Source organism: Geodermatophilus sp. SYSU D01180, from assembly GCF_054050415.1.
Window position 1 is genome coordinate 1 of the sequence record NZ_JBJGZH010000030.1, and the last position, 49,140, is coordinate 49,140.

At 75.7% G+C, this 49,140-nt stretch carries 42 protein-coding genes; 12 read left to right on the forward strand and 30 right to left on the reverse strand.

Going from position 1 to position 49,140, the window contains the following annotated elements:
• Window positions 1–122: 122 nt before the first annotated feature.
• Window positions 123–1,340 (reverse strand): formaldehyde dehydrogenase, glutathione-independent, encoded by a 1,218-nt coding sequence (gene fdhA / locus ACI8AA_RS20465; protein WP_457046210.1) that lies wholly within the window; start codon window positions 1,338–1,340, stop codon window positions 123–125.
• Between the two features lie 219 nt (window positions 1,341–1,559).
• On the opposite strand from fdhA, the gene yaaA reads away from it, so the two are divergent.
• From yaaA to ACI8AA_RS20480, 3 genes are all read left to right on the forward strand, one after another.
• Window positions 1,560–2,309: a peroxide stress protein YaaA gene (gene yaaA / locus ACI8AA_RS20470; RefSeq protein WP_457046211.1), complete on the forward strand. Its 750-nt coding sequence runs from the start codon at window positions 1,560–1,562 to the stop codon at window positions 2,307–2,309.
• 157 nt (window positions 2,310–2,466) lie between these two features.
• On the forward strand, window positions 2,467–5,079 hold the full coding sequence (locus ACI8AA_RS20475; RefSeq protein ID WP_457046212.1) for a SpoIIE family protein phosphatase: 2,613 nt from the start codon (window positions 2,467–2,469) through the stop codon (window positions 5,077–5,079).
• A 96-nt stretch (window positions 5,080–5,175) separates the two neighbouring features.
• Complete coding sequence (locus ACI8AA_RS20480) at window positions 5,176–5,622, forward strand: iron chaperone (protein ID WP_457046213.1); 447 nt, start codon at window positions 5,176–5,178, stop codon at window positions 5,620–5,622.
• 9 nt (window positions 5,623–5,631) lie between these two features.
• Here ACI8AA_RS20480 and ACI8AA_RS20485 read toward each other — a convergent pair whose 3' ends face one another.
• Complete coding sequence (locus ACI8AA_RS20485) at window positions 5,632–7,335, reverse strand: DEAD/DEAH box helicase (protein ID WP_457046214.1); 1,704 nt, start codon at window positions 7,333–7,335, stop codon at window positions 5,632–5,634.
• A gap of 64 nt (window positions 7,336–7,399) precedes the next feature.
• On the opposite strand from ACI8AA_RS20485, the gene ACI8AA_RS20490 reads away from it, so the two are divergent.
• The gene (locus ACI8AA_RS20490; RefSeq protein ID WP_457046215.1) at window positions 7,400–8,827 is read left to right on the forward strand and encodes an amidase; all 1,428 of its coding nucleotides are present in this window, start codon (window positions 7,400–7,402) and stop codon (window positions 8,825–8,827) included.
• Between the two features lie 48 nt (window positions 8,828–8,875).
• On the opposite strand, the gene ppk2 is transcribed toward ACI8AA_RS20490, so the two are convergent.
• From ppk2 to ACI8AA_RS20515, 5 genes are all read right to left on the reverse strand, one after another.
• Entirely contained in the window at window positions 8,876–9,925 is a 1,050-nt protein-coding gene (gene ppk2 / locus ACI8AA_RS20495) for a polyphosphate kinase 2 (protein ID WP_457046216.1), read from the reverse strand.
• A gap of 21 nt (window positions 9,926–9,946) precedes the next feature.
• The gene (locus ACI8AA_RS20500) at window positions 9,947–10,600 is read right to left on the reverse strand and encodes a hypothetical protein (protein ID WP_457046217.1); all 654 of its coding nucleotides are present in this window, start codon (window positions 10,598–10,600) and stop codon (window positions 9,947–9,949) included.
• A gap of 208 nt (window positions 10,601–10,808) precedes the next feature.
• Window positions 10,809–12,149 carry an alkaline phosphatase gene (locus tag ACI8AA_RS20505; protein ID WP_457046218.1) on the reverse strand — a complete coding sequence of 447 codons (1,341 nt, stop codon included), beginning with the start codon at window positions 12,147–12,149 and terminating at the stop codon, window positions 10,809–10,811.
• Between the two features lie 199 nt (window positions 12,150–12,348).
• Entirely contained in the window at window positions 12,349–17,241 is a 4,893-nt protein-coding gene (locus ACI8AA_RS20510) for an NAD-glutamate dehydrogenase (RefSeq protein ID WP_457046219.1), read from the reverse strand.
• A 124-nt stretch (window positions 17,242–17,365) separates the two neighbouring features.
• Window positions 17,366–17,731: a phage holin family protein gene (locus ACI8AA_RS20515; RefSeq protein ID WP_457046220.1), complete on the reverse strand. Its 366-nt coding sequence runs from the start codon at window positions 17,729–17,731 to the stop codon at window positions 17,366–17,368.
• Between the two features lie 148 nt (window positions 17,732–17,879).
• Between ACI8AA_RS20515 and ACI8AA_RS20520 the strand changes: the two genes are divergently transcribed.
• Window positions 17,880–18,830 carry a chemotaxis protein CheB gene (locus tag ACI8AA_RS20520; RefSeq protein WP_457046221.1) on the forward strand — a complete coding sequence of 317 codons (951 nt, stop codon included), beginning with the start codon at window positions 17,880–17,882 and terminating at the stop codon, window positions 18,828–18,830.
• Window positions 18,831–18,837: 7 nt separating this feature from the next.
• On the opposite strand, the gene ACI8AA_RS20525 is transcribed toward ACI8AA_RS20520, so the two are convergent.
• Both ACI8AA_RS20525 and ACI8AA_RS20530 read right to left on the reverse strand, forming a co-directional pair.
• Window positions 18,838–19,245: a nuclear transport factor 2 family protein gene (locus tag ACI8AA_RS20525; RefSeq protein ID WP_457046222.1), complete on the reverse strand. Its 408-nt coding sequence runs from the start codon at window positions 19,243–19,245 to the stop codon at window positions 18,838–18,840.
• Window positions 19,246–19,297: 52 nt separating this feature from the next.
• The gene (locus tag ACI8AA_RS20530; RefSeq protein WP_457046223.1) at window positions 19,298–20,014 is read right to left on the reverse strand and encodes a GAP family protein; all 717 of its coding nucleotides are present in this window, start codon (window positions 20,012–20,014) and stop codon (window positions 19,298–19,300) included.
• 72 nt (window positions 20,015–20,086) lie between these two features.
• On the opposite strand from ACI8AA_RS20530, the gene ACI8AA_RS20535 reads away from it, so the two are divergent.
• Window positions 20,087–20,686 carry a TetR/AcrR family transcriptional regulator gene (locus tag ACI8AA_RS20535; protein WP_457046224.1) on the forward strand — a complete coding sequence of 200 codons (600 nt, stop codon included), beginning with the start codon at window positions 20,087–20,089 and terminating at the stop codon, window positions 20,684–20,686.
• A 54-nt stretch (window positions 20,687–20,740) separates the two neighbouring features.
• Window positions 20,741–21,928 (forward strand): AAA family ATPase, encoded by a 1,188-nt coding sequence (locus tag ACI8AA_RS20540; protein ID WP_457046225.1) that lies wholly within the window; start codon window positions 20,741–20,743, stop codon window positions 21,926–21,928.
• A gap of 9 nt (window positions 21,929–21,937) precedes the next feature.
• Here ACI8AA_RS20540 and ACI8AA_RS20545 read toward each other — a convergent pair whose 3' ends face one another.
• Entirely contained in the window at window positions 21,938–22,750 is an 813-nt protein-coding gene (locus ACI8AA_RS20545; protein WP_457046226.1) for an alpha/beta fold hydrolase, read from the reverse strand.
• A 135-nt stretch (window positions 22,751–22,885) separates the two neighbouring features.
• Between ACI8AA_RS20545 and ACI8AA_RS20550 the strand changes: the two genes are divergently transcribed.
• Window positions 22,886–23,653: a ZIP family metal transporter gene (locus tag ACI8AA_RS20550; protein WP_457046227.1), complete on the forward strand. Its 768-nt coding sequence runs from the start codon at window positions 22,886–22,888 to the stop codon at window positions 23,651–23,653.
• Window positions 23,654–23,670: 17 nt separating this feature from the next.
• Window positions 23,671–24,594 (forward strand): alpha/beta fold hydrolase, encoded by a 924-nt coding sequence (locus ACI8AA_RS20555; RefSeq protein WP_457046228.1) that lies wholly within the window; start codon window positions 23,671–23,673, stop codon window positions 24,592–24,594.
• On the opposite strand, the gene ACI8AA_RS20560 is transcribed toward ACI8AA_RS20555, so the two are convergent.
• Window positions 24,595–26,367: a SpoIIE family protein phosphatase gene (locus tag ACI8AA_RS20560; RefSeq protein WP_457046229.1), complete on the reverse strand. Its 1,773-nt coding sequence runs from the start codon at window positions 26,365–26,367 to the stop codon at window positions 24,595–24,597. It lies immediately after the preceding gene.
• Window positions 26,368–26,615: 248 nt separating this feature from the next.
• Between ACI8AA_RS20560 and ACI8AA_RS20565 the strand changes: the two genes are divergently transcribed.
• Window positions 26,616–27,074, forward strand: coding sequence for an ATP-binding protein (locus ACI8AA_RS20565; RefSeq protein WP_457046230.1), 459 nt, complete (start codon window positions 26,616–26,618; stop codon window positions 27,072–27,074).
• A 94-nt stretch (window positions 27,075–27,168) separates the two neighbouring features.
• Here the strand turns inward: ACI8AA_RS20565 and ACI8AA_RS20570 are convergent, their stop codons facing one another.
• The 13 genes from ACI8AA_RS20570 to ACI8AA_RS20630 all read right to left on the reverse strand — a co-directional run bounded on the left by ACI8AA_RS20570 (window position 27,169) and on the right by ACI8AA_RS20630 (window position 41,459).
• The gene (locus ACI8AA_RS20570) at window positions 27,169–27,663 is read right to left on the reverse strand and encodes a hypothetical protein (RefSeq protein ID WP_387991877.1); all 495 of its coding nucleotides are present in this window, start codon (window positions 27,661–27,663) and stop codon (window positions 27,169–27,171) included.
• A complete protein-coding gene (locus tag ACI8AA_RS20575) occupies window positions 27,660–28,022 on the reverse strand; it encodes a response regulator (RefSeq protein ID WP_457046231.1) in 363 nt (120 codons plus the stop codon). Before ACI8AA_RS20575 ends, ACI8AA_RS20570 begins: the two co-directional genes overlap by 4 nt.
• Window positions 28,019–28,537, reverse strand: coding sequence for a chemotaxis protein CheX (locus tag ACI8AA_RS20580; protein ID WP_457046232.1), 519 nt, complete (start codon window positions 28,535–28,537; stop codon window positions 28,019–28,021). Before ACI8AA_RS20580 ends, ACI8AA_RS20575 begins: the two co-directional genes overlap by 4 nt.
• Window positions 28,534–28,923 carry a response regulator gene (locus ACI8AA_RS20585; RefSeq protein WP_456902936.1) on the reverse strand — a complete coding sequence of 130 codons (390 nt, stop codon included), beginning with the start codon at window positions 28,921–28,923 and terminating at the stop codon, window positions 28,534–28,536. Before ACI8AA_RS20585 ends, ACI8AA_RS20580 begins: the two co-directional genes overlap by 4 nt.
• Entirely contained in the window at window positions 28,920–29,744 is an 825-nt protein-coding gene (locus ACI8AA_RS20590) for a CheR family methyltransferase (protein ID WP_457046233.1), read from the reverse strand. Before ACI8AA_RS20590 ends, ACI8AA_RS20585 begins: the two co-directional genes overlap by 4 nt.
• A complete protein-coding gene (locus tag ACI8AA_RS20595) occupies window positions 29,741–30,862 on the reverse strand; it encodes a protein-glutamate methylesterase/protein-glutamine glutaminase (RefSeq protein ID WP_457046234.1) in 1,122 nt (373 codons plus the stop codon). The genes ACI8AA_RS20590 and ACI8AA_RS20595 overlap by 4 nt, the downstream gene beginning before the upstream one ends.
• 483 nt (window positions 30,863–31,345) lie before the next feature.
• Window positions 31,346–32,239 carry a hypothetical protein gene (locus tag ACI8AA_RS20600; protein WP_457046235.1) on the reverse strand — a complete coding sequence of 298 codons (894 nt, stop codon included), beginning with the start codon at window positions 32,237–32,239 and terminating at the stop codon, window positions 31,346–31,348.
• 225 nt (window positions 32,240–32,464) lie between these two features.
• The gene (locus ACI8AA_RS20605) at window positions 32,465–32,911 is read right to left on the reverse strand and encodes a chemotaxis protein CheW (RefSeq protein WP_457046236.1); all 447 of its coding nucleotides are present in this window, start codon (window positions 32,909–32,911) and stop codon (window positions 32,465–32,467) included.
• 1 nt (window position 32,912) lies between these two features.
• A complete protein-coding gene (locus ACI8AA_RS20610) occupies window positions 32,913–35,279 on the reverse strand; it encodes a chemotaxis protein CheA (RefSeq protein WP_457046237.1) in 2,367 nt (788 codons plus the stop codon).
• Between the two features lie 151 nt (window positions 35,280–35,430).
• Complete coding sequence (locus ACI8AA_RS20615; protein ID WP_457046238.1) at window positions 35,431–37,032, reverse strand: methyl-accepting chemotaxis protein; 1,602 nt, start codon at window positions 37,030–37,032, stop codon at window positions 35,431–35,433.
• 400 nt (window positions 37,033–37,432) lie between these two features.
• On the reverse strand, window positions 37,433–39,025 hold the full coding sequence (locus tag ACI8AA_RS20620; protein ID WP_457046239.1) for a methyl-accepting chemotaxis protein: 1,593 nt from the start codon (window positions 39,023–39,025) through the stop codon (window positions 37,433–37,435).
• Between the two features lie 305 nt (window positions 39,026–39,330).
• On the reverse strand, window positions 39,331–40,071 hold the full coding sequence (gene otsB, locus ACI8AA_RS20625) for a trehalose-phosphatase (RefSeq protein ID WP_457046240.1): 741 nt from the start codon (window positions 40,069–40,071) through the stop codon (window positions 39,331–39,333).
• Window positions 40,068–41,459, reverse strand: coding sequence for an alpha,alpha-trehalose-phosphate synthase (UDP-forming) (locus ACI8AA_RS20630; RefSeq protein ID WP_457046241.1), 1,392 nt, complete (start codon window positions 41,457–41,459; stop codon window positions 40,068–40,070). Before ACI8AA_RS20630 ends, otsB begins: the two co-directional genes overlap by 4 nt.
• A gap of 145 nt (window positions 41,460–41,604) precedes the next feature.
• Between ACI8AA_RS20630 and ACI8AA_RS20635 the strand changes: the two genes are divergently transcribed.
• Window positions 41,605–42,036, forward strand: coding sequence for an ester cyclase (locus ACI8AA_RS20635; protein WP_457046242.1), 432 nt, complete (start codon window positions 41,605–41,607; stop codon window positions 42,034–42,036).
• A gap of 6 nt (window positions 42,037–42,042) precedes the next feature.
• Here ACI8AA_RS20635 and ACI8AA_RS20640 read toward each other — a convergent pair whose 3' ends face one another.
• The 5 genes from ACI8AA_RS20640 to ACI8AA_RS20660 form a co-directional block, all read right to left on the reverse strand.
• A complete protein-coding gene (locus ACI8AA_RS20640) occupies window positions 42,043–42,393 on the reverse strand; it encodes a fluoride efflux transporter FluC (protein ID WP_457046243.1) in 351 nt (116 codons plus the stop codon).
• Window positions 42,390–42,770 carry a fluoride efflux transporter FluC gene (locus ACI8AA_RS20645; protein ID WP_457046244.1) on the reverse strand — a complete coding sequence of 127 codons (381 nt, stop codon included), beginning with the start codon at window positions 42,768–42,770 and terminating at the stop codon, window positions 42,390–42,392. Before ACI8AA_RS20645 ends, ACI8AA_RS20640 begins: the two co-directional genes overlap by 4 nt.
• Window positions 42,767–44,524, reverse strand: a complete 1,758-nt coding sequence (gene ngg, locus ACI8AA_RS20650) for an N-acetylglutaminylglutamine synthetase (RefSeq protein ID WP_457046245.1) — start codon at window positions 44,522–44,524, stop codon at window positions 42,767–42,769. Before ngg ends, ACI8AA_RS20645 begins: the two co-directional genes overlap by 4 nt.
• An 11-nt stretch (window positions 44,525–44,535) precedes the next feature.
• Window positions 44,536–46,317, reverse strand: a complete 1,782-nt coding sequence (locus ACI8AA_RS20655; protein WP_457046246.1) for an N-acetylglutaminylglutamine amidotransferase — start codon at window positions 46,315–46,317, stop codon at window positions 44,536–44,538.
• 128 nt (window positions 46,318–46,445) lie between these two features.
• On the reverse strand, window positions 46,446–47,972 hold the full coding sequence (locus tag ACI8AA_RS20660) for a S8 family serine peptidase (RefSeq protein ID WP_457046247.1): 1,527 nt from the start codon (window positions 47,970–47,972) through the stop codon (window positions 46,446–46,448).
• 138 nt (window positions 47,973–48,110) lie between these two features.
• Between ACI8AA_RS20660 and ACI8AA_RS20665 the strand changes: the two genes are divergently transcribed.
• Window positions 48,111–48,782 (forward strand): hypothetical protein, encoded by a 672-nt coding sequence (locus tag ACI8AA_RS20665; protein ID WP_457046248.1) that lies wholly within the window; start codon window positions 48,111–48,113, stop codon window positions 48,780–48,782.
• 69 nt (window positions 48,783–48,851) lie between these two features.
• Here ACI8AA_RS20665 and ACI8AA_RS20670 read toward each other — a convergent pair.
• Window positions 48,852–49,140: HNH endonuclease (locus ACI8AA_RS20670; RefSeq protein ID WP_457046249.1), on the reverse strand; the 289-nt coding region annotated here is incomplete at its 5' end.

Here is a 49,140-nt window from a genome sequence, read left to right on the forward strand (position 1 = left end):
CCCCCCCCCCCCCCCCCCCCCCCCCCCCCCCCCCCCCCCCCCCCCCCCCCCCCCCCCCCCCCCCCCCCCCCCCCCCCCCCCCCCCCCCCCCCCCCCCCCCCCCCCCCCCCCCCGGGACGGGGTCACGCCGCCGGGATCAGGCCGTTCGGGTCGAGCACGTACTTCCTCGCCGCGCCCTGGTCGAACTCCTGGTAGCCGCGCGGGGCCTCCTCGAGCGGGATGACCGTCGCGTTGACCGCCTTCGCGATCTGCACCTTGTCGTGCAGGATCGCCATCATCAGCCCGCGGTGGTAGCGCATGACCGGGCACTGGCCGGTGGTGAACGCGTGCGACTTCGCCCAGCCCAGGCCCAGCCGGATGGACAGCGAGCCGGTCTTGGCCGCCTCGTCGACCGCGCCCGGGTCGCCGGTCACGTACAGGCCCGGGATGCCCAGCGCGCCGCCGGCCCGCGTGATGTCCATCAGCGAGTTGAGGACCGTCGCCGGGGCCTCGTGCGAGGCGTCCGCGCCGTGCCCGCGCGCCTCGAAGCCGACGGCGTCGACGCCGCAGTCGACCTCGGGCGTGCCGAGGATCTGGTCGATCTGGTCCTTCGGGTCGCCCTTCGACACGTCGACGGTCTCGCAGCCGAAGCTGCGGGCCTGGGCCAGCCGGTCCTCGTTGAGGTCGCCGACGATGACGACCGCGGCCCCGAGCAGCTGCGCGGACGCGGCCGCCGCGAGCCCCACCGGGCCGGCGCCCGCGATGTAGACCGTCGAGCCGGTGCCGACGCCGGCGGTCACGCAGCCGTGGTAGCCGGTCGGGAAGATGTCCGACAGCATCGTCAGGTCGCGGATCTTCGCCAGCGCCTGGTCCCGGTCCGGGAACTTCAGGCAGTTCCAGTCCGCGTACGGGACCATCACGAACTCGGCCTGCCCGCCGGTCCAGCCGCCCATGTCCACGTAGCCGTAGGCCGAGCCGGGACGGTCGGGGTTGACGTTCAGGCAGATGCCGGTCTTGCCCTCCTTGCAGTTGCGACAGCGGCCGCAGGCGATGTTGAAGGGGACGCTGACGATGTCGCCGATCTCGAGGAACTCGACGTCGGGGCCCTTCTCCACGATCTCGCCGGTGATCTCGTGGCCGAGGACGAGCCGCTCGGGCGCCGTCGTCCGGCCGCGGACCATGTGCTGGTCGCTGCCGCAGATGTTGGTGGCGACCGTCCGCAGGATCACCCCGTGCGGGGTCTTGCGGCCCACGTTGGCCGGGTTGACCCCGGGCCCCTCCTTGAGTTCGAGCCCCGGGTAGTCCAGGTCCGCGACCTCGACCTTGCCCGGACCCATGTACATGACCGCCTTGTTCGCCACGGACGTGCCTCCTCTCGGCAGCCGGCACGGCGCTGTGCCGGGCACCGTCTCCGTTCGCCGCGCCGGCCGGCGCGGCCCTGGTGCCGCCCCCGCGCCAGGACGGGACTCCTGCCTGGGGGTCCGGCGGGGTCCGAGTGTGGCCCGGGTCACAGGACGGTCTCGACGGCGACACGGACCCCTTCCCGACGCGCGGCACGTTGCGACGTACCGTCGCCGGTCGTGCTCGTACTGCTCCCACCCTCGGAGACCAAGTCCGCGGACGGCGACGGCGGCCCGCTCGACCTCACCGCCCTCTCCACGCCGGAGCTCACCCCGCTGCGAGCCCAACTGGTCGAGGCGCTGGTCCGGCTGGCGGCCGACCCGCCCGCCGCCCGCGCGGCGCTCGGCCTGACCCCCGGCCAGGACGCGGAGCTGGGACGCAATGCCGCCCTGTGCACCAGCCCCACCACGCCGGCGCTCGAGCGCTACACGGGCGTCCTGTACGACGCCCTCGCCGTCCGCACCCTGACGCGCGCGCAGCGGGCCCGGGCCGACCGCCGGCTCGCCGTCGGCTCGGCGCTGTTCGGCCTGGTCCGCGCCACCGACGCCATCCCGGCCTACCGGCTGTCGGCCGGCTCCGCGCTCCCGGGGCTGCCCACCCTGCGCGCGCTGTGGCGCCCGGTCCTCGGCCCGGTGCTCGCGGACTCCGGCGAGCTCGTCGTCGACCTGCGCAGCGGGGCCTACCAGGCGCTGGCGCCCGTCCCGGGCGCGATCACCGTCGACGTCCTGAGCGAGCGGGCCGACGGCCGCCGGACCGTGGTCAGCCACGCCAACAAGACGCACAAGGGCCGGGTGGCCCGCCTGCTGGCCACGACGACGGCCGAGCCGGACGACGCCGGGCGGGTGCGTACGCTGCTGCGGCGGGCCGGGTTGCACGTGGAACACGACGGTGCCGACGCCCTGACCCTGGTCCTGCCCGCGGCGGCGTGAGCGGCGTGCCGTCACGTCCCGTGATGGCAGAGGTTTCCTCCCGTGATCCCTGTTGGCCGCAATGCACGTCGCTTACGATGTACGCGGCGTCCGGACCCAGAACCGGCCGGACCGCCGGTGTACGAGGAGCCGGCCGCGAGCCGGGTGAAGGGTTTCGGTGGACGACACGTCTGGGCTCCCCGGGGAGCCGCAGGTCCCGGGCCCGCGTGACGCCGCCGAACTGCTCAGGGCCGACCGCCCCCGCGCCGAGGCCGCGCACCGGCTGCGGCTGCGGGACGCCAGCGTCGTCCTCGACCGCCTCGCCGAGCTCGCCGCCCGGCTGGTCGGCGCCCCGGTCGCCCAGCTGTCCCTGCTCGACGACGTCCAGGTGGTCGTCAGCGGCGCCGGGCTGCCGCCGGGCACGGTCGGCAGCGAGGGCCCGCTCGAGACGACCGCCTGCGCCGTCGCCGCCGCCGAGCGCGCGCCCCTCGTCGTGCCCGACGCCCACGCCGAGCCCCGCGCGGCCGAGCTGCCGCAGGTGGCCGCCGGCGCCGTGGGCGCCTACCTCGGCGTCCCGCTGATCGACTCCGCCGGCCACACGGTCGGCGTCCTGTGCGTCGTCGCCCCGGCCCCGCGGTCGTGGTCGGACACCGACGTCTCCACCCTGCGCCAGCTCGCCGCGGCCGCCGTCACCGAGCTCGAGCTCGCCGCGCTGCGCACCGAGTACGAGGGCGACCGGCTGCGCTGGGGTCTGGCCATCGACGCCGCCGGGATCGGCACGTTCGACTGGGACCTGCACACCGGCGAGCTGACCTGGGACGCGCGGCTGGTCGAGATGTTCGGGTACGCGCCCGAGGATTTCGGCGGCACCATCGAGGACTTCAACGCGCGGGTCCACCCCGACGACCTGCCGCGGGTCACCGACGCGCTGCAGGCCAGCATCGACAGCCGCGGCGACTACGAGGCCGAGTACCGCGTGGTCTGGCCGGACGGGGAGACCCGCTGGGTGCAGGCCCGCGGCCGCACCCTGGCCGACGAGCGCGGCGCGGCGGCCCGCGTGCTCGGCGCGGCCTACGACACCACCGCCGAGCGGGCCGCCGGCCTGCGGGTCACCCGGGTGCTCGAGGCCATGCCGGCCGGCTTCTACTCCCTCGACCGCGAGTGGCGGTTCACCCACGTCAACGCCGAGGCCGAGCGACTGCTGGGCCGCAGCCGCGAGGAGCTGCTCGGCCAGGAGCTGTGGACGGCGTTCCCCGCCGCGGTCGCCAGCGCGTTCGAGGAGAACTACCGGGCCGCCGTCCGCACCGGGACGCCGGTGCAGTTCGACGCCCACTACCCGGCGCCGCTCAACGGCTGGTACGAGCTGCGCGCCTGGCCCAGCCCCGAGGGGCTGTCGGTCTACTTCCTCGAGGTCACCGAGCGCCGCCGCGTGCAGGACCGCGCCGAGCGCGCCGCCCAGCGGCTGGCCCTGCTGGCCCAGGTCAGCGCGGAGCTCGCCGGCGCGCTGGACCCGCAGACGGCGACCGGGCACCTGGCGCGGCTGGTGGTCCCGGCGCTGGCCGACTGGTGCATCGTCACCGTCGTCGACCCCGACGGCCGCCCGCGCGACGTCGGGCACTGGCACGCCGTCCCCTCGGCGCGCGCCCTGGTGGAGCGCTACGCCGCGGTGCGGCTCGACGCGATGCCGGCCACCGCGCCGCTCATGCGGGCCCTGCTCACCGGCGAGCCGGTGATGGAGCGCGGCGACGCCGTGCGCGACCTGCTGGCCGAGGGCGAGGCCCGGGACCTGCTGGGCGCGCTGGCCCCCGAGTCGGCGATCGCCCTCCCGCTGCGCGGCCGCGACCGCACGCTCGGCGTGATGACGCTGTACTGGCGGTCGGGCTGGACGCCGCGCGAGGAGGACCTGGCCACCGCCCAGGACGTCGCCGACCGGGCCGGCCTGGCGCTGGACAACGCCCGCCTCTACGGCCAGCAGCGGGCGCTCGCCGAGGGGCTGCAGCGGAGCCTGCTCACCGAGCCGCCGGAGCCCGACCACGCGCAGATCGCCGTCCGCTACCTCCCGGCCGCCGAGGCCGCGCGGGTCGGCGGGGACTGGTACGACGCGTTCCTGCAGCCGGGCGGGTCGACGATGCTGGTCATCGGCGACGTCGTCGGCCACGACACCGAGGCCGCGGCGGCGATGGGGCAGCTGCGGGCCCTGCTGCGCGGCATCGCCACCTACAGCGACGCCGGCCCCGGCGAGGTGCTGCGCGGCCTGGACGCGTCGATGGCCGTGCTGCAGACCCGGGTCCTCGCCACGGCGACCGTCGCCCGCTTCGAGCAGACCGACGACGAGCGGCGGCGCGGCGTCACCCGGATGCGCTGGGCCAACGCCGGGCACCTGCCGCCGCTGGTCATCAACCCCGACGGCAGCGTGGCCGAGCTGGCGACCTGGCGCGGCGACCTGCTGCTCGGCGTCGACCCGGACGCCCGCCGCGAGGAGTCGGTGGTCACCCTCGACCGCGGCGCGACCGTGCTGCTGTTCACCGACGGGCTCATCGAGCGCCGCGACGCCGACCTCGACGCCGGCATGGCCCGGCTGCGCGAGGCGCTGCGGGAGCTCGCCGGGCGGCGGCTGGACGACCTGCTCGACGAGGTGCTGTACCGGCTGGTGGACGGCCGCCCGGAGGACGACGTCGCGCTCGTCGCGGTGCGGCTGCACCCGCAGGACCGCCCGCGCCCGCCCGACGCCGGGCCCAACCGGGTGCCCGACGTCGTCCCCGAGGACCCGGCGAGCCCGACGCTGCGCTGACCGGCCCGACCGGTCAGGAATCGAGAAGCCCCGGGGGTCCGCCCGCCCCTAGCGTCGTCCGCACGGGCACCGGACAGCGAGAGGGAGCGGGCGACCATGACCAGCAGCGACGTCGAGGCGACCACCGGCTTCACCGCCGAGGAGCGCGCCGCGATGAAGGAGCGCGCCGCCGAGCTGCGCGCCGAGGGGCGGAAGGGCGCGAAGCGGGCCGACGGCCTGCAGGCGGTCCTGGACCGGATCGCGGAGATGGCACCGGAGGACCGGGCGCTCGCCGAGCGGGTGCACGTGGTGGTCACCACGACCGCCCCTGGGCTGGCCCCGAAGACCTGGTACGGCATGCCCGCCTACGCGAACGCGGACGGCAAGGTCGTCGTCTTCTTCCAGGACGCCGGCAAGTTCGGCTCCCGCTACGCGACCCTCGGCTTCAACGACCCCGCGCGGCTCGACGACGGCGACCTCTGGCCGGTGTCGTTCGCGCTGACCGGCTGGAGCCCCGCGGTGGAGGAACGGGTGACCGCGCTGGTGCGCACCGCCACCTCCTGACCGGGGCGGTCAGTCCCGCTGCTTGTCCCGGCGGACGGTCACCTTGCGGCCCTTGACCGTGCTGGCCCGCAGCGCGGTGACGACCTCCTCGGCGGCGCCGGCGGGCACCTCGACCAGGCTGAACCGCTCGGCGATCTCGATCGCGCCGACGTCGCGGCCGCGCAGCCCGGTCTCCCCCGCGATCGCGCCGACCAGGTCGCCCGGGCGGACGCCGGCGCTGCGGCCGGCGCCGATGAACACCCGCTCGGTGTCCCCGCCGCCGGAGCGGGACCGGGGCGGGCGGCCCTGGCCCCGGTCGCCGTCCCGCCGGGCCGGCCGCTCCGGGCGCAGGGCGACCTCGGGGATCTCCTCGTCGTCGTCCGGGCCGGTGGTGGCCTCGTGGGCGAGCTTGACCGCCGCCAGGGCCACCTCCATGACGTCGAACTCGTCGGTGAGCGTCTCGACGACGGCGCGGAACCGCTCGAGGTCGTCGCCGAGCAGGCTCTCCCGCAGCGCGGCGCGGGTCAGCTCCAGCCGGCGGGCGCGCAGGTCGGCGACCGTGGGCACGCGTTCCACGTGGATCGGCGCGCCGGTGACCCGCTCGATCGTCTTGAGCATCCGGTGCGCCCGCGGCTCGACCAGCGTGATCGCCACGCCCTCGCGCCCGGCGCGGCCGACCCGGCCGATGCGGTGCACGTAGGTCTCCGCCGCGGCCGGGACGTCGTAGTTGACGACGTGGGTGAGTTGCTCGACGTCCAGCCCGCGGGCGGCGACGTCGGTGGCCACCAGCAGCTCCGCCGTGCCCGACCGCAGCCGGCCCATCACCCGGTCCCGCTGCTCCTGGCTCATCCCGCCGTGCAGTGCCTCGGCGCGGTAGCCGCGGCCGTTGAGCGTCTCGGTGAGGTCGTCGACCTCGTCGCGGGTGCGGCAGAAGACGATGGCCGCCGTCGGGCTCTCGACGTCGAGGACCCGGCCCAGCGCTGCGGGCTTGGCCGCGCGGGCGACGACGAACGCCGTCTGGCGCACCCGCGGCGCCTCGCCCTCCACCGGCACCTCGCGGGCGACCTGGATGCGCAGCGGGTCGCGCAGGTGGCGGCGGGCCATGCTGTCCAGCCGGCGCGGCATGGTGGCGCTGAACAGCACCGTCTGCCGCTCCTCGGGCACCTCCTCCAGCAGCGCCTCGAGGTCCTCGGCGAAGCCCATGTCGAGCATCTCGTCGGCCTCGTCGAGCACCACGGTGGCCACGCCGCCCAGGTGCAGGCTGCCCCGCTGCAGCAGGTCCAGCGCCCGGCCGGGGGTGGCGACGACGACGTCGACGCCGGCCTCCAGCGCCCGCAGCTGCCGCGGGATCGGCTGGCCGCCGTAGACCGGCACCACCCGGGCGCCGAGGTCGCGGCCGTAGCGGTGCAGCGCCTCCGACACCTGGATGGCCAGCTCGCGGGTGGGGACGAGGACCAGGGCCAGCGGGTCTCCGCCGGGGCGGTCGTCGGGCAGCCGCTGCAGCACCGGCAGGGCGTAGGCGGCGGTCTTGCCGGTGCCGGTGGCGGCCTGGCCGAGCAGGTCGCGGCCGGCGACCATCGGCGGCACCGCCTCGCGCTGGATCGGGGTGGGCTCCTCGTAGCCGAGCCGCGACAGCGCCGCCAGGAGCTCCGCCCGCAGGCCGAGGTCGGCGAAGGTCCCGCCGTCGGGGGCAACCGTCTCGCCGGCCTGCTGCTGGGTGTCCTCGCCGTCCACCCGCCCAGTGTCCGGCACGGCGGCCCACCCCTGGCACGGGACCCCGGCATGGCACCCTCCCCCGGTGACCCCCGCACCCGCCGTCGCCGACGACCTCTGCCTGCGCCCGGCCACCGAGCTGGCCGCGCTCGTGCGCGCCCGGGAGGTCTCGGCGCGCGAGCTGCTGGAGGTGCACCTGGCCCGCATCGAGCGGGTCGACCCGCGGGTCAACGCGATCGTCACCCTGGACGCCGAGGGCGCGCGGGCCGCGGCCGACGCCGCCGACGCCGCGCTGGCGGCCGGGGAGGAGGTCGGCCCGCTGCACGGCCTGCCGGTGGCGCACAAGGACACCCACGCCACCGGCGGCATGCGGACCACCTGGGGCTCGCCGCTGCACGCGGACACCGTCCCGGCGCGCGACGAGCTCGTCGTCGAGCGGCTGCGCCGGGCCGGCGCGGTCCGGGTGGGCAAGACCAACGTGCCGGAGTTCGCGGCCGGCTCGCACACGTTCAACCCGCTCTTCGGCGCCACGCACAACCCGTGGCGGCACGGGCTGTCGGCCGGCGGGTCCAGCGGCGGCGCGGCGGCCGCGCTCGCCGCCGGGCTGGTGCCGGTGGCCGAGGGCAGCGACATGGGCGGCTCGCTGCGCAACCCGGCGGCGTTCTGCGGCGTCGTCGGGCTGCGGCCCACGCCCGGGCGGGTGCCGACCTGGCCCGCCGGGCTGGGCTGGGCGACGCTGTCGGTGCAGGGGCCGATGGGCCGCACCGTCGGCGACGTCGCGCTGACGCTGTCGGCGATCGCCGGGCCCGACCCGCGGGTGCCGATCGCGCTGTCCGAGGACGGCGCCTCCTTCGCCGCGCCGCACCCGGCGGAGCTGCGCGGCCTGCGGGTGGCCTGGACGCCGGACCTCGGCGGGCTCGTGCCGGTCGAGCCGGAGGTCACGGGCGCGCTGGCGGGGGTGCCTCGGCTGCTCGAGGCGCAGGGCGCCGTCGTCGAGGAGGCCTGCCCCGACCTGCGCGAGGCCGACGAGGTGTTCGGCACCCTGCGCGCCTGGCTGTTCGAGGCCACCTTCGGCGAGGTGGTGCGCCGCTCGCCGGAGCAGGTGAAGGAGGCCATCCGGCGCAACGCCGCGCGCGGGGCGGCGCTCAGCGGCGCCGACGTCGCCCGGGCCGAGCTCGGGCACACCCGGCTGCACGAGGAGGTGGTCGGCTTCTTCGACCGCTTCGACGTGCTGCTGGCGCCGACCACCCAGGTGCTCCCGTTCCCGGTGGAGCAGGAGTACCCGACCGAGGTCGCGGGCGTGCCGCAGGCGGACTACCTGGGCTGGATGCGCTCCTGCACGCTGGTGTCGGCCACCGGTTGCCCGGCGCTGTCGCTGCCCGGCGGGTACACCACCGACGGCCTGCCGGTGGGCCTGCAGGTGGTCGCCGCGCCGCGGGCCGACCTGCGCCTGCTGGAGGTGGCGGCCGCGCTGGAGCAGGTGCTCGGCACCCCCCGGCTGCCCGCGCTCTGACGCCGTCTGCGGCCGTCTAGCGCAGGAGGTAGACAGCCGCAGACTCGGTCATCGACGACCCGCGCGGGGTGGCGGCGGGGCGACCGGGGTGTCGGAGGACTCCTCCAGCACGTCGGCGGCCGAGCCGACGATGAGCGGGTCCGGGTCGCCGACGACGTCGCAGTCCTTGTCGTCGTAGTCCAGCCGGCACAGCACGTGCCGCATCGCCTCCAGCCGGGCGCGCTTCTTGTCGTTGCTCTTGATGACCGTCCACGGCGCGTGCTGCGTGTCGGTGTGGAGGAACATCGCCTCCTTGGCCTCGGTGTAGGCGTCCCACTTGCCGAGGCTGGCGAGGTCGGTGGGCGAGAGCTTCCACTGCCGCACCGGGTCGATCTGCCGCACGACGAAGCGGCTCCGCTGCTCCCCGCGCGACACCGAGAACCAGAGCTTGAACAGCAGGACGCCGCTGTCGACGAGCATCCGCTCGAACTCCGGCGCGTCCTGCAGGAACTGCCGGTACTGCTCGTCGGTGCAGTAGCCCATCACCCGCTCGACGCCGGCGCGGTTGTACCAGGACCGGTCGAACATCACGATCTCGCCGGCCGCGGGCAGGTGCTGCACGTAGCGCTGGAAGTACCACTGCGTCTGCTCGCGCTCGGAGGGCTTGTCCAGCGCCACCACCCGCGCCCCGCGGGGGTTGAGGTGCTCGGTGAACCGCTTGATCGTGCCGCCCTTGCCCGCGGCGTCCCGCCCCTCGAAGACGATGACCAGCTTCTGCCCGGTCTCCTTCACCCAGCTCTGCATGTGCAGCAGCTCGATCTGCAGGCGGCGCTTCTCGATCTCGTACTCCCGGCGCTCCATGCGCTCGGTGTAGGGGTAGCCCTCGCGCCAGGTCTCGACCCGCAGCCCGTCGGGGCCGAACAGCTCGCGGTCGTCGTCCCAGTCCTCGTCGCTGTCCTCGTCGGGCAGGGCGTTGAGCCGCCAGCGGCTCAGGTCGAGGACCTCGGCCTCCTTCGGCGCCTCGGTGGTGCCGGGAGGGTCACCTCCCTGCTCCTGCACGGCCTGGTCCTGCGCAGGCTCCTGCACGGGCTCGCGGTCGACGGCGGTGTCGGGCTGCACGGGGTCCCCCTCCCGGGTCGGTCACGTCCGGGACCGGCCGTACCCCACCCTGGACCGCGCACGCCCGGGGCGCGACGGGGCGGGCGCCCCGGACTCGAGCACGTGCGCGACGGCGTACTCGGCGAGCGCGGCCAGCGCCCGCGCGTCACGGCCGGGCGCGAGGGCGGGCAGCAGGTGGACCTCGACGACGCCGCCGTCCACCTCGCGGACGGCGACCGGGCAGACGGGAGCCTGCGCGTCGACGGCGGGCGCGAGCGCGCGGGCGCGGAACCGGCCGGGGTCCTCCCCCTCCGCCGGGCCGCCGGGGTGCGCGGTGACCGTGCCCCCGGCGCGCAGCAGGGCGGTGACCTCGGCGCGGACCGAACCGCTGCCGTCGTCGACCAGGAGCCCGCCGCGGCGGGCGAGCACGCGCACCAGCGGGGTGCCGGCCAGCGCGGCGTCGACCACCGGGGTGCCGGGGACGACGGTGGCCAGCGCGAGGACGTCGGTCCAGCCGGCGGCGTTGGCGACGACCAGCCGGGGTCCGCGCGGCCAGGCGACCGCCGGGTTGACCACCCGCACGCGCAGCCCCCGCGCCGTGAGCAGGTCGGCGGCGGTGCACACGCGCAGCCGCTGCCGGCGGCGTGCGCCGCCCCAGGTCGCGGTGGCGGCGCGGACGGCGGTGCGGGCGAGCACCGGGGTCATGGCGGTGCGGGCGGGGGACGGGGTGCCGTGGTCCCCGGGGTCCTCCAGGTCACGGGACGGGTGTCCGCGCGCCAGGGTCGGGTCCCCGGGTGTCCGCCGGGTGACGCCGGTGCGGAGATCCCGCGACGGCCCGGGGAACCCCTCCGCGGCCGGGGCCCGGGACCGGCGGTGCGCCGGCCCCGGGCCCCGGGGGTCGCGGTCAGCCGAACAGCACCGACGACACGACGTCGTACAGGTGGGTGTTCGGGTAGTAGCCCGTCAGGTCCTCGCTGCCCGGCCCCTCCGCGGTGACGACGGTCGGGGCGCCGGTGTGCGCGGTCGTCGTCCAGTCGAGGGCGAAGTCGTAGGCGCCCCCGGTGCCGGCGACGGCGAACGGGCCGTCCTCGCCGGAGTCGGTGTCGCCCGCGATCGACGGGTCGAGGGTGCCGCCGGGGCCGCTCTCGTCCTCGGGGTCGACGTCCTCGATGGTCAGCCCGCCGCACTCGTGGTCGCCGGTGACGACCAGCAGCGTGTCGGGGTGCTCGGCGACGTAGGCCCGGGCCACCTCGACGGCCGCGTCGAGGGAGCGCATGGCCTCGAGCATCCGGGTGCCGTTGTTGTGGTGCGCCATCTCGTCGACGGCCTCCTCCTCGACGAGGAGGAAGAAGCCGTCCTCGTCCCGGGAGAGGACGTCGAGGGCCTTGGTGGTCATGTCGGCCAGGGAGACGACCGGGTCGAACTCGTCGCCCTCGCCCTCGGGGCGCTGCTGGAACACCTCCTCGTTGGCGAACAGCCCGAGCAGCAGGCCGGAGCCGGCCGCGGCGAACTCCTCGGCGGTGCTCACGTACTCGTAGCCCTGCGCCTCGGCCTGCGCGACCAGGTCGCCCTGGGTGCTGCGGGAGACCTCCGGGTCCTCGGTGTCGCCGGTGCGCGGCGGGTAGGCGCCCTCGTCGCCGGCGGGCAGCCACCAGTCCTCGCCGCCGCCGAGGATGACCTCGGGCCGGCTGCGCTCCAGGTACTGGCGGGCGATGTCGTCCTGCGCGGCGCGGTCGGTGCTGTTGGCGAAGAACGCCGCGGGGCTGGCGTCGGTGACCTGCGCGGTGGTCACGATGCCGCCGGCCAGGCCCGCGTCCTCGGCCTGCTGGCCGATGGTCGGCAGGGGGGCGCCGTCGACGTCGACGCTGATCGCCCCGTTGTAGGTCTTCACCCCGGTGGCCCAGGCCGACGCCGAGGCCGCGGAGTCGGTGACCGTGTCCTCCGGGTCCCGCGCGTCGGTGGTCTGCAGGCCGGCGACCGGCAGCGCGTCCATGGCCAGCTGCCCGTCGAAGCCCTCCTGGTCGAGCCGGGCGGCCTCGCGGTGGGCGGCGGCCATCCCGTCGCCGTTGACGAAGATGACGCTGCGCGGGGGCCCGTCCGCGGAGCCGCCGCCGTGCCCGCCGCCGTGCGCGGGTCCACCGCCACCGGCGAACGCGCCCGTCAGCGGCAGCAGCGCGAGCGTGCCGCCGGCCACCGCCACCACGGTGGCCGTCCGCAGCCGCCGTCCTGTCCTCGGGTCGGTCATGGTCGTCCTCTCGTCGCCGGGACCCCGGTCGACAGGTCACACCGCCCAGGGACGCCCTCACGGTGGGACGTGACCTGGGTCACTCGCCTGGGCGACACGCCACCGGGGTCCCGGGCCGCGGCCCGTCCGGCCGGACCGTGACGGACCGACCCCTCCCAGCCACCGCACAGCAACCGGACAGCCGGTTCCCAGGCCGCGGTCAGCGGCGGCGCAGGCCCCGCAGGGTCCGGACGGCGACCAGCAGCTCGGGCAGCTCGTGCCGGTCGCCCGCGGCGATGTCGGCGAGCTGGGCCGCGGCCCGCCGCTGGGCCGGGTCCCAGCCCTCCACCCAGTCCCCGACCAGGGCGGTGGCGTCGTCGCCGCTCCCCCGCCCGGCCAGGACCTCGACGGCCAGCTCGGCCTGCTCGGCGGCCAGGTCGTCGCGCAGCGCGGCGCGGGCCATCGACGGCCAGCGCCGGTCCCGGGGCAGCGCCGTCACGAGCTCCCGCAGCGGCACCAGCGCCAGCCGCTCGGCCAGCTCCTCCGTGACCCGCCCGGCCAGCTCGATCGGCGCGCCGGTGCGCTCGGCGACGACGGCCAGGTCGAGGGCCACCGGCAGCAGCGGCGCGGCCGCCAGCTCGCCCGCGAGCCCGGCCGGCACACCCGCGGCCTGCAGCCGCCGCGCCCGCTCCGCGTACGCGGCCGCCTCGTGGCCCAGCAGCCAGCCCGGCAGGCCGGCCCGCACCGCCGCTACGGGGCCGGCGAACCGCTCGGTGAGGACCGCGATCCCCACCGGGGGGTGCGCGCCGATCTCGGGCAGCCGCAGCAGCCACCGCGCGGCCCGCTCGGCCAGCCGGGTCGCCTCGGTGCGCAGCTCCACCTGCACCGGCGCGGGCACCCGGTTGTCCAGCGGCCGGACGGCGTCCCACAGCCGGTCGACGTCGAACACCGCGCGGGCCACCGCGTGCGCCCGGACGACGGCGGCGAGGTCGAGCCCGCTCTCCTCGGCCAGCCGGTACAGCCCGGTCACCCCGGCGGTGTTGACCGCCCGGTTGGTCAGCGCGGTGGCCACGATCTCCCGGCGCAGCGGGTGGGCCTCGACCGCGTCGGGGAACCGCTCGCGCAGCGGGGCCGGGAAGTAGTCGCTCAGCAGCCGGGCGAGGGCGGGGTCGTCGGGCAGGTCGGAGGCGAGGACGGCGTCGCCCGCCTCGAGCTTGGCGTAGGCCAGCAGCACCGACAGCTCGGGGCTGGTCAGCGCGTGCCCGTCCCGGCGTCGCTGGGCCAGCGCCCGGTCGTCGGGCAGCGCCTCGACCGCGCGCACCAGCCGCCCCGACCGCTCCAGCGCCCGGATGAACCGCTCGTGCGCGTCGAGCAGGCTGCGCGCGGAGTTCACCTCGACGGCGAGCGTGGCGTTCTGCGCGTGGTTGTCGGTGAGGACGGCGGCGGCGACCTCGTCGGTCATGTCGGCCAGCAGCGCGGCGCGGCCGTCGGCGTCGAGGACGCCGGCCTCCACCACCTCGTTGAGCGCGATCTTGATGTTCACCTCGTGGTCGGAGGTGTCCACGCCCGCGGAGTTGTCGATGGCGTCGGTGTTCACCCGGCCGCCGGCCAGCGCGTACTCCACCCGCCCGCGCTGAGTGAGGCCGAGGTTGCCGCCCTCCCCCACCACGCGCACGCGCAGCTGGTGGCCGTCGACCCGGACGGCGTCGTTGGCCTTGTCGCCGACGTCGAGGTGGCTCTCGGTGGCGGCCTTGACGTAGGTGCCGATGCCGCCGTTGAACAGCAGGTCCACCGGGGCGAGCAGCACCGCGCGGATCAGCTCGACCGGGGAGAGCGTGTCGACGTCGGCGTCGAGGCCGAGCGCGGCCCGCATCGGCTCGCTGACCGGGATCGCCTTCGCCGTCCGCGGCCACACGCCGCCGCCGGCGCTGATCAGCGCGGGGTCGTAGTCGGCCCAGGAGGAGCGGGGCAGCTCGAACAGCCGCCGGCGCTCGGCGAACGACGTCGCGGCGTCGGGGGTGGGGTCGACGAACACGTGCCGGTGGTCGAAGGCGGCCACCAGCCGGATGTGCTCGGACAGCAGCATCCCGTTGCCGAAGACGTCGCCGCTCATGTCGCCGACGCCGACGACGGTGAACTCCTGGCTCTGCACGTCCACGCCGAGCTCGCGGAAGTGGCGGGTCACCGACTCCCACGCGCCGCGGGCGGTGATGCCCATGGCCTTGTGGTCGTAGCCGACCGACCCGCCGGAGGCGAAGGCGTCGCCCAGCCAGAACCCGCGCTCGAGCGCGACGGCGTTGGCGAGGTCGGAGAAGGTCGCCGTGCCCTTGTCCGCGGCGACGACGAGGTAGGCGTCGTCGCCGTCGTGGCGGACCACGCGGTCCGGGGGCACGACCTTCCCGCCCACCAGGTCGTCGGTGAGCGACAGCAGCGCGCCGATGAACAGCCGGTAGCAGGCCTGGCCCTCGGCCAGCACCTCCTCGCGGGAGGCGCCCTCCGGCGGTGGGGTGCGGACGACGAAGCCGCCCTTCGCGCCGGTGGGCACGATGACGGTGTTCTTCACCATCTGCGCCTTGACCAGGCCGAGGACCTCGGTGCGCAGGTCCTCGCGGCGGTCGGACCAGCGCAGCCCGCCGCGGGCCACGGCGCCGAACCGCAGGTGCACGCCCATCACCCGCGGGGAGCTGACGAACACCTCGCGGGCCGGGCGCGGCTCGGGCAGGTCGGGGACCGTGCGGCAGTCGAGCTTGATCGCCAGCGGCCCGCCCGCGTAGTAGGTGGTGCGCTGGGTGGCCAGGACGGCGGCCAGCAGGCTGGTGAGCACGCGGTCGGCGTCGAGGGTGTCGACCCGGCCGATCGCCTCGCGCAGCGACGCGGCCAGCGCCTCCTGGCGGGTGGCCCGGCCGGCCTCGCGCCCGGGCGAGAAGCGGGTCTCGAACAGCGCGACCAGCCGCGCGACGACGTCGGGGTGGGCGGCCAGCGTCGTCTCCACGTACCGCTGGCCGAAGGGCAGCCCGGCCTGGCGCAGCCACTGCACGTAGGCGCGTACGACCGTCACCTGCCGCCAGTTGAGCCCGGCCAGCAGCACCAGCGCGCCCAGGCCGTCGTCCTCGGCGTCGCCGCGCCACACCGCGGCGACCGCCTCGGTGAACCGCTCGGGCAGCGAGCCGGGGAAGGGCAGCTCCCCGCCGGGGGCGGTGAGCCCGAAGTCGTAGATCCAGGCCGCCGGGGCGCCGATCCGGTCGATCTCGTAGGGCCGCTCGTCGACGACGTCCACGCCCATGTGCTGCAGCACCGGCAGCACGTCGGACAGCAGCAGCCGCTCCCCCACCCGGTAGACGGTCAGCCGCGGCTCCCCGGCGTCGGCCCCGCGCGGGCGGTGCAGCCGCAGGCCGAGCTCGCCGGGCGGCAGCGCGTCGAGGCGGGCGAGGTCCTCGACGGCCGTCGTCGCCGGGAAGTCCTCCTGGTAGGCGGCCGGGAAGGCGTCGGCGACGCGGGCCAGCACCTGCTCGGCGTCGGCGCCGTGCCGCTCGGCCAGCGCGTCGGACAGGTCGTCGGTCCAGCTGCGGGCGACCGCCGCGAGCTCCCGCTGCAGCGCCTCGGCGTCGACGTCGGGCAGCGCCGGCGTCCCGCCCCGGCCCACCGGCAGCCGGACGACGAAGTGCAGCCGGGCCAGCACCGACTCGGTGGAGCGGGCGGTGAACTCGATGTCCCGGCCGCCCAGGCGGGACAGCAGCAGCTGCTGCATCGCCAGGCGGACCTCGGTCGTGTAGCGGTCGCGCGGCAGGTAGACCAGCGCCGACCAGAACCGGCCGTAGGGGTCGCGGCGCAGGAACAGCCGGGTCTGCCGGCGCTCCTGGAGGTAGAGCACAGCCAGCGCCACCGGCAGCAGCTCGGCGGCCGGCGCCTGGAACAGCTCGTCGCGCGGGAGGGTGTCCAGGACGTCGACCAGCGTCTTGCCGGTGTGGCTGTCGGCCGGCACGCCGGAGCCCTCGACCACCTCGGCGACGCGGCGGCGCACGAGCGGCACGTCGCGGACGTTCGCCGCCGCGGTCGCGGAGGGGAACAGCCCGACCAGCCGGTGCTGGCGGGCGGGGCGGTCGCCGTCGGCAGGCTCGGTCACCGCGACCAGGTCCAGCCAGGCGCGGCGGTGCACCGTCGAGCGGATGTCGGCCTTGGTGACGGTCAGCAGCGCCGGGCCCAGCGGGCCGGCCGCCTCCGGCAGCGCCGTCGCGGTGTCGCTGCGCAGGACCCCCAGGCCGGTCCCGGGCACGGCGCGCACGGCGGTCCCCACCTCGACCTCGCGGGCGCCGAGGAAGACGAAGTTGCCGTCGGCCAGCCACCGGAGCAGGGCCGCCGCCTCGGCGGGGTCGTCGGCCGGGTCGGCGGCGTCGACGCTGCCGCGCTCCTCCAGCCGGGTGGCCAGCTCCAGCGCGCGGGCGGCGGTGCGCGGGGCGTCCTCGTCGACGGCGCGGACGTCGGCGAGCACGGTGCGCAGCCCGGCGACCAGGTCACCGGCGGCCTCGTCGTCGAGCGGGCCGTCCAGGACGGCGGCCATCCACGACTCGGCCAGCGCGTCGGGACCGCAGCGCGCCACGGCCGTGCCGGGGCTGTCGCAGAAGGCCCGCAGCACGCCGGAGACGTCCCGCCGGACGACGACCACGGGGTGCACGACGTGCTGCAGCCCCACGCCCTGCCGGACCACCTCGGCGGTCACGGAGTCGACGAGGAAGGGCATGTCGTCGGTGACGACGAGCAGCAGCCCGCGCCCGTCGGCCAGCCGCTCGACGACGACGGTGGCCGCGCCCTGCGCCCGGACGCCGGCCAGCCGGAGGTGGCGCAGCGCCAGCCCGGCGAGGTCGGCCGGGTCGTGCCCGAGGACCTCGGCGGCCGGCTCGCTCCAGTAGTAGCGCTGCAGCAGGGCCGGGAGGTCCCCGGTGCCGCAGCCGGCGGGCAGGTCGGGCCCGCCGTCAGCGCCGTCGGCGGCGGCGCGCGCGGCCTCGGCGAGCAGGGCCCGCTTCTCCTCGTTGGCGGCCTCGAGGGCGACCAGTCCCGGCGGGACGTCGTCCTCCGGTCGGTCGGGGACGACGGTGTCCACGCCGGTGGTGCTCATGTCCGGCGACGCTAACCCGCCCGAGCCGCCTCGTCAGTGCGACGCGGGGTGACGTGCTGGAACGGCCCCCTCGCAGGGGCCCGCCGCGAGCCTGCGAGCGGTGGGGGGCAGCGGGGTCCTTCGATCAGCGGTCGAGGAGCTGGTCGGCGGCCCAGCCCACGACGGCGAGGACGAGCCCGCCGAGGACCGCGGTGCCGAAGCCGTCGACCGACAGCCGGTCCGACAGCGCCGCGGTGAGGCCGAGCAGCGCGGCGTTCACGACCAGGAGGAACAGGCCGAGGGTGAGCAGGATCGCCGGGAAGGACAGGAACCGCAGGACGGGCCCGGCCACCGCGTTGACGACGGCGAACAGCAGCCCCACCCAGAGGAAGGTGCCGCTGATGCCGAGCGCCCCCTCCTCGTTGCCGTCGATCTGGATGCCCGGCAGCAGCCGCGTGAGGCCGTAGAAGGCCAGGGCCATGACGACGACCTTGAGCGCGAACCTGATCACGCGTCCACGCTAGTGGCCGGACCTGGCAGTCCCCTGGCTCTGCGCCGTTCTACCGGTCTCTGGCGTCCACGCTAGAGACCGGTAGAGGGGCCTCGACGTGCGTGCGTCCGCGCCCGGGTGGGCACCCACGTCGGTGAGGTGGTGCGCCGTGGTGGACCGGTTGGTGGTCGTGGGTGCGTCCGCGGGGGGCGTGGACCCCCTGCGGCAGGTGCTGGCGGCGCTGCCCGCCGACCTGCCGGCCGCCGTCGCCGTCGTCCTGCACCTGTCCCCCACCGGCGAGAGCCGGCTGCCGGAGCTGCTGTCCCGGACCGGTCCGCTGCCCGCCCGGCACCCCACCGAGGGCGGGGCCCTGGTGCCGGGGCAGGTCGTCGTCGCACCTCCCGACCGGCACCTGGTCGTGCGCGACGGCCGGGTGCACCTCACCCGGGGACCGCGGGTCAACCGGCAGCGGCCGGCGGTCGACGTGCTCTTCCGCAGCGCCGCCGTCTCCTGCGGTGCGGGCGTGGTCGCCGTCGTCCTGTCCGGCGCGCTCGACGACGGCGCCCTCGGCGCGGCCGCCGTCGCGGCGCAGGACGGGCGCGTGCTGGTGCAGGACCCCGACGAGGCGCGCGTGTCCGCGATGCCCCGGGCGGCGCTGGCCGTCGTGCGCCGCGCCCGCGCGGCCCCCGCCGCCGAGCTGGGGCCGCTGGTCGCCGAGCTGGTCGGCGCCCCTCCCCCTCCGGCGCCCGCCGCCGGCGCCCCGTCCGACGAGAGGAGTCCGCAGATGGCCGGCGGACCGACGACCGTCACCGACCTGGGGGTCCCCGCCGCCCTCGGCTGTCCCGAGTGCCAGGGCGGCATGTTCGAGAGGACGGCCGACGGCTCGGTGAGCTGGACCTGCCACGTCGGGCACGCGTGGTCGGCGCAGAGCCTGCTCGAGGCGCAGCGCCAGGCCGTCGAGGGAGCGGTCTACAACGCCGCGTCGAAGCTGCTGGAGATCGCGTCGGTGCACCGCCGCCTGGCCGAGCTCGACACCGCCGGCAGGGACGAGCACCTGCGCGCGGCCGAGCGGGCCGAGGCACGGGCCGCCCAGGTCCGCGGCGAGGCCGACGGCGGCTGAGCCGCGGTCAGCCCGCCGGCGTCTGCGTGTACAGGGCGAGCCGCCAGCGGTCGCCGTCGCGGACGTACAGGCTGCTCATCACCCCGGTGAACGGAGGTCCCTGCTCGTGCCGCCAGGCGCGGCCGGTGTAGACCAGCGCCGCCGCGTCCGCGCCGGCGCGGACCAGCCGGACGTCGTCGAGCTCGTAGCGCAGCCACGGCGGCGAGGCGCCCAGGGCGGCGACGACGGCGGCGCGGTCCATCACCGTCCCGTCCGCGAGCACCATCAGGCCGTCGTCGGCCATCACCTCGCCGTAGAAGTCCCCGCCGGTCGCGTCGCACAGGGCGTCCCAGCCCCGCCGCTCCAGGGTGAGGAGCTCGGTCTGCACCTCGGTCTCCGTGTGGGTCTCCGTGTGGGTCTCCGTGTGGGTCGCCATGCGCCCGACCCTGGCCCGCCCCGGTGCCGGGCGTCCAGCCCCGGCGACGCCGTCAGGTGAGCGGCAGGGCGTCGGTGACCAGCCAGACGCCGAGCAGGAACAGCACCCAGGCCACCACCTCACCCGAGGTGCGCGACAGCCAGCCCTCCATCCGGGCCAGGGCGGGCGTGAGCCGGTCGTGCAGCGCTGTGCGGAGGGTCAGCAGGACCAGCGCCGGCAGGACCATGAGCAGGCAGTAGCCGGCGAGCAGGGCCACCGTCGCCGCCGGACCCGGTGCCGCCGTCACGAGCAGGGCGATCGCGGCGAGGTAGGGCACCATCGAGGCCGCCTCGATCCCCACCGCGGTGAGAGCGAGGACGACCACCGCACCGGGCGGGCCGTCGCCACGGGCCCGGTCGCGCCACCGGGCCAGCCGCCCCGGCCCCCGGGCGGCCCGCGCGGCGCGCCGGCGCTCCTTGCCCTCCCGGGTCCACGGCTCCACGGTCAGCCCGAGCAGGACCAGGACGGCCCCCACGACGAGCTCGGCGACACGGCCGGCTGTGCTCTCCAGGGCCGCGCCGAGCGGTTCCAGCACCACCGCGGCGCCGAGGACGAGCGCGATCCCGAGCAGCAGGTACGCGCCGGCCACCGTGCCGAGGAAGAGCAGCACCCGGGCCACCCGCACCCTGCCGGGGGCCAGCAGCAGCCACAGCGGGAGGACGAGCGTGCCGACGCTGGTGCTGTCCACGAGGGCCAGGCCCGCCAGCGGCAGCAGCAGGGTGACGTCCACGGCCCCTCCGGTGTCTTGGCAGCACACTCGTGCTGCCAAGACAACGTAGCACACGTGTGCTAGAACGAGGCCGTGCCCAGGACCGTGGACGCCGACGCGCGCCGGAGGCACCTCGCCGAGGCCGTCTGGCGGGTGATCCGGCGGGACGGCGTCTCGGGCGCGTCGGTGCGCAACGTCGCCCGGGAGGCCGGCACGTCGATGGGCTCGCTGCGGCACTGGTTCGCCACCCAGGACGAGCTCCTGCACTTCACGATGACCCTGGTGATCGAGCGCGCCCGGGAACGGGCGGAGGCGGTCGCGGCCGCCGGCGGGCCCCTGGTGCCGACCCTGCTGCGGGTGCTGGAGGAGACCCTCCCCCTCGACGAGGAGCGGCGGGCGGAGACAGAGGTCTGGCTGGCGCTCACCGCGCGGGCCCTGGTCGACCCCCGCCTGGCGGAGCTGCGCGACCGGTCGGCCGCCGACCTGCGCGCCTTCTGCGCCCGGGCCGTACACGCGCTGGTCGCGGCCGGGGAGGCGCGCACCGGCCTGGACCCCGACCTGGAGGCCGAGCGGCTGTACGCCGTCCTCGACGGCCTGGCCGTGCACGCCGCCACCCGCCCGTCCGCGCTCCCGCCGGATCGGGCCCGGGAGGTGCTCGCGGCACACCTGCGTTCCCTGGCCGACACGCCCTAGCCGGTTCTACCGATCTCTACGGCGGGGGCTAGACGGGGCCATACGGTGCTCGACGTGGACCCCGTCCGGAACCCCTACGCCCCCGGCGCCGGGCAGCGCCCGCCCGAGCTCGCCGGCCGCGACGACGAGCTGTCGGCCTTCGACGTCGTCCTGGAGCGGATCGCCCGCGGCCGGCCCGAGCGGTCGCTGGTGCTCACCGGGCTGCGCGGCGTCGGCAAGACGGTGCTGCTCAACCAGCTGCGGTCGGCGGCGATCGGGCGCGGCTGGGGCACCGGCAAGATCGAGGCGCGGCCGGACCAGTCGCTGCGCCGGCCGGTCTCCTCCGCGCTGCACATGGCGCTGCGGGAGCTGCGCCACCCCGACCAGGAGTCGATGGACGCCGTCCTCGGCACGCTCAAGGCCTTCGCCCAGCGGCTGGCCCCGTCCGACGCGAAGCTGCGCGACCGCTGGCAGCCCGGCATCGACGTGCCCGCCACCACCGGCCGGGCCGACTCCGGCGACATGGAGATCGACCTGGTCGAGCTGCTCAGCGACGCCGCCGGGCTGGCCGCCGACGTGGGCAAGGGCGTCGCGCTGTTCATCGACGAGATGCAGGACGTGCAGGCCCCCGACGTCTCGGCCATCTGCGCGGCCTGCCACGAGCTGTCGCAGCAGGGCGCGCCGTTGATCGTCGTCGGCGCCGGGCTCCCCCACCTGCCGGCGGTGCTGTCGGCGTCGAAGAGCTACTCCGAGCGGCTGTTCCGCTACCTGCGCATCGACCGGCTGGACCGGCCCGCCGCCGACCGCGCGCTGCTGGCGCCCGCCGAGCGCGAGGAGGTCACCTTCGAGCCGGCCGCCCTCGACGCCCTCTACGCGGCCGCCGACGGCTACCCGTACTTCGTGCAGGCCTACGGCAAGGTCACCTGGGACGTCGCGGCGGCCTCCCCGATCACCGCCGACGACGTCGCGATGGCCGCGCCGGTCGCCGAGGCCGAGCTGGCGGTGGGGTTCTTCGGCTCCCGGTATGACCGCGCCACCCCGGCCGAGCGCGAGTACATGCACGCGATGGCCGAGCTGGGCGGTCCCGCCGGCGCCCCCGTGGCGACGTCGGAGGTGGCCGCGGCCCTGGGCCGCAAGCCGGCGTCGCTGTCGCCGGCGCGCGACTCACTGATCAAAAAGGGGCTGGTCTACTCCGCCGAGCGCGGGCAGATCGCCTTCACCGTCCCCCACTTCGGCCGCTACCTCCTGCGCCACCCTGACTAGCGGCCCGCGTCAGCCCGGCAGGAGGAAGGCGTCCAGGTCGGCGGCGAGGGCCTGCGGGCACTCCCAGTTCGGGCAGTGGCCGGTGCCCTCGTGGACCAGCAGCCGGGCGTCGGGGAGCGCGGCCACGAGCCGCTCCTGCTGCCCGCGGTCGAACAGCGCGTCGCGGTCGCCCCACACCAGCAGCGTCGGCGCGGTGACGGCCCCGAGCCGGTCGCGGTCGTCGACGGCGACCATCTCCTCCCAGGCGTCCCGGTAGACCCACCCCGGCGCCTTGCGGCCCTCCCCGACCAGCGCGTCGAAGAACGCCGGCTCCACCGGCCGGTACACCGCGCTCGCGGCGAACTCCCGCACGAAGCCCTCGGGGACGTCGTCGGGCAGGTCGGCGATCGCCGTCCGGACCTCCGCGGCCAGCCGGTCGCCCACCCGGTCGGCCGAGCCGACGAGCACCATCCGGTCGACCAGCCCGGGGTGCTCCTCGGCCACCCGCCGCACCACGAAGCTGCCGTGGGAGTGGCCCACCAGGTGCGCGCGCCCGATCCCCACCACGCCGCACAGGGCCACCAGGTCCTCGGCGAGCCGGTCCATCGTGTAGCCGGCCCGCGGGTGGTCGGACCCGCCGAACCCGCGCTGGCTGAAGGCGACGGCGTGCAGTCGCGGGTCCAGGTGCGCGAGGACGCGGCTCCAGGAGAACCACGAGTCCGGCCAGCCGTGGACGAGGACGACGACCGGCCCGCCGGGGTCCCCCTGCTCGACCGTCTCCAGCCGCAACCCACCGGGGAGGGTCACGGTGCGCGGGCGGAGGGTCTGCGTCGTCCCGGACACGGGGCCTCCCGGAGTCGTCCCCCGCACCGCAACGGTAGGGACGGCACCGCCGGCCCGGGCCGGTCCGCCGCGGCGGAGATGGCCATTTCTTCCGCCGGACGGTTGCGGAGGGCAACCGGGGGCAGGGAGGAGCCCGTGCCCGACGTCGTCGAAGCCGGTCTGTGGGGTCTGCTGGGCGGCGCCGCCCTGGTGCTCGGCGCGCTGGTCGCCTGGTTCGTGCGCGTGCCGCAGGCGGTGATCGCCTCGGTCATGGCGTTCGGCTCGGGCGTGCTCATCTCCGCCGTCGCCTTCGACCTCATGGAGGAGGCCGCCGACACCGGCGGGCTGGGCCCCACCGCGGTCGGCTTCCTCGGCGGCGCGGTCGCCTACCTCGCCGCGAACGCGGCGCTGGCCCGGCGCGGCGCCCGGCACCGCAAGCGCTCGGGCGCGGCGGGGAGCGAGCAGCAGCCGTCGGAGGACGAGCAGGGCGGCAGCGGCGCGGCGATCGCCGTCGGCGCGCTGCTCGACGGCGTCCCGGAGTCGGTGGTCCTGGGGCTCGGCCTGCTCGGCGGCGGCGCGGTGAGCGCGCCGGTGCTGGCGGCGGTGTTCATCTCCAACGTGCCCGAGGGGCTGTCCAGCGCCGCCGGCATGAAGGCCGGCGGGCGGTCGGCCGGCTACGTCTTCGGGGTCTGGGGCGGCATCGCGCTGGCCAGCGGCCTCGCCGCGCTGGTCGGCTACGCGGCCCTGGGCAGCGCCCCGCCCGAGGCGATCGCCGTCATCACCGCCGTGGCGGCCGGCGCCATCCTCACGATGATCGCCGACACGATGATCCCGGAGGCCTTCGCGCGGACCCGAACCTGGACCGGCCTGATCACCACCGCCGGGTTCCTCGTCGCCTTCGCGATCGAGCGGCTCGGCGCGTGAGCGGGCAGGGTGGGCCCGTGGCAGAGGCACGCGACCCCGTCCAGATCAGCGTCCCCGTCGACGGCGGCGAGCTGTCCGCCCTGCACTGGGCCGCCGACGCCCCCGGCTCCCCCATCGCCGTGCTGGTCCACGGCATCACCGCCAACGCGATGGCCTGGGCTCGGGTCGCGGCCGCGCTGGCCGGCGAGTTCGAGGTCGTCGCCCCCGACCTGCGCGGGCGGGCCGGCTCGGCCGGGCTGCCCGGCCCCTACGGCCTCGAGCGGCACGCCGAGGACGTCGCCACCCTGCTCGACCGGTTCGGCGCCGACGACGACGCGGGGGCCGACGCCGCCGTGCTCGTCGGCCACTCGATGGGCGCGTTCGTCGCCGCGATGGCCGCGGCCGGCCCGGCGCGCGACGAGGTGCACGGCCTGGTCCTGGTCGACGGCGGGCCGGCCCTCGCCCAGCCCCCGGGCGCCGACGTCGACGCGATGCTCGCCGCCGTCCTCGGTCCGTCGCTGGACCGACTGTCGACGTCGTTCCCCGACCTCGCCGCCGTCCGCGCGTTCTGGGCGCGACACCCCGCCGTCGGCCCGTGGGTGGACGTGCCCTCGGTGGCCGCCTACCTCGCCCGCGACCTCGCCCCCGGCGGCCCGCCGCTGCGCAGCGCCTGCGTGCCCGAGGCGGTCCGCGTGGACGGCGGGGACGTGCTGCTCAACGAGCGCGTGCTGGAGGCCACCACCGCCCTGCCGGTGCCCGCGACGCTGCTGTGGGCCACGCGCGGCCTGCTCGACCAGACGCCCGGCCTCTACGACGATGTCCGCCTGGCCTCGCTCGGGCTGGGGGCGGCCGGCATCACCGCGCGCGAGGTGCCCGGCACCAACCACTACTCGGTGCTGTGGGCCGAGGAGGGCGTCGCGGCGATCGCGGACGAGGTGCGGGCGGCCGCCGCCCGCGTCTGATCAGGCGGGGTGGCCGAGCAGCGGGGGCAGCACCTCGGGCCCGGCCTCGGCCGGGCGCTCCCCGCCCACCGGGTGCGCCCGGACGGCGAGCACCGCGACGTCGTCCTCGGCGCCCTCGCCGAGCATGCTGGCCAGCAGCCCGTCGCACAGGTCGGCCAGCGAGGAGCCGGCCGCGGCCTCGACCAGCCGGCGCAGCTCCTCGCGGCTCTCGTCCAGAGGCACGCCGCGCCGCTCGAACAGCCCGTCGGTGAACAGCAGCAGCGTGCTGCCCGGCGGGATGACGTCGTGCCCGTCGGCGCGCGGGCCGCGCCAGCCGATCCCCAGCGGCGGGCCGACCGGCGCGGACAGGTCGCGGACGGTCCCGTCGGGCAGCAGCAGCATCGGCTCGGGGTGGCCGGCCGTGGCCCAGCGCAGCCGGCGCAGCCCCACGGCCGCCTCGGCGGGGGTCTGCTCGACCCGGCACACCAGCGCGGTGGCCATCGCGGGCACGGCGAGGCCGACCAGGGCGTGGTCGACCCGCCGCAGCACCCCGGCGGGCTCCTCCAGCCGGTCGAAGGCGATCGCGCGGACCAGCGTCTTGACCTGACCCATGGCCGCGGCGGCCTCGATGTCGTGGCCCATGACGTCGCCGATCACCAGCACGGTGTCGCCGTCGGGCTGGAGGAACGCGTCGTACCAGTCGCCGCCGATGGACACCCCGCGGGTGGCGGGCCGGTAGCGGACGGCGAGCTCGAGGCGGTCGGGCTGCACCGGCGGGGACAGCAGGCTGTGCTGCATCCGCTCGGCCACCTGCTGGGCGGCGCTGGCCAGCCGGGCGTTGTCCAGGGCCAGCGCGGCCCGCCGGGAGGCGATCTCCGCGGTCCGCAGCTCGACGTCGGTGTGCGGGCCCCGCCCGGGGCCGTTGACGAGGGTGAACGCGCCGAACACCTCGCCGCGGGCGAGCAGCGGGAAGGTGGCGACGGCGGACACCCGCAGCGCCGCCAGCGCCTCGCGGCTGGCGTCGTCGGCGACCATGACGCGGACGTCGTCGTCGGTGACCTGCGGGAGGACCACCGGCCGTCCGCTGGCCAGTGCCGTGGGCACCGGCGCGGTGGGCCGGTTGCTGCGCACCCGCAGGTCGGCGTAGCGGTGCATGGCCGGGACCATCGCCGGGTCGCTGTGCGCGCGGCCGACGTCGCGGCGGGTGCCGTCGGGGTCGACGACGCTGACCAGGCACCAGTCAGCCAGCAGCGGCACGACCAGGTCCGCGAACCGGGCGACGGCCTCGTCGACGTCGGTGGTCGACGTCATCGCCTGGCTGATGTCGCCGAGCAGCACCAGGTGGCGGGCCGACGCCTCGGCCCGCGCCGCGGCCGCGGCCGCCTCCGCGGCGGCGGTCTCGCGGGCCGCGACGGCCGCCGCGCGCTCCTCCTCCGTACGCCGGCGCTGCGTGACGTCGTCGTAGGTGACCACCAGGCCGGCCCCGGTGAGGAACGCGTCGGCGCGGAACCACCTCCCCAGCGGGGCGAAGAACGCCTCGGTGGACCCGGACTCGCCGGTCTCGCGGACGTGCCGGTACAGCTCCTCGAACGGTCCCCCGACCGCCTCCGGGAACACCTCCCAGATGCCCCGGCCCTGCAGCCCGGCGACGGTGTGCTCGAGCACCGCGGCCCCGGCCGGGTTGACGTAGCGGAACCGCCAGCCGTCGTCGAGGACCAACAGCGGCCGGTCCATGCCCTCCACGGCCTGGACGAGCAGGTCACGGGGCGGCGGGGCGGCGCCGTCCGGGGTCATGGGGCCATGCTGCCGCATCCCGGACGGCCGGCCCGCCTGCGGTCCCTCGTCGTGGGGACCGGTCCGGCGCGGACCCGTGGGCAGCCCGCCCGAGGACGACGTCGCGCTGCTCGCGGTGCGCGCCGGGGTGGGCTGAGCCGAGATCCGGCTCACCCCGCCGAGGCAGGTGGCGCCGGCAGGGTTGGGCCGCCGGCCGGCTGGGCACCGATTCCTCGTCCGAGAACGAGGACGACGACGGAGAAGAGGTCATGGGCCGACTGACCTGGCCGCTGCGCCCGCTGCCCGACGGGCGCGGCGAGCTGTGGCGCCGGGACCTGGGGGGCCTCGCCGAGCTGCCCGCCGCCCGGGCCGGGCTCCGCGACCACCTCAGCAGCGTCGGCTTCCCGCGCGACGACGACGACCCGGCGGCCGACCGGATGATCCTGGCCTTCGACGAGCTGGCCTCCAACGCGCTGCGGCACGGCGTCTCGCCGGTCGTCGCGACCGTGGTGGCCGGCTCCGGCGGCTGGCTGCTCGACGTGAGCGACCGCGACCCCGACACCATGCCCGCGCCGGCGGTCGGCCGGGACCCCGCGCAGGGCGGGCTGGGCCTCTACCTGGTGGCGCGGCTGTCGGTGGCCCACGGCTGGTACGTCGACGACGGCTGCAAGCACGTGTGGGCCTGCCTGCCGACGACCTTCGAGGAGTGCGCGGCCACCGCGTCCTGAGGACGTGAACGCGCCCGGGGCGGCGGGGACGAGAGTCCCTGCGCCGCCCCGGGGCGACCTGTACGGGCGCTCCCGGCCGGGAACGCCCGTCGTCTCAGGAGGGGACGACCAGCGAGAGCCGGCCCTTGCCGTAGCCGGGGACCTCGACGGCGAGGTCGAGCCGGTTGAAGGCGGCGAGCATGCCGGCGACGTCGCCCGGCAGGTCGTCGCCCGGCGCGTACAGCTGGTACAGCTTCGAGTGCGGGGCACCGGGCACGTTGAACAGCGCGGAGAGCACGTTGACGACCTCGTGCAGCGCCTCGGTGAGCATCGCGGTGAGCTCGCCGTCCTCCTCGACGACGTCCTGGACGCCGCCGGGGGGCAGCAGGGCCAGCGCGCCGCCGGTCCAGGCCGACAGCGGCAGGTCCATGACGCACAGCGCGTTGACGGCCATCGTCGGGCTGACGTAGACGGCCACCGAGACGGGGTCCTTCTCGGTCGGCGTCACCGGGGCGCCCGGCGTCACCGCGACGGGCTTGCCGACGAGGCCGGACAGCATGTCCTTGACGGCCTTGGCGTCGGGCAGGACGACGGTCAGCGGCGCGGTCACGCGAGCACCCCGTCGAGGTGCTCGGTGAAGGTGTCCGCGGTGAACGGCTTGGCGATGAGGAACAGCGCGCCGGCGTCGGCGGCCTTCTCCCGCATCTCCGCCGACCCCTCCGAGGTGACGAAGCCGAACGGCACGGTCGAGCCCGAGCCGCGCAGCGCCTGCAGACACTCCAGGCCGGTCATGTTCGGCATGTTCCAGTCCGACAGGACCAGGTCCGGGCTCTCGCTCTGCACCTTGTCGTAGGCGTCGCGGCCGTCCTCGGCCTCGACGATGTCGTGGTCGTCGTAGCCGGCCTGCCGCAGGGTGCGGATGACGATCTGCCGCATGACGCGGCTGTCGTCGGCGACCAGGATCTTCACAGGGGCACCTCGTTCTCTTCCTCGGCGTGCGACTGCACGGAGATGGTCAGGGGCTCGCCGCGCCACAGGACGGCGACGCGGCAGGTGTCGGCCTCGCGGCCGGCAGGCGGGGTGGCGCCGGTCCCGGGCAGGCCGAGCACCGACGGGCCGGGGAGGACGGCCTTGACGTTCCCGCCGACGACGTTGGCGAGCTCGCCCAGCGCGTCGTCGACGTCCTCGTCCTCGAGCACCGCGGGGGCGTGCTCGCGCAGCAGGGCCCGGGTCAGCTCCAGCGCCGTCCCGCGGCCGCAGGTGAGCACGACGGCGCCGGTCCACGGCCCGACGATCTCGACCCAGGCGCTCAGCGTGTCCGCGGGCAGCGGGGCCGGCAGCGGCACGAGCACCTCGTCCTCGCCGACCAGCGCGAGCCACGCCTGCCCGGTGATCTCCTGGACCGTCGCCTCGTCGATCAGCTCGTGGACCGCCGGCGGGCGGTCGGACGCGCGGCGGCGCAGCCCGGTGTCCGGACGGTTCACAGCGAGACCTCCTGCGGGAGCAGGCCGAGCAGCGCGAGCTTGTCGCGGATGGCGTCGGCGGTGAACGGCTTGATCACGTACTCGTGGGCGCCGGCGGCCAGCGCGCGCACGATCTGGCCGTGCTCGCTCTCGGAGGTGACCATCATCAGCGTCACCGCGCGCCAGGCCGGGTTGGCGCGGACGGCGTTGACGAACTGCAGGCCGTCCATCACCGGCATGTTCCAGTCGATGGTGCAGAGGTCGGGCACCCAGCCCTCGTGGAGGACGTCGAGCGCCTCCTGGCCGTGGCCGGCCTGCCGGGTCTCGTAGCCGAACCCCTCGAGGGTCCCGGTCACGATGCGCCGCATGGCGCGGGAGTCGTCGATCACCAGAGCGCGCACGGTCATGCCCCCTTCAGCGGGCGGTAGGCGGAGCTGCGGCCGAGCACGACCCGGCTCCAGGAGTCGTCGACGCCGAGGGTGGTCTCGGCGGCACCGAGGAACAGCCAGCCGTCGGGGCGCATGAGCTCCCGCACCCGGCGGAGGATCGCCTGCTTGGTGGGCAGGTCGAAGTAGATGAGCACGTTGCGCAGGTAGACGACGTCGAACGGGCCCATCCGCGGCAGCGGGGCGGCCAGGTTGCACTCGCGGGCGGTGACCATGCGACGCAGGCTCGGGGCGACCTCCCACTCGCTGCCGGCCCGCTGGAAGTGGCGGACCAGCATCGGCGCGGGCAGGCCGCGGTTGACCTCGAGCTGGCTGAACCGGCCGGCACGGGTGCGCTCGACCATCTCGCGGGAGATGTCGGTGGCGGTGATCGAGACCCGCGACGCCGCGTTCGGCAGCGCGTCCTCGAGCAGCATCGCGACCGTGTAGGGCTCCTGGCCGCTGGAGCAGGCGGCCGACCAGACCTGCAGCCGCTCGGCGGGACCGCGGGCGGACAGCAGCGCGGGCAGCACGGTCGAGGTCAGGGCGGTGAACGGGTCGCCGTCGCGGAACCACGAGGTCTCGTTGGTGGTGAGCGCCTCGACGATCGAGCGGGTGTCGTCCGGGCGCGGACGGCTCCGGACGGAGTCGACGAAGGCGTCGACGTCGGTCAGGCCCATCTTGCGGGCCAGGGGCAGCAGGCGGGCCTCGACGAGGTACTCCTTGCCCGGCGCGAGGACGATCGCGCTCTCCCGGTGCACCAGTTGGCGCACCCAGTCGAAGCGGGTGGCGGTGAGGGTCATCGGAGTGCTCCCGTCGCGTGGATCAGGGGGGCGGGCTGCGGCGGGGTGCCGGGGACGGCGCGGCCGAGGTGGCGGGTGATCGCCTCGGCGACGCGGTCGAGCGGGAGGACCTCGTCGGCGAGACCGGCGGAGGCCACGGCGCCGGGCATCCCCCACACGACCGAGGTGGCCTGGTCCTGGACGACGACGGTGCCGCCGGCGTCGCGGACGGCGCTCGCGCCGCTGCGGCCGTCGGAGCCCATGCCGGTCAGCACCACGGCGAGGACGGCGCCGTCGTAGGCGGTCACCGCGGTCCGGAACAGCGGGTCGACGGCGGGGCGGCAGAAGTTCTCCGGCGGGCCCTGCGACAGCACCGTCGTCGCGCCGCGGCCGGTGCCGCGCACGGTGAGGTGGTGGTCGCCGGGCGCCAGGTGGACGGTGCCGGGCAGCAGCGGCGAGCCGTCGGCGGCCTCCACGACGCGCAGCGCGGAGAGGCGGTCCAGCCGCTGGGCGAACTGGCGGGTGAAGACCGGCGGCATGTGCTGCACGAGCAGGACCGGCACCGGGAGGGTGGCCGGCAACGCGGGGAGGACCTTGGCCAGCGCCTCGGGGCCGCCGGTGGAGGAGCCGATGACCAGCACCGCGGGCGCCTTGTGCGGCGTGCTGCGCGGCGCGGGCGGGCGGGGGGCGACCGGGGCCGTCACGGGGCGGGCCGCGCCGAGGCCGACCGGGCGCCCGGTGAGGGCCTTGATCTTCGGGATGAGCTGCTCGCGGACGCTCTCCATCGACTGCGCGACGCTGCCGACGTTGGCCGGCTTGGTCACGTAGTCGTTGGCGCCGGCGGACAGGGCGTCGAGGGTCGCCGAGGCGCCGCGCTCGGTGAGCGTGCTGAACATGACGATCGGCACGCGGTTGCGGCGGGCGCGGATGGCGCGGACCGCCTCGATGCCGTTCATCTCCGGCATCTCGACGTCCATCGTGACCAGGTCGGGCTTGAGCGTGTCGAGCTTGGTCAGCGCGAGCTTGCCGTTGACCGCCGTGCCGACGACCTCGATGGCGGGGTCGGAGGACAGCACGTCGGTCACGATCTTGCGGACGACGACCGAGTCGTCGACCACCAGCACGCGGATCGGGTCCACACGTCCTCCTGCTCCAGCGGCGACGGCCGGCGGGGCCGTCGTCGGGGTCTCGGCAGCACGGCGGGGGGCCTCAAGGTCAGCTCCGGCGCTGTTCCGGAACGTCCTCGGGCGTCCCACCCGCATCGCCTGTCCCAGGAGTTGTCGGCCGCCCCGCCCGCCGGGTTGACGCGGGCCGCGCAACCGTTACGGGTCGTGCGGTGACCAGGAGGCCCGCGGGGACATGTCGACCCGCCCGCACGGCCGCCCGTCGGGTGCGCATCGCGCTGACCTGCGCGGATCAGGAGTGCCGCAGGTCGATCACCGGCTCGTTGCCGCACGTCGCGCCATGTCATGCCGTGCCGGCGGCAAGAACGCGATGATCACCAACGGACGAGCCTGTCCCCTGTGTCGATCATCGGATGCGTGTACGCGCGGGCGGCGTGCCGGCCCGTGTCCCGTGCACACAGCCGATGATCAACGAGGACGCGGGCGGCCGCCCGGGGGTCAGCGGCCGGTGGCGCGGTGCCAGGGCGTGAGCAGCACGCCCAGGGCGCTGGAGTCGAGCAGGTCGCCCATCGTCAGCGCCTGGACGACGCCGGCGAGGGCGTTCCACGAGCCCGTGGCGCCGTCGTGGGCGTCGAGGCCGCCGTCGGCGAACGCGCGGACGGCGAGCAGCTGGGCGGTGGCGAGCGTCCGGGTGCGGCCGGAGACGTGCGCGGCCCACGCGGCCTCGTGCATGGCGGCCGCCCACGGGCGCTGGGTGGCGCGGCCCTCGTCGACGGCGGCCCGCCAGCGCTCGCGGCCGCGGGCGTCCAGGCCGGCGAAGGTGGCCAGCAGCGAGCTCAGCTCGGGGGTGGCCGGGCCGAGGTCGGCGTCGGCACCGCGGGTGGCGGCGTCCGGGACGACGGCGGTGAACGGCGCCACCAGCTCGCGGCGGACCAGCCGGGGCAGCACGTCGGCAGCCCACTCCCCCACCGCGGCGTCGGCGAGGACCTCGGCGGCCTGCTCGCGGACGTCGTCGTCGGCCTGGGTGAACGCCCCGTGCTCGGGTCCGAGGACGTCCTCGCGCAGCAGCCGCTCCAGGGCGGCGGCGTTGCCGATGGTGCCGCGCTCGAGCTGGGCGACCAGGACGGCGGCGCGGTCCTCCCCCGGCTCCGGCGACACGGAGCGCAGCTGGGGCACCGCGGCGGCGAGCTCGCGGGCGCGGCGGGCGCGCACGGCCAGGACGGTGCGCTGGTCGCGGTCGGCGCCGCGGGAGCGGGCGCCGGCGGCGAGCGCGGTGAGCTCGGCGGGGCCGGCGGTGAGCCCGGTGAGCAGCACGTCGGCGACCGCGCGGCCGGCGGGCAGCCGCACCAGGTCGAACCCGAGCGTCGCGGCACTGACCAGCGAGTACGGCACGTCTCCCCCTCCGACGGCACCGCCGTGGAGCAGGCGGTCAGCCCATGCTCGCGGTGATCACCCCGCAACGCCACGCGGCCGTCACCCGATCGCCGGAGGGGCGAGGGGTGACGGCCGCGTGTCGGGCTCCCTCAGGTGACTTGGAGGTGACGCAGGGTCACCGGAGGCGGGCTCCCTGCAGGGTCCCACCGCGAGCTCACGAGCGGTGGGGGCAGGGGCCCTTCTTCAGGCGCCGACGGCCTTCTGCACGTCGAGGGCGAGCAGCAGCTGCCCGTCGAGCTTGTAGGCGCCGCGGATGAGCTCGCGGGCCTGCCCGTCGAGGGTGTCCGGCGGGGCCTCGAAGTCGGTCGCGTCGACGTCGACGACGTCGGCGATCGAGTCGACCAGCAGGCTCACCGCCTCGCCGTGCAGCCGCACCACGATGACGACGGCGTCGGTGCCGGCCGGCCGCGGCGGGCGGCCCAGCCGCTCGCGCAGCTCGATGGCGGTGACCACCTGGCCGCGCAGGTTGATCAGCCCGGCGACGGCCGGCGGCGCCAGCGGCACCCGGGTGAGCTTCTGGCTGCGCAGCACCTCCTGCACGTGCTCGACCTCGACGCCGTACAGGTCGCCGTCGAGCCGGAAGGTGGCCAGCTGCCCGCTGGTGGCGCGGGTGGCGGTCTCGGTGGTCACGTCAGACCTCCAGCAGAGCGGACGCGGGGGAGCGGGTGTCGGTGGCGTAGAACGCCGGGTCGGCCGCGAGGATCGCGGCGCGGACGTCGAGCAGCTCGGTCACCTTGTCGCCGAGGACGGCGGAGCCGAGCAGGCCCAGGTCGTCGATGTCGCTGCGGACGGCGGCCCCGCCGTCGACGATGTCGAGGATCTCCTCGACGACGATCGCGACGCTGCGGCCGTGGTCGCTGTAGACGATCACCTCGAGCACCTCGCGCTCGCTCGTGCCGTAGGCGCCCAGGTGCCGGTCGAGCCGGACGATCGGCAGGATCGCGCCGCGGTACTGCACGACCTCCCGGTTGCCGACCCGCTCGACGGCCTCGGCGCGCACCTGCTCGAGGCGGGTGACGGTGTCCAGCGGGATCGCCACGCGGCGGCCCTCGCCGATCGCGGCCAGCAGCATCCGCTGGCGCTCGGTCTCGCCGCCGGTGGTGCCGGCCGCGGCCGCCTCGCGGGCCTCCTGCCGCTCACTGCTCTCGGTGCGCAGCGCGCGGCGGGCCAGGGCCTGGACGTCGAGGATGAGCGCCACCGCGCCGTCGCCGAGGACGGTCGCGCCGGAGTACAGGCCGATCGCCTTGAGCTGGCCGCCGACGGCCTTGACGACGATCTCCTCGGTGTTGATGACCCGGTCGACGACGAGGCCGAAGCGCCGGCCCTCGCTGCGCAGCACCGCGATGACCACGTGGCCGTCGTGCCGGTCGGAGGCCAGCCCCAGGACGTCGGTGAGCCGGACGAGGGGGAGCAGCTCGCCGCGCAGCCGGTAGACCGGCGCGCCGCCGACCTCCTCCACGGCGTTGGCGGCCTTCTCGGCGTCGAGGCTGACCAGCTCCTGCAGGCTGATCTGCGGGATGGCGTAGCGGTCGCCGGCGCACTCGACGGTCAGCGCCGGGACGATCGCCAGGGTCAGCGGGATGCGCAGCCGGCAGACGGTGCCGCGGCCGGGCTCGGACTCGACCTCGATCGTGCCGCCGATGGACTCGATGTTGGTCTTGACGACGTCCATGCCGACGCCGCGGCCGGAGACGTTGGTGACCGCGGCCGCCGTGGAGAAGCCGGGCAGGAAGATCATCTGCAGGACGTCCTGCGGGCCCATGCGGGACAGCTGGTCGGCGGTGACCAGGCCGCGCTCGACGGCCTTGGCGCCGACCTTGGCCGGGTCGATGCCGGCGCCGTCGTCGGCGACCTCGACCACGACCTGGCCGCTCTCGTGCTTCGCGCGCAGGGTGAGCACGCCCTCGGCGGGCTTGCCGGCGGCGCGGCGGCGGTCGGGGGCCTCGATGCCGTGGTCGACGGAGTTGCGGACCAGGTGGGTCAGCGGGTCCTTGACCGCCTCGAGCAGCGTCTTGTCCAGCTCGGTGTCCCGGCCCTCCATCTCCAGGCGGACGCTCTTGCCGCACTGGATGCCGAGGTCGCGGACGACGCGCGGCAGCTTGGACCAGATGTGGTCGATCGGCTGCATGCGCGTCTTCATGACGCCCTCCTGCAGCTCGCTGGCGATGAGGTTGAGCCGCTGCGAGGCGCGCACCAGGTCGGTGTCGGTGGAGCGGCCCACGTACTGGACGATCTGGTTGCGGGTCAGCACCAGCTCGCCGACCAGCAGCATCAGCGAGTCGAGCAGGTCGACGTCGACGCGGATCGTCGAGTCGGCGACGGCGCGGCGCTGCTGCGCGCCCTGGCCCTCGGGGCGGGCGGCGCCGGCCGGCAGGCCGCCGTCGGCGTGGTCGTCGTGCCCCTCGTCGTGGTGCTCGTCGTGCACCTCGTCGTGGACGGGGGCGGGCTCGGGGTCCGTCTCGGCAGCGGCCTCGACCACGGCCTCGGCGGCCGCGACGACCTCGGCGGCGACTTCCGGGGCGACCTCCGGGGCGACCGCGGGGGCCACCTCGGCGGGCGCCTCGGCCGCGACGGCGGCGGGCGCGGGCGCGGCGACGGGGGCCGGGGCGGGGGAGTCCTCCATGGCCGCACTGATCTCGGCGACGACGGCGGAGACGTCCACGCCGCCCTCGCCGCCGGTGGCCTCGATGGAGGCGAGCAGCGAGCGGACGGTGTCGACCATCCGGAGCAGCACGCTGGTGCGCTCGGGGGTCAGCGCGAGGACGCCGTCCCGCAGCCGGGAGAGCATGTTCTCCCCGACGTGGGTGACTTCCTCGAGCCGGCCGAAGGCGAGGAAGCCGCTGGTCCCCTTGATCGTGTGGATGGTGCGGAAGATGCTCGAGAGCCGCTCGCGGGAGTCGGGCTCCTGCTCGAGGGCGACCAGGTCCGTGTCGAGCTGGTCGAGGTTCTCGTGGCTCTCGACGAGGAACTCCTCGACGATGTCGTCCAGACCGTCCACCGTTGCCTTCTCTCTCGCGTGCGGGGGACGGATCCGTCCCCGAATGGTCTTCGGCGGCCCGCCGTCGGACTCAAGGTGAGCGCCGGGCGGCCGCGGGGGTGCTGGGGCGCCTCCCGTGGCCGGCCGGGAGCGGCCGGCCACGGGAGCGCGGTCAGTAGGTGAAGCGGGCGACGCTGGTGCGCAGGTCGGCGGCCATCCGGGAGAGCTCGTCGACGGCGGTGCGCGTCTGGGTCAGCGCCTGCGTGGTGGAGTCGGCGGCGGTCGAGACCCCGGTGATGTTGTCCGCGATCTGGCCGGAGCCCTGCGCGGCCTCGGACACCGAGCGCGACATCTCGTTGGTGGTCGCCGTCTGCTCCTCCACCGCGGAGGCGATGGTGGTCTGCCGGTCGGAGATCTGCGCGACGATCTGGGAGATCTCGCCGATCGCGGCCACCGCGGCGGTGGTGTCGCCCTGGATGGCCTGCACCCGGCGGGCGATGTCCTCGGTGGCCTTGGCCGTCTCCTGGGCCAGCTCCTTGACCTCGTTGGCCACCACGGCGAAGCCCTTGCCGGCCTCCCCGGCCCGGGCGGCCTCGATGGTGGCGTTGAGCGCGAGCAGGTTCGTCTGCTCCGCGATCGAGGTGATCACCTTGACCACGTTGCCGATCTCCGCGGACGAGTCGCCCAGCTTGGCCACGGTGGCGGTGGTGGTCTCGGCCGCGGTGACCGCGCGGGCGGCCACCGCCGACGCCTCGGCGGCGTTGGTCGCGATCTCCCGGATCGAGGCGCCCATCTGCTCGGCGCCGGCCGCGACGGTCTGCACGTTGCGGGACACCTCCTCCGCCGCACCGGCCACCACGCCCGACTGCGCGGAGGTCTCCTCCGCAGACGCCGAGATCTGCGCCGAGGACGCGGACAGCTCCTCGCTGGACGCCGCGACCGCGTCCGCCGAGGCGGCGACGGCGGACAGCACCGAGCGCAGGTTCTCCTGCGCCTCGCCCAGGGCGGCGGCCATGCGGCCGAGCTCGTCGCGCCCGCGGACCTCGGGGGTGACGGTGAGGTCGCCGGCCGCCAGGGCCTCGACCGAGCGCTGCACCGAGCGGACGGTGCCCACGAGCCGCCGGACCACGAGGACGGTCAGCCCGCCGGCGACCAGCGTGCCCAGGGCCAGGGAGACCCACAGGGTGGTGGTGGCCGAGGAGACGATGCCGACGGCCTCGTCGGTGTCGGCCTGGCCGGCGCCCACCCGGCGCTCCTGCATGGCGTTGTACTGGTCCATGAGGACGTCGGAGCGGTCCTGCAGCGGGCCGGTGATGACGGCGGCCGCGACGGCGAGGTCCCCGGCGTCGGCCGCGGGCAGCAGCTGGGTGTCGGCGATCGTGTAGTAGTCCTCGACGGTGCCGCGGAACTCCTCGAAGGCCTCCTTGTTGACCGTCACCGCGGCGTAGGCGTCGAGCTGGCCGTCGATGGTGTCCCGGCGCTCGGCCAGGTCGGCCCGCAGCGCGGCGCGCTGCTGCACGTCGGCGATCGGGTACGTGTTGTACCGCGACCGGTCGCCCTGCCAGGAGCGCTGGATGTTGGCCAGGTCGGACAGCCGGACGACGTTGTCGTTGATCCGGGCGGCCGCGTCCTGGACCGCCGACAGCCGGTTGACGGCGAGGACGGTCATGGCGACGGCGACCAGCGCGAGGACGGCGACGGCGGCGCCGATCTTGACGCCGACCGGGCGGTCGGCGAACCAGCCGCCGGTGCGGCCGGCGCGTTGCGTGCTCATGGGACTGCTCCTGGGTTCTGGGTGTGGCCGGTGGGTGGTGAAGCGGGCGCTCTCGGGGTAGGAGAGTGACGGATCCGAAAAGGAACTCGGGCCGTCCGGAAATGGCGTGTCGGTAACGATCCGAACACGACCGTAATCGGGTGCGAGAGGCGACACCGGGACCATTCCCGGCACCAAGTCGACAAGCGGTAGGACGCCGATGAGCAGCGCGGATGCCAAGTCGACAAGGTCATCCGCGCAGGTGGCGACGCACGTGAGCGGCAGAAATGGTCATTTCTGCCGCTCAGGGCGGGAGCGCACGGCCGCGCCCGTCGCCATTGTCGGGACAATGACTCAGAGCGCGGCCGTGATCACCGGACGCCGGGACGGATGACCATTCCCGGTGGCCGGGTCGCAGGGGTCAGTGCGTGAAACGCCCGACGCTCGTCCTGAGCTCGGCGGCCATCCGGGAGAGCTCGTCGACGGCGGTGCGCGTCTGGGTCAGCGCCTGCGTGGTGGAGTCGGCGGCGCTGGAGACGCCGGTGATGTTGTCCGCGATCTGGCCGGAGCCCTGCGCGGCCTCGGACACCGAGCGCGACATCTCGTTGGTGGTCGCCGTCTGCTCCTCCACCGCGGAGGCGATGGTGGTCTGCCGGTCGGAGATCTGCGCGACGATCTGGGAGATCTCGCCGATCGCGGCCACCGCGGCGGTGGTGTCGCCCTGGATGGCCTGCACCCGGCGGGCGATGTCCTCGGTGGCCTTGGCCGTCTCCTGGGCCAGCTCCTTGACCTCGTTGGCCACCACGGCGAAGCCCTTGCCGGCCTCCCCGGCCCGGGCGGCCTCGATCGTGGCGTTGAGCGCGAGCAGGTTCGTCTGCTCCGCGATCGAGGTGATCACCTTGACCACGTTGCCGATCTCCGCGGACGAGTCGCCCAGCTTGGCCACGGTCGCCGTGGTGGTCTCGGCCGCGGTCACCGCGCGGGCGGCCACCGCCGACGCCTCGGCGGCGTTCGTGGCGATCTCCCGGATCGAGGCGCCCATCTGCTCGGCGCCGGCCGCGACGGTCTGCACGTTGCGGGACACCTCCTCGGCCGCGCCGGCCACCACGCCCGACTGCGCGGAGGTCTCCTCCGCAGACGCCGAGATCTGCGCCGAGGACGCGGACAGCTCCTCGCTGGACGCCGCGACCGCGTCCGCCGAGGCGGCGACGGCGTCGAGCACCTCGCGCAGGTTGCCCTGGGCGCGGTCGAGGGCGTCGGCCATCCGGCCGACCTCGTCGCGGGACCGGATGCCGGTGGAGCGGGTCAGGTCGCCCTGCGCCAGCGCCTCGAGGGAGGCCTGGACCGTGCGCACCGGCCGGATCACCGAGCGGGCGGTCAGCCAGCTGAGCAGGACCAGCAGCAGGAAGCCCAGTCCGGCGACGACGAGGGCGATCGTCTCGTAGCGGGAGACGGTGTCCTGCAGCTCGTCCTGGGCCGCCTCCGCCTCGGTCTCCAGCGTGTCCTTGGCGGTGCCGACGGCGGCGTCGGTGAGGTCGTTGGCAGCCTGGATGTCCTCCCAGCGCACCCGCGCGCCGGCCTGGTCGGCCACGGCGCCGTTCACGAAGACGGTGATCGCGTCGGTGTAGTCGCCGTAGGTGTCCTGCAGCGCGGCGACCGCGGCGGCGCTGTCCCCGGTCAGCTCGATCCCGCCGAGCTCGGCGAGCAGCTCCCGCGGGGTGGCGACGTCGTCGGCGAGCTCGGCCAGCTGCTCGGCCGGGTCCTCGCGGACGATCGCCTTGAACCCGTCGACCTTGAGCTCGCTGGCCCGGGTGTCGAGCTGGAGCACCAGCGCCTGCGCGTCCTCCAGCGCCTCGGCGCGCTCCTGGGCGTCGCGGACGGCGGCGTTGCCGAGCAGCGTCGCGCCGAGCAGCCCCCCGAGCGACAGCGTGCCGACGGCGACCAGCGCGCCGAACTTGACGGACAGCGGGCGGTCGGCGAACCAGCCGGCGCGCGGGCGGGGTGCGGCGTTCACGAGAGCCTCCTGGGCTTCCTGTGCACGCTGCGACGGATGTGACGGGCGTGCAGCAGGAATGGTGGCGGCGCCCGGTGCCCGCGCCCCGGCACGGGAAACGCACCGGGACGGATCGTTGTGGAGGAGGCGGTGACCGCCCGCGACGCCGTCGCCGAGTCGACGGAGCCCGGCGGTGACCGGCCCGGCCTGCCGGGCGTCCGCGCTGGTCGGAGCGGGGGAGGGGCGCCGTGTCGACCCGCCGCGGGCGGTGACCGCGCGACCGGGGAACGGTCGTCCCGGACCGCGGCGCGACGCGCCGCGGCGGGTCAGGCGAGCAGGTCGCCGAGCAGCCGGAGGACGGCGAGGGCGGCGGCCGGGTCGGCCACCCGCTGCGTCGCGGCCGTCTCGCCCTCGCCGACCTTGATGCCGAGGTCGTCGGGGCCGAGGGAGCGGAAGACGTCCTCGTCCGTGCGGTCGTCGCCGAGGTAGACGACGGCGCCGGCGTCGAGCTCGGTGCGCAGCCGGCGCACGGCGCTGCCCTTGTCGGCATCCACGAGGACGAGCTCGAGCACCGCCTTGCCCGGCTTCTTCGTCAGTGACGGATCCGCGATCGCGTCCGCGGACTCCAGCAGCGCGGTGGCCGCGGCGGGGTCGGGGACCTGCCGGACGTGGACGGCGACGCTGGCGGGCTTGACCTCCAGCCGCGCGCCGGGGACGGCGGCCACCAGCGGGGCGAGCTGGCCGGCGAGGACGTCCCGGCGGCCGGCCAGGTCGCCGGTGAGCGGGCCGTCGAACTCGGCGCCGTGGCTGCCCACCCAGCGGTAGGGGCCGGTGAGGCCGCTGACCGCGCGCAGGTCCTCGAGCCCGCGGCCGCTGACCAGCGCCACGGTCACGCCGTCGGCGGCGGCGATCCGGGCGAGGGCCTCGGCGGTGCCGGGGGAGGGGACCGCCGCGCCCGGGTCGCCGACCAGCGGGGCCAGCACGCCGTCGTAGTCGGAGGCGACCAGCAGCGGACGGCGGGCGGCGACCGCCGCCAGCGCGGCCGCCGTCCCCTCCGGGACGCTCACGCCTGGGCGCGCAGGGCGTCGAAGAAGGACGACGCCCAGTGGTCGAGGTCGTGCTTGGCCAGGTACCGGCGCATGGCGCGCATCCGGCGGGCGCCCTCGTCGGGCTCGATCCGCAGCGCGCGCAGCAGCTGGTTCTTCACCCCGGCGATGTCGTGCGGGTTCACCAGGAACGCCTGCTTGAGCTCGGCGGCGGCACCGGCGAACTCGGACAGGACGAGCGTGCCGCCGAGGTCGCCGCGGGCGGCCACGTACTCCTTGGCCACCAGGTTCATGCCGTCGCGGTAGGGCGTCACCAGCATGACGTCAGCCGCGCGGTAGAGGGCGGCGAGCTCCTCGCGGGGCATCGACTGGTTGAAGTAGTGCACCGCCGGGCCGCCGATCGAGCCGAAGACGCCGTTGATGTGGCCGACCTGCTGCTCGATCGTCTCCCGCATGTGCACGTAGTGCTCGACCCGCTCGCGGCTGGGCGTGGCCACCTGGACCATGACCGTCCCGGGCGCCTCGACCGCGCCGTCCTCGAGCAGCTCCTGGAAGGCGTTGAGCCGGACGCTGATGCCCTTGGTGTAGTCCAGCCGGTCGACGCCCAGGATGATCTTGTCGGGCTTGCCCAGCTCCGCGCGGATCTCCGCGGCCCGGCTGACCACCTCCGGCGAGGAGGCGAGCTCGTCGAAGGCGGCGACGTCGATGGAGATCGGGAACGCCCGCGCGGTCACCGTGCGCCCGTCGTACTCGATCGTCGCCCCGCGGGTGGGCAGCTCGTGCAGCCGGCGGGCCAGCTGGACGAAGTTGACCGCGGCGCTCGGCCGCTGGAAGCCGACCAGGTCCGCGCCCAGCAGCCCCTCGACGATCGCCGACCGCCACGGCAGCTGGGTGAACAGCTCGTAGGGCGGGAACGGGATGTGCAGGAAGAAGCCGATCGTGAGGTCGGGCCGGCGCTGCCGCAGCATCGCGGGCACCAGCTGCAGCTGGTAGTCGTGGACCCAGACGATCGCGCCCTCGGCGGCCACCTCCGCGGCCCGCTCGGCGAAGCGCTTGTTGACCTGCACGTAGGTGTCCCACCAGGTGCGGTGGTACTCCGGCTTCTCGACCACGTCGTGGTACAGCGGCCACAGCGAGGCGTTGGACATGCCCTCGTAGTAGCGGTCGACCTCCTCCTCCGAGAGCTCGACGGGGATCAGCGACATCCCGCCGGACTCGAAGGGCTCGGGCGCCTCGCCGGCCGAGCCGGACCAGCCCACCCACGCGCCGCCGCGGCCGGCGACGAAGGGCTCGAGCGCGGTCACCAGGCCGCCGGGGCTGCGCTGCCAGCGCGTCGTCCCGTCGGGATCGGTCACCTGGTCGACCGGCAGCCGGTTGGCCACCACGACGACGGGACTGTCCGCCCCCACGTCTCCCGCGCCTGTCCTGGCCATACGCCGTCGACCCTACTGAGACGCCGCGGCCACGTCACCCGGGGGCGGGGGAGCCGTTGGTCTCTTGCCGCAGCCGTCCCGCCGCACGACCCTGCGGCCGTCGCCGGATCCGGGGGGGAGCATGACGTCGACGGCGCTGGCCGAACTCCCCGTGCGGGAACGGGTCCGTCTCTTCGAGCGGGCTTGCAACGCCAGCGGGCTCGGGGACTATGCCGCCCTCCTCGCGCCCGACGTCCGGAGCCGCACGGGGGACCTGACGGCGACCGGACGGGACGCCGTCGTCCGGTTCATGACGGCCGTCAGGACGACGTTCCCCGACCTCTCGGTGACCTTCTCCCACGTGCTCGTCTCGGGTGACGAGGTTGCCGCGGAGCTGGTCGAGCGGGGGACCCACCGGGGGCCCTTGGTGCTGCCCGGCCGGACGCTCCCGCCGACCGGGCGCCGCGTCGAGTGGCACGCCGCGACCTTCTTCCGGTACGACGAGAACGGGCTGATCCGGTCCCTTCGCGACTACCTGGACACGGCCGCGCTCCTGCGGCAGCTCGAGGGGTGACCGCGGTCAGCGGGCCAGGAGGTACCCGGCGGCCGCGGCCCCCAGGCCGAGCACCAGCGTGGCCGCGAGGTACCCCGCCGCCCGGCCGACGGCGCGCTCCTCGACCAGCCGGACGACGTCGGCGCCGAAGCTGGAGAAGGTGGTCAGCGTCCCGCAGAAGCCGGTGCCGACCAGCGCGACCACCGCCGCGGGCGCGTCGCCGAGGCCCAGCAGCACGCCGAGCACGGCCGAGCCCGCGACGTTGACGGCCAGGGTGCCGACCGCGGGGTCCCACCCCGCCCGGCCCGCGAGGCGCACGGCGAGCAGCCGCAGCGGCGCCCCGACCAGCGCGCCGGCCGCGACCAGCAGCGGCGTCACGGTCTCCGCCGCCGCACCGCGAGCAGGCCGGCGGCGGTGGCGAGCACCCCGCCGAGGACCGAGGCGAGCACGTAGGCCGCGGCCAGCAGGACCCGGCCGGCGTCGGTGAGCAGGACGACCTCGACGGCGAACGCGGAGTACGTGGTGTAGCCGCCGAGCACGCCGACGGCGAGGAAGGGCCGCACCCACGCCGGCTCCGGGCCCGTGGTGAGCAGGCCGAGGAGGACGCCCATCAGCAGGCAGCCGGTGAGGTTGACCAGCAGCGTCGCCCAGGGCCAGCCGGGGGAGGGGAGCGCCTCGGCGACGCCCCACCGCGCCAGCGCCCCCAGCGCCCCGCCGACCGCCGCCAGGGCACAGGCCGCCGTCGGGGACCTCACCGCCGGCGGGTCTCGGGGAACAGCAGGTCGACGAAGCGGGCCGCGGTGGGCTGCGGCTCGTGGTTGGCCAGTCCCGGGCGCTCGTTGGCCTCGACGAACACCGCGTCGGGGCCCTCGACGTCGGGGACGAGGAAGTCGACGCCGGTCACCGGGATGCCGATCGCCCGGCTGGCCCGCACCGCCGCCTGCGCGATCGCCGGGTGCAGCCGGTCGGTGACGTCCTCGATGGTGCCGCCGGTGTGCAGGTTCGCGGTCCGCCGGACGCGCAGCCGCTGCCCGTTGGCCAGGACGTCGTCCATCGCGTACCCGGCCGCCCGGACGACGTCGGTGGTGACGTCGTCCAGCGGGATCCGCGACTCGCCGCCGGTGGCCCGCTCCCGCCGCCGGCTGGTCTCGCGCACCAGCTGGGCCACGGTGCTGCGGCCGTCGCCGACGACCTCCGCGGGCTTGCGCACCGCCGCGGCGACCACCTCGAGGTCGATGACGATGACCCGCACGTCCTCGCCGTCGACGAGCTCCTCGACCAGCACGTCCGGGCAGAACAGCCGTGCGGCGTCGACGGCCCGCGCCAGCTCCTCCTCACCGGTCACGCCCACGGTGATGCCCTTGCCCTGCTCGCCGCGGGCGGGCTTGACCACCAGCTCCCCGACCTCGGCGAGCAGCCCCCGGGCAGGGCCGAGGTCGTCGCCGGGCACGGACACGCCGCGGGGCACGCGCACCCCGGCGGCCTCGACGATCCGGCGGGTGACCCGCTTGTCGTCGCAGCGGCTCATCGCGACGGCGGTGGTGAACTCCGACAGCGACTCGCGGGTGAGCACCCGGCGGCCGCCGAGGGACAGCTGCATCTCGCCGAACTCGGCGTCGGTGACCTGGACGCGGATGCCGCGCCGCAGCGCCTCGTCGGCGATGATCCGCGCGTAGGGGTTGAGCTGCGTGAGCCCCGGCGGGCGGGCGGCGAACAGCGGCGTGTTGATCGGGTTCTTGCGCTTGACGCACACCGCGGGCGCGCGCACGAAGCCGAGCTTGCGGTAGAGCGCGATCGCGCCCTTGTTGTCGTGCATGACCGAGAGGTCGACGTAGGAGCGGCCGCGGCCGACGTACCGCTCGGCCAGCACCCGCACCAGCGCCTCGCCGGTGCCGGGCGGCGCGCTCTGCCCGTCGACGGCGAGGCACCACAGGCTGGTGCCGCTCTCCGGGTCGCCGAAGGCCAGCACGTGGTCGACGCCGGTGACCGTGCCGACGATGCGCGAGGTCCGGGTGTCCTCGGCGACGAGGTAGGTGAAGGCGCGGGTGCGGTGGTTGGCCCACATGGTCTCGGGGTCGCCGGTGACCATGTTGTTGCGGGCGTAGATCTCGTTGATCGCCACCATGTCCTCGAGCGAGGTCACCGTGCGGACGAAGACGCCGCGGATGAGCTCGGGGCGGGGCCGGTAGCGGTAGAGGTCCAGCCGGTAGGTGTAGCTGGGGTCGATGAACAGCTCGTCGGGCGCGAGGCCGACGAGGACGTGCGGGTCGCGGGCGTAGATGCAGATGTCGCGCTGCCCGGTCTCCTCGGCGCGCAGCGCGGCGAGGATGTCGCGCATCTCGGTGAAGGTCTGGCCGAAGACCAGGCGCCCCCACGCCAGGTCCAGCACGACGTCGCCGGCCATCCCCTCGAGCTGGTGGTCGGAGGGCCGGGTCCAGTTGCGTCCGGTGAGGTCGGGCGTTCCGGCCACCGCGGTGCGGCGGCGGTGCCCGGCGAGCCGGGGTGCCACGGTGCGCCTCCTCAGACCCCGTGGTTCTGCAGCCACAGCTCCAGCAGGCCCAGCTGCCAGAGCTTGTTGCCGCGCAGCGGCGTGAGCTCCCCGTTGGGGTCCTCGAGCAGCCGGGACACGTACTCCGGGCGGAACAGCGCCCGGTCCCGCGCCGCCTCGCTGGACAGCGCGTCCTTGACCAGGCCGAGCACCTTGCCCTCCAGGTGGGTGATCGCCGGGACCGGGAAGTAGCCCTTGGGCCGGTCGATGACCTCCGGCGGGATGATCCGGCGGCCGATCGCCTTGAGCACGCCCTTGCCGCCGTCGGCGAGCTTGAGCTCGGGCGGGCACTGGGCCGCCAGCTCCACCAGGTCGTGGTCGAGGAAGGGCACCCGGGCCTCCAGGCCCCAGGCCATGGACATGTTGTCCACCCGCTTGACCGGGTCGTCGACGAGCATGACCTCGCTGTCCAGCCGCAGGGCAGCGTCGACGGCGGTCTGTGCGCCGGCGCGGGACATGTGGTCGCGGACGAACTCCAGGCTCGGGTCGCCGTCGAGGGCGTACCGCTCGCCGACCAGCGCCCGCATGTCGTCGGCGCCGCGGTCGAAGAACGCCTTCGCGTAGCGCTCGACGGCCTCCTCGCGGCCGACCTCGGCCAGCGGCGGGTACCAGTGGTAGCCGGCGAAGACCTCGTCGGCGCCCTGACCGGACTGCACGACGCGGATCGACTGGCTGACCCGCTCGGACAGCAGGTCGAAGGCGACGACGTCGTGGCTGACCATGGGCTCGGCCATCGCGCCGATGGCGTGGCCGAGCGCGGCGGCCAGCTCGTCGGAGGACACCCGGATGCGGTGGTGGTTCGTGCCGAACCGCTCGGCGATGACGTCGGAGTAGCGGAACTCGTCGCCCGCGTGGCCGCCGACGGTCTCGAAGCCGATCGAGTAGGTGGCGAGGCCGCTCTGCCCCTCCTGGGCCAGCAGGCCGACGATCAGGCTGGAGTCCAGCCCGCCGGACAGCAGCACGCCGACCGGGATGTCGGAGACCAGGCGACGGCGGACGGCGACCCGCAGCGCCTCCTCGATGGCGTCCTCCCAGTCGCGGTCCGTCCAGCCGGAGTGCTCGAGGCGCCGCTCGTACGTGGGCTCCCAGTAGCGGTGCTCGCGGCTGGTGCCGTCGGCCTCGATGACCCGCACGGTGGCCGGCGGCAGCTTGCGGACGCCGTTGAGCAGGGTGCGCGGCGCCGGGACGACGGCGTGCCAGGTCAGGTAGTGGTGCAGCGCGACCGGGTCGATGGAGGTGTCGACGTCGCCGGCGCGCAGCAGGGCCGGCAGCGACGAGGCGAACCGCAGCCGGCCCGGCGTCTCGGCGAGGTACAGCGGCTTGATGCCCAGCCGGTCGCGGGCCATGACCACCCGGCCGGTGGCCCGCTCGTGGATGACCACGACGAACATGCCGTGCAGGTGGTCGACGAAGTCCAGGCCCCAGTGGTGGTAGCCCTTGAGCAGGACCTCGGTGTCGCTGGTGGAGAAGAAGCGGTAGCCGTGGCCCTCGAGTTCGGCGCGCAGCTCCTTGTAGTCGTAGATGCAGCCGTTGAAGACCGCCTCGAGGCCCAGCTCGCTGTCCACCATCGGCTGGGAGCCGCTGGGGGAGAGGTCGATGACCGACAGCCGGCGGTGGCCGAACGCCACCCGGCCGGCGCTCCACTGGCCCTGGCCGTCCGGCCCGCGGGGGACCAGCGCCTCGACCATCCGCGCCACCGCGGTGGTGTCGGCCAGGGAGCCGTCGAACCTGATCTCGCCGGAGAGGCCGCACATGGCTCGATCCAACCCCAGGCCGACGGCTGCCGCGACGTGATCGGTCCAGTTCACAGACACGTCACACGGCCCGGTTCCACGTGGAACCGGGCCGTGTCGGGCGGAGGCAGTGCGCCCCCCGGTGCGGATCAGCCGCGCGGCTTGCCCGGCTTGCGGGGGTGCGTGCCGGTCGCCGCCGGCGTCGTGCCGGTCAGCGCCCGGACCGCCGCGACGACGTCGACCAGGCCGGTGCCCTTGTCGAACGACGTCGTGTAGCCATCGACCGCGGTGTAGGCCGCGCCGTCGGTGTAGCGGTAGGCCGTCGACTTCAGCGCGGCCTCGACCTCGGCCGGGGTGGCCGTCGGATCGGCCTGGAACAGCTGGGCGGCGATGCCGGCGATGTGCGGCGCGGCCATCGAGGTCCCGCTGATGGTGTTGAACGTGCCGACGTCGAGCGGGCCGGGGCCGTTGCGCGGGTCGAGGCCGGTGCCGCAGATCGGCAGCGTCAGCCGGCAGGCCGAGGTGATGTTCTCACCGGGCGCGGAGAGGTCCGGCCAGGTCGAGGGGTCGGCCGAGGCGCCGCGCGAGGAGTACCCGCTGACCACGCCGTCACGGGTGCCGGTGTCCTGGTCGTGGTAGGAGGCCACCGAGAGGATGCCGCCGGTCGGGTCCTGGCCCGGCGGGTTGGTCAGCGACGCCGAGCCGTCACCGCCGTCGTTGCCGGCGGCCCAGACGGTGACCACGCCCTCGGCGGCCAGCGCCCGCTGCAGCTTCACCGTCGCCGAGTTGGGGTCGAACTCCCCGCCGCCGGAGGGGCCGTAGGAGTTGTTGGTGACCCTGATCGGCGGGCACTCGGCGGCCGGGACGTCGGCGCCGCAGGGGTGCTCGTGGTTCTCCAGCACCCAGTTCAGCGCCGAGTCGGCGCCGACGATGAGCAGCACCGCGCCGGTGCCGATCGACACCAGGCTCGCGCCGGGCGCCGCGCCCTGCAGCCGGCCGCCGTCGGTCAGCGTGGTGGGCCGGCCGGCGACGATGCCGCTCACGTGGGTGCCGTGCCCGCCGGCCGCCAAGGTGTCGGTGTCGACGACGCCGGGGACCAGGACCACGCAGTCGGAGGAGGTGTTGGTCTCGACCAGGCAGACGCTCTTGAGGTTGGCGACGACGGCGCTGCTGCCGTCGGCCTCGCGGAAGTAGGGGTGCGTGGGGTCCACGCCGGAGTCGATGACGGCGACCGAGACGCCGCTGCCGTCGAGCGGCCGGCCGTTGGCGCCGGTGAACGTGGTGATCGCCTCGGCGCCGCGGGTGGCGGTGTTGGAGGTCTCCTGGCTGAACTCGATCGGGGTGTTGCCCTCGAGGTAGATGACGCCGGGCTCGCTGCGCGCCGCCTCTACCTGCGCGGCCGTCCCGCGGGCGACCACGACACCGATCCGCTCGAACTCGGTGACCGTCCGCATCCCGGTGGCAGCGACCGCGTCCCGCGCGGCCTGCGCGTCGGTGCCGTGCACCAGGACGACGGTCGGGTCGGCGCCGGCCAGGCCGGCCAGCTGGTCGGCCAGGAAGTCCTGGACGGGGGCGAGCGGGCCCGGGGCGGCCTGGGCGGGGGAGGCCAGGAGCGCGCCGGCGACCAGCGCGGCCAGGCTCCCTCCCCCGAGGACGCGGCGGGACGACCGGTTCATGGGCTCTCCTCTTCGAGGGCGGGTCGGTGCGACCTGGGGAAACGAGCGGGTGCGACGACGGTCACGCCAGGAGGCGTCCGGGCGTGTCGCCGGGTCACGGGTATCGGGGGAGCCGCTCCTGTCCGTCAGGGTGGGGGCGTGTACGACGACCCGCCCGGAGAGGCGCCCTGGGCGATGCAGCTGGTGGCCCGCGTGGAGCGGGTCGCACCGCCGGGCCGGACCGCCGTCTGCGAGGCCGCGGCGACGGCGGTCGTGCGGCTGCTCGCCGACGACCGGGCGCTGCCGGGTGGGGAGTGGGAGCCGCTGGTCCGCCGGTGGACCGACGGGGCGATCCGCAAGCACTGCCGCCGGGCGCGCGGCGTGGCCTGGCAGCGGGTCGAAGCGCTCCCCGGCGTGACCGCCGCGGTGGGCGGCGCCGAGGTCCGCGCGCTGGTGCCGGGCCCGACCGACGCCATCCCCCCGGAGGTCGCGAAGCTGCAGCTGACCGGCAGCGAGCTCGACGACCCCGGCGCCCGGCCGGGAGTCGACCCGGAGCCGGGCGGCCCGCTCGTCGTCTCGGTCTGCCCGGAGCCGTTCCTGCCGCTGGGCAAGGCGGCCGCGGCCTGCGGGCACGCGGCGCAGCTGTCGGCGGTGCGCATGCCCGCCCGGCGGTTCGACGCCTGGGCGGCCGCCGACTTCCCGGTGGTGGTCGAGCACCCCGGCGTCGAGCGGTGGGCGGCGCTGCGCCCACGGGCGGACGTCGAGGTGGTCGACGCGGGCTTCACCGTGGTCGACCCGGGGACCAGCACCGCCCTCGCCCGCTGGGCATAGGTCGCGCGACCACGCCCCGACGGGCCTCGGCCCCACAGGTGCCTGCGAGCCGAGGTCCTGCCGAGTCGCTCAGAACGGTGGCGGCTCGTCGGCCGGGCCGGCCGGTGATGGTGGTCCGGGATCGGCCGGTGGTGGTCGCAGGCCCGGTGGGCGGGTCGTCCGGGTGATGCCGGACGGGGTCGTCACCGCCAGGACGCCGTCGGCGCTCATCCGGAAGCGCCAGCCGCGGGCGAAGGTCTTGAGCCGGTGGTGGCTGCGGCACAGGCAGCACAGGTCGGCGCAGTCGGTGGTGCCGCCGTGGGCGTGCGGGACGACGTGGTCGGCGTCGGCCCAGCCGACGCGCTGGCCGCAGGTGGGG

What these genes read in the sequence shown, in the direction of transcription:
- ACI8AA_RS20635 (WP_457046242.1), top strand. Translation starts at nt 41,605, where the DNA reads ATGACGTCGACGGCGCTGGCCGAACTCCCCGTGCGGGAACGGGTCCGT.
- ACI8AA_RS20590 (WP_457046233.1), bottom strand. Translation starts at nt 29,744, where the DNA reads ATGACCCTCACCGCCACCCGCTTCGACTGGGTGCGCCAACTGGTGCAC.
- ACI8AA_RS20525 (WP_457046222.1), bottom strand. Translation starts at nt 19,245, where the DNA reads ATGGCGACCCACACGGAGACCCACACGGAGACCCACACGGAGACCGAG.
- ACI8AA_RS20585 (WP_456902936.1), bottom strand. Translation starts at nt 28,923, where the DNA reads ATGACCGTGCGCGCTCTGGTGATCGACGACTCCCGCGCCATGCGGCGC.
- ACI8AA_RS20560 (WP_457046229.1), bottom strand. Translation starts at nt 26,367, where the DNA reads ATGACCCCGGACGGCGCCGCCCCGCCGCCCCGTGACCTGCTCGTCCAG.
- ACI8AA_RS20565 (WP_457046230.1), top strand. Translation starts at nt 26,616, where the DNA reads ATGGGCCGACTGACCTGGCCGCTGCGCCCGCTGCCCGACGGGCGCGGC.
- ACI8AA_RS20505 (WP_457046218.1), bottom strand. Translation starts at nt 12,149, where the DNA reads ATGACCGACCCGAGGACAGGACGGCGGCTGCGGACGGCCACCGTGGTG.
- ACI8AA_RS20480 (WP_457046213.1), top strand. Translation starts at nt 5,176, where the DNA reads ATGACCAGCAGCGACGTCGAGGCGACCACCGGCTTCACCGCCGAGGAG.
- ACI8AA_RS20510 (WP_457046219.1), bottom strand. Translation starts at nt 17,241, where the DNA reads ATGAGCACCACCGGCGTGGACACCGTCGTCCCCGACCGACCGGAGGAC.
- ACI8AA_RS20660 (WP_457046247.1), bottom strand. Translation starts at nt 47,972, where the DNA reads ATGAACCGGTCGTCCCGCCGCGTCCTCGGGGGAGGGAGCCTGGCCGCG.
- ACI8AA_RS20655 (WP_457046246.1), bottom strand. Translation starts at nt 46,317, where the DNA reads ATGTGCGGCCTCTCCGGCGAGATCAGGTTCGACGGCTCCCTGGCCGAC.
- ACI8AA_RS20615 (WP_457046238.1), bottom strand. Translation starts at nt 37,032, where the DNA reads ATGAGCACGCAACGCGCCGGCCGCACCGGCGGCTGGTTCGCCGACCGC.